The organism is Flavobacterium sp. CF108 (genome assembly GCF_900129795.1).
Taxonomy (GTDB): domain Bacteria; phylum Bacteroidota; class Bacteroidia; order Flavobacteriales; family Flavobacteriaceae; genus Flavobacterium.
In genome coordinates, this window is record NZ_FQWW01000001.1 from 519,043 (window position 1) to 576,713 (window position 57,671).

Below are 57,671 nucleotides of genomic sequence, written 5' to 3' on the forward strand. Positions count from 1 at the left end.
GGTTCCATCTTATACAGTAATTTAACTTCTGTAAAACCTAAATCGGTTGTACCGGGAATTACTTCAATAGCTTTAAAATGAATTTCTTTTTCTTTTGTTTTCTCATTTTTATGATCGTCTTCCTGCACAAAAATAAAATACTTATCAGCATTTTTAACAACGGCATCTTTTGGTAAAGCCGGAACCGTGGCATTTACAATATTGATATTTGCCGAAACATACATTCCCGAAATCAAATCTTTAGCATCGGCAGGATCAATTTTCGCATGAACGGCAACGGTTTTACTTTCGTTAGAAAATGATTTATTGATTCCGAAGATCTTTCCTTTAATGGATTTATTAGATTGATTGGTCAACACAAAATCGATTACCTGACCTATTGAAATAGAACCCAGATCTTTTTCATAAACATTCAAATCCAAATGCATCTGACTATTATCTACAACCTCAAACAAAGAAACTCCAGTTTGTGCAAAAGCACCTTTAGCAATGCTGATTTTTCCAACATAACCGCTTATAGGCGCCACAATTGGCACTAAAGACGAACTTCCTTTTGTTCCAACATGCAAAGCTTCTAATTTGTTTTTTGCTGCCTGCGCGCGGGCTCTTTCGGCTGTTAATTTGGCTTTTACTTCCTGAAATGTTTTCCTCGGGTTCACGTTTTCATCGCTCAATGTTTTCTGGCGGTTGTATTCTAACTGCAAATATTCAACATTGGCTGTTGCCGAATGAAAATCTTCCTGCATTTCAATTACTTCCAGATTTTGAATTGTTGCCAAAACTTTTCCTTTATTGACAAACGTTCCTTCTAAAACATAAATATCTTTTACTGTTCCGCCAATTAAAGTCGAAACCTCAGCTGAGTTTTGCGGCGGAACTGTAGTGTAACCATTCGCTTTGATGATTTTATTCAGGTTTCTTTTTTCAATAAATCCGGTTTCTATACCAACGGTTTTATATTGAGATTCTGTTAATGTGGCTTCTGTCTGCGATTTTTCTTCTTCGTGGGTTTCTTCGGCTTTCTTTTCATTGCAGCTTAAGTTAACCGCAAAGAGCGCAAAGGCTACGCAAAGTACGCCAAGTTTTATTCCTTTGCGAACTTTGCGTTTTTTCTTTGCGAACTTTGCGGTTAAATCTGCGGTTAAACTATTATCTATATTTTTCATTTTAATTGTTTTTGATGGTTGGAAATTGAAGTTCAATAGCACTTTGATTAAAACTGTGCGTGGCTTCTGCAAGCTGTTTTTTAATATCGATTGCCTGATTTAAAAAACTAATGTACGACCAATAACTCATATCGCCGTTTGCATAACTTTTTTGCGCTGTATCAATAATCTGGTTGGCGTATTGCAAACCTTCATTTTGATAATAATCTAAATTCTTCTGCTGTTTTTGAAAGTTGTTCTGTAATTCTTCTTTTTGCAGGTTCAGGATAATTTTGTTTTTATCGAATGCCAATTGTGACTGTGAAATACTTATTTCTGCAGCTTTTGCTTTTGCCGTATTTACGCCTCCAAAAATCGGAATCTGCAATCCGGCTGTGAAACCCTGAAACAAGGATTCGGTATTAATGGTTTGTGCAAAATAACCTAAACCTAATTTTGGTGTTCGGTTAGCTTTAAATGTTCCCGCTTCTTTTTGGTAAACCGAAATCTGCTGTTGGTAAAAATCTGTCAATAATGTTTCAGCTTTAGAATCCTTATTATCTATAAAGGAATACTTTAACGAAGTCGTTTCATCTGGAATTATATTTTCATTCGTCTGCACAAAAAACTGAAGCTGTTTTTGGTAAATAGCCAAATCATAATTCAATTGTTCCTTTTGGGTTTCGATTTCTTTTACTTTGGCTTTAGCACTGATTACTTCAATATTACCACTTTCTCCGGTTTTAAAGCGGAGTTCGGCGTTCTTTAGGAATTTGGTATAAATCTCGTTTAGTTCCGAGTTTAACTTTTGAATTGAAATTCCGTATAAGTATTGATAATAGGCCAAAGTCACAGCTTTTTCCAGCTCGTAAGAGGATAAAGCTTTTCGTTTTTCGGCTAATTTTGCCAGTTCTTCCTGCAATTGTCTGTTTGCTTTTGTGACATTTCCTAACGGAAAGAATTGCTGTATCGAAACATTGTGATCGAAATCAACGCTGTTGAACTGGCCCCCTTGGTATTGCACTTGCAATGGATCGGGTTGAAAAGCGGTTTTCTTTAAAAGGGTTTGTTTTTCGATTTCTTTATCGGCGATTTTTAAGTCGATGTTGTTTGATTTGGCAAGTTCTATTGCTTTTTCAAGGCTGATAGATTGTTGTGCTGAAATAGCAGTACTTGCTAATAGCAGCGTGCTTAACCGCAAAGTTCGCAAAGGATGCGCGAAGTTCGCAAAGGTTATTTTTTTAAAATTATATAGTAACTTTTTCATTTTCTTTAATTTTTTGTTTCACGCAGATTTTAAAAGATTTAAGCAGATATGCGCAGATTATTATTTGTCTTTTTTAAATTAAATCTGCTTGATTTGCTAAAATCTGCCGAATCTGCTTGAAAAATCATTTTACTTTGCGGTTAAATCTCTCCAGTATTAAATACAAAATCGGTAAAACGATTAAGGTTAATAAAGTTGCAGAGATTAAGCCGCCAATAACTACGGTTGCTAAAGGTTTTTGTACTTCTGCCCCGCCGCTTGTGGACAAAGCCATTGGTAAAAATCCTAAAGAAGCTACGGCTGCGGTCATTAAAACGGGACGTAATCTGGTTTTGGTTCCAATTATAACTCTTTGCAGCGGATCCAGAATTCCTTCTGATTTTAATTGATTAAAATACGAAATCAGAACAATTCCGTTCAAAACCGCAATTCCGAATAAGGCGATGAAACCAATTCCGGCCGAAATACTAAACGGCATTCCTCTCAGCGAAAGCGCAAATACACCGCCAATAGCAGATAACGGAATGGCAGTAAAGATTAAAAGTGCCTGTTTATAGCTCTTGAACGTAAAATACAGCAAGATCAAAATCAAACCTAAAGCGATTGGTAAGGCAACCGAAAGTCGTTTTGTCGCTTCAATTAAATTTTCAAATTGTCCGCCATATGTTACATAATAACCCACAGGAAGCTTGAAATCTTTGTCGAGTTTCTGCTGAATTTCTTCTACAACGGTTTTTATATCTCTGCCTCGAACGTTTAAGCCAACGGTAATTCTTCGTTTTCCATCTTCGCGCGTAACCTGCACCGGGCCTTGTTCGTAATCTACACTTGCCACTTGCGAAAGCGGTACTTGTTGTCCGTTTGGTAACGGAATAAACAAATTGCTTACATCGGTAATATCGGTGCGATTATCCTGATCCATTCTTACTACAACATCAAAACGTTTGCTTTCTTCGTAGATTTTTCCGGCACTTTCTCCGGCAAACGATGAACGAATGATTTGATTGATATCTGAAATATTCAATCCGTATAAGGCGATTTTATTGTAATCGTATTTTATTGTAATTTGAGGTAATCCGATTACTTTATCCGCTTTTAAGTCGCCAATTCCTTCAATGCTTTTTATTTTCGAAATCAATTCAGAAGCTTTTGAATCTAAGATTTCCAAATCATCTCCAAAAATTTTGATAGCAATATCGCTTCGGCTTCCGGTCATTAATTCGTTAAAACGCATTTGAATGGGCTGTGAAATTTCTATGTTAGCGCCCGGAATTACTTCCATTTCTTCTTTCATCGCATTTGCCAGTTCTTCCCAATTATGGTATTTGCCTTTCCATTCTTTTTTGTCTTTTAAAACAATAATCAAATCGCCGCTTTCAATAGGCATCGGATCGGTTGGGATTTCACCGCTACCTATTTTGGTTACAATGGTTTTGATTTCCGGGAATTTTGCTTTTAAAATCTGTTCGTATTTGGTTGTAGTTTCCACCATCTGCGTAAGCGAACTTCCCGTCATAATTGAAGCATTAATAGCTAAATCGCCTTCTTCAATGGTTGGGATAAATTCTCCTCCCATATTATTAAAGACAATCAATCCTAAAGCAAATAGTCCGAGAGAAATCCCTAAAACTACTTTTTTAAATTGAAGGGCTTTATTCAAAAACGGTATATATAAATTTTCAAACCAAAGCATCATTCTGTCGCTGAAGTTTTCTTTGTGTTCGCTTTTCTTCGAAAGAAATAAAGCACTCATCATTGGCACATAAGTCAACGAAAGTATAAACGCACCAATTACGGCAAAACCAACCGTCATGGCCATTGGTTTAAACATTTTTCCTTCGGTTCCTATTAAGGCAAGAATTGGTAAATACACGATTAGAATAATGATTTCTCCAAAAGCGGCACTATTCCTGATTTTTGAAGCCGAATTGTAGATTTCAACATCCATTTCTTCCTGCGAAAGTTCTTTTTTGCGTTTGAGTTTCTGCAGATGATGCATCGAAGCTTCTACAATAATAACAGCACCATCGACAATAATTCCGAAATCTATGGCGCCTAAACTCATCAGGTTTCCGCTTACGCCAAAGGCATTCATTAAAATAATGGCAAATAACATCGCCAGCGGAATTACAGATGCAACGATCAATCCGGCACGAAGATTTCCTAAAAATAGAATCAGTACAAAAATGACAATTAAAGCTCCTTCTAATAAATTTTTAGTAACAGTGCCAATGGCATTATCTACGAGTTTTCCTCTGTCAATAAAAGCTTCTGCAACGACACCTTCGGGCAGGCTTTTATTAATCTGAGTCATTCTTTCATGAATTCGGTTTACTACTGCGCTGGAGTTTTCGCCTTTCAGCATTAAAACTAAACCCGAAACTATTTCTCCTTTTCCGTCTTTTGTAGAGGCGCCGTAACGCAATGCAACGCCTTCGCGAACCTGCGCTACATCGCGCACGAGAACGGGAGAGCCGTTTCTGTTTTTAACTACGACATTTCCAAGGTCTTTTACGCCTTTTGCCATTCCTACACCGCGAATGAAATACGCATATTGATCTTTTTCAATATAAGCGCCTCCGGTATTTTGATTGTTTTTTTCTAAAGCATCAAAAATTTCGGTAATGGTTACGCCCAGACTGTTTAGTGTATTTGGGTTTACGGCGATTTCGTATTGTTTTAGTTTTCCGCCCCAGGTGCTTACATCGGCAACGCCTTTGATTCCCTGCAATTGCGGAATAATAATCCAATCCTGAATGGTTCTTAGTTTTACGGCATCGTATTTGTTTTCGTAGCCTTTTTTGGCGTAAACATCATATTGGTAAATTTCTCCAAGACCTGTTGTAATTGGCGCTAGTTCCGGTGAACCTGCATAAGCGGGAATGTTTTCTTCGGCTTGTTTTAAGCGTTGAAATATTTGTTCGCGTGCCCAGTAAATATCGACATTGTCTTCAAAAACAACGGTTACGACAGATAAACCGAAACGGGAAATACTGCGGAGTTCTATAATATCCGGAACGGTTTTTACGGCTTGTTCTAACGGATAGGTTATTAACTGCTCGACTTCCTGACTTGCCAAAGTGGGTGCTGTGGTAATAATCTGAACCTGATTATTGGTAACATCCGGCAAGGCATCAAGCGGCAATTGTTTAAGCGAATAGCTTCCCCACGCTATTAAAACGAGGGTAAATAATAGTATAACGAATTTGTTTCGTATACTAAACTGAATGATTTTATCTAGCATTTGAAATATATAATGACATGAGAATTTAGACAAAAGTTTGTCTGATACATTTGTGGAAAGTCCACAGTTCTCTAGCCCGATCCCGATAGCTATCGGGAGGACATCATTATGCTATTTGAGGGGGCTGCCAAATACTTCCGTAAAAATTAGAAGTAAATACAGAATTGTAATTGGGTAAAGGGATTGAAATTTTTGTGTAAGCTGAAGGAAATTCAAAGTTTGCAGCTATCTGGTAACTTAAAACTTGTGCGCCGCAGCAGTTGCAGGCACAAAATGGAGAACATAAATCATTGTCTTTATCGTGCAAATGATTTTCTTCTGATGAAAACTGGGCTGTTTTATGCATAGCGCTGTTCACTTCCATATCTGCACAGGGCATATTTGAAAGTGCCATCAAATAAATTGACATTACAATTGCTATCCATTTCATGACTGTAAAAATAATACATTATTCTGTTCGCTATTCTATCTGTCCCTAAAAAACTCATAATAGATTGATTTTTAAGCGTTTTTATTAAAAAATAGTGCTTCTTAAAAGAAATTTTAGTTAACTTTAACACTAATTAACCCATATTATTACCTATTATCCCCTTCAATACCTTTATTTTATACACCTCTAAAAACAAAAGATAAGCCGAAATTCCCCTAAGAATACATTTAGTACATATTTATTTAAGCAGTTTTATTTTAATCAATTAACACTCTATTCAATGAAATGTAAAAAACTAATATCAGCCCTTTTTTTATTATTTAGTGTTCCATTTTTCGGTCAGGTTTATACCGATAAAATCGTAGGAGAAAAAAACCAGGAATTAAAAGACAGTCTTAAAGTAGAAAAATATCCATACGCTCTGCCCATTTGGGGAGAAAAAGTGGCTCAAAAAGGATATAATTTACCGTATTCTGCGGGATTATCTGTCAACTACTTTTGGCAGGATTCTGAGATTGTAATAAGCAATTTAGAAGTTGGTTTTAATAACGGACCGCTTTACAATCTTGATGAAATAGTACGCTTCGAAAAATCTTCTGTCGAGGCTGGTGCATTGACCATACGACCGGATATTTGGCTGCTTCCTTTTTTAAATATTTATGGAATTTTTGGTAAAGCCAATACAACAACAAAAATAAATGCCGGAATCTGGGTTCCTGATGCTGACAACAATTGGTCTGAAGTGGCATCGTTTGGAACATCTGCCAATTTTGATGCTACTACTTTTGGTTTTGGTATGACACCTACAATTGGTATTGGCGGCGGTTGGCTGGCATTAGATATGAACATGGCCTGGACGGACATAAGTGCGCTGGATAAACCTGCGTTTTCTTATGTTTTTGGTCCACGATTAGGTAAAACTTTTAAGCTTCATAAACCGGAACGAAATATTGCGGTTTGGGTTGGCGGTTTTAGGGTCCATATTAATGGCGGTACGAATGGAAACCTTGCTTTATCGGATATTTTCGATTTGAGTACTGCGCAGGGAAAAGTAGATAATGGTTTGGCAAAAGTATCTGAAAACCAAACAAAAGTCGACACTTGGTGGGATGGTTTAACTCCTGCACAACAAGCTAATCCTGGTAACATTGCAAAACATAATACTGCAAATCGTGCTTTAGAAAGAGCTGGTACTTTTTTAACCACTTTAGATGGAGCTTTGAGTACTGCAGATCAATCTACGATTCAGTATTCACTGCAAAAAAGACCAAAGGATATGTGGAATTTTATTGTGGGAACGCAGTTTCAATATAATAAGCATATTATGTTTAGACTTGAAGCAGGCTTTTTAGGAAGCCGTACACAGGCTTTGGCTGGTTTACAATATCGTTTTGGATTATAAAGCTGCTTTATGAAAAAAATTTTAGTATTGCTCATTACAATATGCAGCATTAATCAGGTAAAATCTCAGGTTTTGATTTCTTTGATTTTTGGCGATAAACTGAATTCTCCTTTTTTAGAGTTTGGTTTAGAAGGCGGTATCAACCTTTCAGATATTTCTAATTTGGAAAGTTCTGGGGTAAACCCCGGTTTTAATCTTGGTTTTTATTTTGATATAAAATCAAAGCAAAATCCGGCGTGGATGATTAATACGGGGGTGATTGTAAAATCTCCTATGGGTGCAAGGCAAATTCCTGTTTATTCTTTAGAAGATGAAAATCTGGATAATACTTTTGCAGGCGGAACTGTTGATCGTGAGATTCGATATTTTAATGTGCCTATTTTGATTAAGTATCAGTTTAAAAATCGAATTTATCTTAAAACCGGGCCTCAGTTTGGGCTTTTGGCTTCGGCTTTTGATCAGTTTAAAAATGAGATTAATGATAATGATGTGGTTTACAAGAAAAAAATCAGAGACCAAATTCGTGTTATTGATGCCGGAGTTGCTTTTGGAACAGGATATCACATGAATGTGGGCAACGGATTAAATATCACAATTCAATATTATTATGGTTTGGTTCCTGTTATGAAAGGTGATGGACCCAATGTATATAACAGATCTTTGTATTTTACTGCCGGAATACCTATTGGAAAAGGAAAAGCTGCACAAAGACGTGCCGAAAAAGAAGCAGAACTTAACAAAGTTATTCTTCCGGAAGACGAAGCTCCTAAAAAGTAATCAACGGTTTATTGAATTGAGTAATGCTAATATTTCTTCATTGTTTAAAACATAATCTGGTGTTGTAAATAGTATAGCGTTATTGGGCATAAATGGCATATCTGCCGATAACGGATTTTGTACTACAATTTTCCCTCCGGCATCCTGAATAGCTTGTAATCCTGAGGTCCCGTCTGTATTAGAACCTGAAAATAGAATTCCCACCAAAGAACTTCCGTAGATTTCTGCAGCCGATTCAAAAGAAACGTCGATGCTTGGACGGCTGTAATTGATTTTTTCTGAGGTATCTAATGCCAGTGTATCGTCTTTTTCGAATAATAAATGATAATTAGACGGCGCAATATATAGAAAACCGGGTATCAAAATGGTTTTATCTTCTATAGGTTTTACCGGAACGCTTGATTTTAAAGTGATTAATTCTTCCAACGTTTGATCGTCTGTACTTTTGCGATGTACGACAATTACGATTGCATAATTATGCAGTGCCGTTAATTCGGGTAAAATTTGCATTAAAGCATTTAAACTCCCTGCCGATCCTCCTATTATGACTAATCTGCAGTTTGATATTATTTTATTTTCCTCCATATTTTCTCTTTTTCAAATTGTTTGTATTTTCCAGGAGAAATAGAATATTTTATTGTTTCTTTTGTGCCTAAGGCCAGAAAACCTAAAACGGCTAAACTTTCATCAAATAAATTAATGACTCTTTTTTGAAGTTCGCTATCAAAATAAATCAAAACATTACGGCATAAAATAATATCAAATTCATTGAATGAAGTGTCTGAAACCAAATTGTGTTGTGAATATACCATTTTTTGAGACAGTTCTTCGTTGAATTTTGCAATGCCGTAATTGGCGGTATAATAATTCGAAAAGTCTTCCTGCCCGCCTGCATCACGATAGTTTTGTGAATATTCTTTCATCATTCTGAGCGGGAAAATTCCTTTTTTGGCTGTTTCTAAAACCGTAGCATTAATGTCTGTGGCATAAATAAGGGATTTATGCAGTAAACCTGCTTCTTTTAGCATTATAGCCATCGAATAGACTTCTTCGCCTGTAGAACAGCCGGCATGCCATAATCTGATAAAAGGTTTTGTGCCTAATAATGGCAAAATTTCGTTTCTTAAAATGTTGTAAAATGCCGGATCACGAAACATTTCTGTAACATTGACTGTAATTTCGTCGACCATTTTTTTGTAATATTCAGGATCAGAACGAACTTTTGAAAGAAATTCGTGAAAATGCTCAAATCCGCCTAATTGATACACTCTGTATACGCGTCTTTTTAGTGATGCTCTTGAATAACTTCCAAAATCAAAACCGTAGTATTCATAAACTTCGTTGATAAGTGTTTCTAATTCAATATCTTCAATCATAATCTACCCCATTCAAATTTTGCTTAAAACAAGCAGTAACTTATCAACATCTACTGGTTTTGAGATATAATCATCTGCCCCGGCCTCTAAACATTTTTCTTTGTCGCCTGTCATGGCTTGTGCAGTAACTGCAATTACGAAAGTCGATTTTCTTGACGGAATGGCTTTTATTAACGGAATGGCTTCATAACCATCCATTTCGGGCATCATCATATCCAGCAAAACACCGTCAATCTTTTCATTAGATTTCAATAACTTTATTGCATCTTCGGCACTGGTACAAGACAAACAATCGTATGACTTAACACGTAAGGTATGTGTTAATGCGAAAATGTTTCTGGGATCGTCATCTACAATTAAAAGTCGTTTTTTACTCATATTGCTTTATATTTTTTTTGCCACAGATTTCACAGATTAAAGGGATTTTTTTAATCACAGTATTATCTCAATTTTTAAATCCTTTTAATCTGTGAAATCTGTGGCATAACTTTTCTTTACTATTAAACTTTATCGTATAGCCAAACTCGCAATAACGATAGTAACTGGTCAACATCTACTGGTTTTGTAATATAATCTGATGCTCCGGCTTTTATGCATTTTTCCCTGTCGCCTGTCATTGCTTTTGCGGTTACGGCAATTACAGGTAAATTTAAGAACTTCGGATTGGCGCGTATTTTTTCGGCTGTTTCGTAACCGTCCATATGCGGCATCATCATGTCTAATAAAACGACGTCGGTATCTGGATTTTCGCTTAGAACTTTAATGGCATCATTTCCATCAAAAGCCGTTATGATGGTCATTTTAAATACTTCTAATGCTTTTGTAAGCGAGTAAATATTACGAACATCATCATCAACAATCAGTACTTTTTTATCGTGCAGAATGTTATTTAGTAAATTTAGCTTTTTATGTCCTTCTTTTTTGTCTTTTCCTTCTTTTTTGTCTTTTCCTTCTTTTTTATCTTCCACTAAATGAAGGAACAGCGAAACCTCATCTAACATTCTTTGGTACGAATGAGCCGTTTTTACAATAATAGAATCAGCGTATTTCTTGATTTTTACTTCTTCTTTTAGTGATAAACTTTTTCCTGTAAAGACAATTACCGGAAGTTTCTCTAAGCCCGGATTTTTCTTAATACCATCCAGAATTTGATACGCTTGTTTATCCGGAATTCCCATATCGAGAATTACACAGTCAACTTCTGTTTTATTTAAAGCCTGAATTCCATCCGAAACTTCGCTTTTTATCTCCGAATTGATATTATACGTTTCCAAGAAATAAGACAATGCTTTGGCGTGTTTCGGGTTATCTTCGATAATTAAAACCTTTTGCGCTTCTTTATTAATAATGTGTTCAATTCTTAAAAACACATCCGGAATTTTATCAAATGCTACCGGTTTATCTAAAAAGTCTACTGCACCTTTTAATAAACTTTCCTGTTTCAATTTATGTGATGACATAATATGAACGGGAATATGTTTGGTTTCGGCATGATTTTTTAATTCTTCCAGAACTTCCCAGCCGCTTTTTACCGGAAGTTCAATATCTAATAAAACACCAGCGGGTTTATACAGCAAAGTAAAGTTTAAGGCATGATCGCCTCTTACGGCAACAATTCCTTTATAACCTTTGTTTCGTGAAAAAGCCAAAAGCGATTTTGCAAAATTGATATCGTCTTCAACTATTAAAATTACCTTATCTCCTTCTATTATTGCGTTTCTATCGTCATCTATTTCATCTGGAATAGTTGAGCTGATATATTTTTTTGCAGGCGTTCCTTCTTCTTTTTCAGGTTCCAGATCTACAAATGCTGTTGGTGGTATTTTCTCCACATTCGTTTTATAAGGAGCAGAACCATAAACCGGAAGGCATAATGTAAAGCTGCTTCCTTCATTAACTCTGCTATGCAGGATGATTTCACCTCTAAGTAATTTTGCCAATTCCCTGCTGATGGATAATCCTAAACCAGTTCCGCCATATTTACGTTTTGTTGAACCATCTGCCTGCTGGAATGCTTCAAAAACTAACGGCTGTTTTTCTAACGGAATTCCTATTCCGGTATCTTTTACAATGAAGCAGATAATTTTGTCATCGTCTGTATTGATTTTGATTTCAAGGGTTACTTTTCCTTTTTCTGTAAATTTAATAGCATTCGAAATCAGGTTTTTTAGAATTTGTTCTAAACGCATTTTATCTGTTTTGATAACAATTGGCGCTTCTTTCGAAATAATTTCAAATTCAATTCCTTTTTCTTTGGCTACAAGATTAAAGAGATTCCATAGTGTGTCTGTGATTTCTTTGGTTGAAATATCTAAAAATTCTAATTCCATTTTACCGGCTTCGATTTTAGATAAATCCAGAATTTCATCAATTAAACCTAATAAACTGTTTCCTGAACTCTGAATAACTTTGGCAAACTCAATTTCTTCATTGTTCATGCTTTTGTTATTATTCTCTGATAATAAACGGCTTAAAAGCAAAATTGAATTAAGAGGCGTTCTTAATTCGTGCGACATATTAGCCAAAAACTCTGATTTGTAACGGGTTGTTAATTCTAAAGCTTCAGATTTCTTTTGAATTTCATTGTTTTTTTCTTCCAATAAAACACTTCTTTCCGAAAGTTCTTCATTGGTTTGTTCCAATTCTTCCTGCTGTACGCGCAATTCTTCTTCAGAAGCCTGTAGTTTTTCAGTCTGTGCTTCTAATTCGGCATTAATAGCTTCCAGTTCGCTATGCTGTACCTGAAGCTCTTCAGATTGTGATTTTGTTTCTTCGAGCAGTTCTAATACTCTTTTTCTATTTTGAGTTGATTTTAAGGCAATTCCAATGTTATTGGCAACAGTTCGTAAAAACTCTAAATGCAGTTCCGAAAAACCGTAAATACTTGCCAATTCAACCGCACCTTCAATTTTGTTATCCTTCAGCGGAACTGCCACAATATGCGTAGGCTTCACTTGTCCTAAAGCATAATTAATTTGAATATTATCTGCAGATAATGCTTTTAATTCTAATATTTTTCCAGATGAAATGGCCTGACCAATCAAACCTTCGCCTTTTCGAATGCGTTCGCGGCTTTTACTCGGTATATAGCTATATCCTCCAGAAGATACTAATTCGTTTTCTTCAATAACATACAAAACTCCGGCGCTGCTGTTGGTATATTGGCATAAAAACTCAATAACATCTTTAGAGAGTTTCTGCATCGATTTTTCGCCCAGCATAGCGTTATTTAATTCTGCAACTCCGGTTTGAAGCCATTCTTTTTGAGAAAGAAGATCGAATGAGCTTTTAAGGGAAATTCCCATTGTGTTCAATGATTCTCCTACACTTCCAAGTGCATCTGCTTTTGTATCGTCTACACGAATATCGTAGTTTCCTTTTGAAATATTGGTCGCAATGTTGCTGATTGCTTCAATCCTTTGTGCTGTTTCAATGTCTTTTTTCTCCAGTTCTTTTTGCAAGGCAGAGCGTTCGTTGTAATCTTTTAGAATTCTCGTAAAAAAAACAATCGAAATAATAAAAGCGATAAAAAAAGCGACTATAATTAAAATCAAACTATAATTTCCATAACGTTTTGAACTTGCATTTCGTTCTTCCAGCAATTTTTGTTCTGTACCTTCTATCTTTTTGATAACCGCTCGAATATCACTCATCATTATCCTGCCTTCATTTAAGTCGAAGGTCAGTGTTTCCTTGTTTAAACGCTTTTTTACGATTTGATTATTCAGGTATTTAAAGAACCCGGAACGTTTAGATGCTAACTCGGTTAATAATTTTTGCTGTGGAGGATTGTCTGCAGTAAGCTCTTCCAGTTTATCAAAGTAAGTATTTGATTTGGCTTCAGATTCATTAAATCGGTCAACAAACTGCTCATCTCCGGTTAATAAATAACCGCGCATACTCGTTTGGGCTTCCGTAATAATGGCCGAACCTTCATTTAAATTGTAAATAACATCCTGAGTGTGGTTTACCAAAAAATTACTGTACAACAAACTTTTGATGCTGATAAACGAAGCAACAGAACTAATAGTAATCACTAATAATGAAACTAATGAACTGATTAGCAGATTTCTTTTAAAGTTACCATTCATGGTTTTAAATTGTATTTATTCGTATTTTAGGGGAAGAACAATAATAAAGCTGGCGCCTTTGCCTACTTCACTTTTCGCCGTTATTAATCCGTTGTGTTTTTCTATGATTTTTTTTGCGATTGCCAGACCAATTCCGGTTCCTTCATAAGTCTGTCGGTCATTTAAACTTTGAAAAATGATGAATATTCGATCCAGATAAATTTCATCAAAACCAATTCCGTTATCTTTTACCACAATCCTGCAATACTTTCCTTCTGGCGCGGTTGGGCTGTCAAACGATTTATCGGCAATTAATTCCGCACTAATTTCAATTAAAGGAGGTTCATTACCGCCGGAGAATTTAAGGGCATTTCCAATTAAATTTTGAAATACCTGCCTTAACTGACTCGGAATACTGTCTATTGTGGGGAGTTCTGTGGCTTTTACTGTGGCATTTTTTCTTTCAATCAAATAATCAAAATCCGAAAGAACTTCCTGTAAAACTACATTAAGATCTGTAATTTCTGGTTTAACCTGCGCTGATAATCTGGAATATGCGAGAAGATCTGTAATAAGGGTCTGCATTCTTTCGGCAGACTTTATGGCTCTGTCGACATAATCAATTCCCTTTTCATCATCTTTTAAATAAAGTTCTTTGATTATTTTAATGAAGATCTGGATTTTCCTTATAGGTTCATTTAAATCGTGCGAAACCACCCATGCAAACTGCTGTAATTCGTGGTTTTTCATCTCTAATTCTTCGTTTTTCAAAACCAGTTCTTTGGTTCTTTCCGCGATTTTAATTTCGAGATTATCCTGCGCTTCTTTTCTAATTTTAATTTCTTTAGAAAGAAGGTCTTTTATGCCTTTTAGTTCATTTTGCTGTTCATAGATCTTGATGAAGGTTTTTACCTTCAGTATTAATAAATCAGTATCAACAGGTTTTGTAATATATTCTACTGCACCGCTTTCATAACCTTTAAATATATATTTCTTTTCGATGTTTAATGCCGAAAGAAAAATTACGGGAATGTCTTTGGTTCGTTTATTTCCAGAAAGAATTTTTACTACTTCGAAGCCGTCAAGTCCGGGCATCTGAACGTCCATAATGATAAGACAGTAGTTTGTTTTTAAAATTTTCTTTAGGGCTTCTTCACCAGATTCGGCAGTATCTACGTCGATATTGTGGAGTTCTAATGTTTTCTTTAAGGCAATAATATTGGCCTTGATATCATCAACAATTAATACCATGCTGTTATGGGGAATAAAGCGTTACGAGTTAAAAAATATTGAATCATTGGTTTGAAAAGGTTCTTATTTAAAATATCTGATCCTATTTTAAATATGGTTGGTCAAACCTTCAAATTTAGAAAAAAAAGGAGCTTTTTACTTTTCACATCCGTATCTAATTCGTTACATAATTCCCATGTATTTCTGTAAAATGTAATTGAATTTATAAAAGACAGCTTATTAAGAATTCAATTATTTAAGAAAAACTTAAAATGATCATACCTTTTTTTTGGATGATGTTTTAATCTCGCAATCCCGATAGCCATCAGGAGCAGAGCTGCAAAGTTTTATTTAAATTCAATAGCGTCCAGCTTTAGCTGGATGCGAAATAAGTAAGATTATGTGAAGGGCTTTAGCCAGACCGCAATATAGTTTGGCTAAAGCCTTTTCTGAATCTATTCTTAAACCTCCAGCTAAAGCTGGAGGCAATTAAAAAAACTTCTAATCTTTTAATCTGTGGCCTTAAATGAAAAACTTTGCGACTCTGCATCTTTGCGAAATTAAAACTCAACACAAATTAAATTAAATCTGCGCAAACCCGCTTAAATCAGTAAAACCCGTGAGCAAAAAACCTCAGCATCTTAGCACTTAAAAAAAAACAGCCTTTCAATAAAAGCTGTTTTTTTTTCGTAAATAGTAGTTAATATATAATGCTTATCAGCTAGCTAGTTTTTGATTGTATGGTTTAAATGAAAAATGATATTTTGTTCTAAAATGTTTTGCTGCGGCAAGCATTTCAGAAAAATTAATGGTTGAAATTCGTTTGATTTCATTAATCGGTTTCATTGCCAGATTAACAACAGGATCAAATGTTCTTAAATAATTAAAACTGTGCTGCTCTAGCTCTATTTCAACAATATTTTTTAAAATACTTTTTTTAAGCAGCGTTCCAACAAGTCCTTTTTGCGGAATGGTTTCGTATTCTTTTATCCTTTTTGAGATCCTGGAATTTTCTTTTCCTATGTAGATATAATTTCCGGAATCGTTTGTAAAATGCTGTTTAACCTGAGTAACCAATTCTGCATTTTTATTTTCAATAGTTGGTATTCCCAGTAATGTAAACTGAATGCGTTTGTGGCTTTCAAAATACAAAACACTATTGATAACCGAAGAATTACTCAAAACAGCCGATTGTTTTTTGTTTAAAACTTTCTTTTCTCCATTTGCACCAAAACTGTGGCTTACGTTTCCGTTTTCGCAGTAAACAAAAAAGACAGGCGCGGTTTTAAAAGATTCAATACTTAAACTAACTTCCTGATCAAATTCAAGATCAAAATGCATGAATAGGACTTTATCATCAAATCGGTTTCCTTTAATGGAACCTTTTGTCCATTTTGATTTAATTTCTAAGTTATATTCATTGTTATTAGCAGTAAGTTCACCGCTAAAGCTATCTTTTAAGTCGTTAAAAACAGCATCAAGTCCTCCGGTATTTATGTAAAGTTTTTTCATTTTCTTTGATTTTAAAAAAGTGTTTTGTACTAATTTTTAGTGTACTCAAACAACTTATGGTTCTTTCCTCATTTTCTATAAACCAAATTTCGTACATATTGCAAATCAAATCCTTATACAATTTCAATCAGAAATTTCATAATTTTTAGCTGCACAGGAACAAAGGGAGAAAGGGACAAAGGTTTTCCTCTCAATACCTTTAGAAAAGACGCACTGCAGTGCGTCTCTACAAAACCTTTGTCCCTTTGAACCTCTGCCCCTTTAAACCTTAAAAAGAAAAAACAGCTGCTCCAGAATAAATCTGGAACAACTGCTCCTCAGCAAAATAAAAATACTTATCTATTTTATTTTATAATAAGTTCACTTATGTCTGCGTTTTTTGAATAATTTTTCTTCGGGATATCTTTAAAAAAATCGGCTTCCTCTAAATCTGCTGTTGGGCCGTATCCTAATAAATGTGTTCCTTTTTGCTGGTCTTTTGTTTCAATAATATATAAAATTGACATATCATCCGGATCACTCATTCCTTCATAACGATGATGCGCTACAATATAAATTTCATCTGGTTTATAAGCATATTTAGTTTCTGAATCAATCAAACAGCCATTTTCAAATAAATAATTCTTTGTATAGCCTTCATTCTGGTATTTCTGTATATAGTCGGTTTCGTGTTTTTGTTCTCTTTTCATGATTTTACTAATTTTAAGATTAGGTCATAATCTTTGTTAGTTCAAATTTCATCATTAAAATCAATGAAAATTAACTCTATTAATTTTAATGTTAGCTCATTCAAAAAACACAAAACAAATCAAATTTTATTTTTATAATTTTAGATTTTCATCCGGAATTGGCCTGGCGATTGTAAAAAAATGTCGAAAATCATAAGGGAATTATAAAAGCAAAACAAGGTCAAGGTCCGACTTTTAAATTTTTCTGCCTGAGCTAAAAAAAACGCCAGACTTATTTTTAGTAATAAGTCTGGCGTTTTTTTATGTTCTAAATTTAATTACAATTTATACACAAAAGTCTTTCTGTCAGGAACAAACTCTTTCCAGTTTATGGTTAATGAGTGTTCAATCGATTTTATGATATCTTTCATTAAAACCGGCTTTGTAATGAAATAATTCGCGCCCAAATTGAGACATTTTTCAATAATACTGGGTTCATTTGATGTTGAAAAGATGATTACCGGAATATCACTTTTTTCTTTAGAACCTTTTAGCTCGTTTAAAATATCAAAACCATTTTTTCCCGGCATATTCAAATCTAAAAAAATGACACTGGGAGTTGGCGGCGGATTATAAACGGCATTTAAGAGCTTTTCTCCACCTGAGTAAGTCTGGAGGTTAATATCTTGCGATAATGACTCTACGGCATCTGTAAATATGCTTAAATCGTCTTCATCATCATCTGTGTAGAATATTGTCCATTCTTTCATATGTTTTTAGGTAAATTAATCAGTTTCTTCAAAGATAGGAAAAATTAGTAAAATAAACAATTTGTACAAAAATTCTCACAAAAACAGTTAATTGAAATATAATAATTTAAAAATATAATTCTGTAAGCCATTCAATGGTAAAAATCTCAATTTTGTTATAGAGCATTTTAAACGCTTTTGAATCAGAATATTAAATATAAAAATTATAAAGCCATGGGAGATCATAAAGACCTTACAGAAAATTTAGCTGCTGATAAAATCAAAGAATTGGCAGAAAACATAAAAACATGCATGTTTTGCACTTACGACAGTTACAGACTGCAGTCACGACCAATGTCTGTTCAAAAAGTGGATGATTTGGGACGTCTTTGGTTTCTATCTGACCGAAACAGCAGCCACAATGCAGAGATTACGCTGAATCCTCAAGTTGAATTGTTCTTCTCTGAACCGCACGATAAATTCCTGACTATTCACGGAACTGCAACAATTTCGTACGACAGAGAAACGATTAAAGAATTGTACGACCCAATTGTAAAAGTCTGGATGCCGGGCGGCGAAGATGATCCGAATTTAAGTGTGCTTACCGTAACACCGGAAGACGGTTATTACTGGAACAATAAAAACGGTAAAATTGTGGCTATTGCAAAAATGACCGCAGCTTTTGTGACTGGTAAAGTTATGGATGATGGTATTGAAGGGAATTTGAAATTGTAGTTATTTAAACCGTAAAGTTCACTAAGATTTACGCAAGGTTCGCTAAGATTATTTTCTTTGTGGACTTTGCGTTTTTTCTTTGCGACTTTACGGTTAAAAACAATTCTCTCTACTCTTTACGATTTTAGAATTTATAAATATTTTAAAAAACATTTAATACTTGATTTTAAACTACTTAAACAAAATGTTTTAAACAAAAAATTTAAGTAAATAAACTTTCAAAATTGCATATAAATGACTGTAAACAAACGGAAAATTTTTGAAAATAGTCCACAGTAATTGCCGATGATCTATTAAGTTCATTTTTTAAGTGTTTTTACCGAAAAAAGAAAATTTACCGATGTTTTATCATACCTGCTATTGAAGATTTTAAGCGCCAGAACCAAGTAAAAGTTTTTATTTAACTAATTACACATAAAGATCTGGAAATAAATACAAAATACATGTATGTATGCCACATTGTCAGTATAGAAATCCCTCTTTAAATAGCGATTATTGCTGCTCTTACATCCTATTATATTTTCATTTTACATATCTAAAAATTCCAGGTAAATAAAACATCGGCATAAAGCTTCCTTTTTGATACTATTCCCTGCTCCTGAAAAATATATATTAATCAAAAATTGAATTGCAGATTATTCATTTGGATTTTTTTTCAGACTTTGTTTTGGCTTCTTGGGATTCCGCTTTTTAATTTAAAAAACATCTTTGTTCCAATCACAATATTAATTTATTGAACGTTTTAAAATCTTTAGAGAACAGAAAAGAAGTTAATTTCTCCGTTTAAAAATCATAAATGCAACTTTGGTGCAGTATTTTTATTTTTATTAACTCCGTGAATTATAAACATCTGTTAATTATACAATTACAACTAGTAATTCTATAAAGAAATCTTTGAGTTTCAGGATTAGATTTGTATATGTAAAATTTTAAAATAAGCATCATGAATACTACAGATAAAAGAAACGGCACTTTTCCCAGAGATCCTGGAAGTCCGGCTTCAGACAAAAATACGGTTATGAATGAGGAACTTTATGATTTAAATACACAAGAAACTCAAAACAACCGCGCAGAAGACGCAGAACGCGGCTATACGGTTCGAAATAGCCATAATCCTAACAAACCTAATCTCGATGAGAGATCGGACGTCTACGACGGTAATTTGGACAATTTAGATGATGACTTTCATAAAGACAGAGATCTGGAAGACGACAACGATGATATTTATGAGGTCGTTTTAGAAGATGAAAATGATTTTAACGAAGAAGATGAGGACGAATATATCGAGGAAGATCTTGATGAAGAAGAATTTGATCAAGTCGAAAATGACGAATTTGACAACCCTGCTGATACTTTTGAAAACGACTTTAATGAAACAGAAGAAGATCTAGAAGACATTGACGATGATGATGACGAAGAAGAAAACAACGATTATGTTGAAGATGATGTTCAGGAAGAAGACGATGATGATTACACAGAAGAAGATAAAAGAAGATTGTAATTTCTTCTAAAAACAAAAAACCGTTAAGAATTATACCTAACGGTTTTTTTATGCGATTTAAAACCTAATCGCCTATTTTTTCTAAAACTGGAATATCATCCATTTTTTGCAAACATTCAATTAAACCTGTTTTGGCTTCGGTTAACTCCTGTTCGGCTTTGCCTAATTCTTTATACCATTCTTCTTTTCCGATTTTTGAGCTTTCAATTTTACGCATAATTTCAAAAATTTCGCCTTCGGCTTCCATCACCTTAAGGCGTTTATAGTACGTCAGGCTTTCGGTCATGTGAGCAAGTGCAATCATCGCCGTTAGAAAAGGATGGTTGTTGGTTACGTTTACATCTCTGATTTTTCCGTGTTCGAGTTCGACTTTTAAGGCAAAAGCAAATTCTTCCATATTAAAATCGGCATGTTTGCTTTTCGGGTTTAAATAAGCTTTAATAGCTTCGACATTGTCCATAGTCGAAAGATCGACATCGGTTTGTTTTCCGTCTAATAAATCCTTGTAAACTACGTTTGCTACTGCCCTTGCTTCGGCAATTGTTGGATCGTTTTTAGGATTTTCGAAATCACGTGTCGACCAATCCCAATTTTTTGGATGCACAGGTTTGATGTACTTTTCGCAAAAATCTGTTACATCATTTTTTAAACTTACCATTTCGTCTTCCCTTTTAATGTATACATCTTGGTAAGCTCCGCTTTTAGTTCCCATAATTTGATATTTTTTAAAAGATAAACGACACATTTACCGAGATATATGTGCCGTTTTTAATTTCGTTCTTATTTTACTGAATTCTTGTATTAAACACTTCTTCTTCCGCTTATCAGCGAAATAATAAATAATACTAAGAATATGAAAAATAAAATTTTTGCTATACTAGCGGCTCCAGCGGCGATTCCGCCAAAACCAAATATTCCTGCAACAATTGCCAGAATAATAAATATGACTGTCCAACGTAACATAATAATTGATTTTTAATTAATACTAATTTTGTTTGTTTTTCAAACTTTATGCTTTTACAAGAGATACATTAACTCTCGGGTTAATTACAATAAATTCACCAGATAATTCCCGATCTTTTCCTAATCCATTTATCCTTTACCGCATAATCTGCGAGAATCTGCGGCATTTATATCTTAATTTGTTCGAAGTGATTTAATCAGGCTTTTTTTATTCATGTAAGAACGTCCTGAAATCCCCACTCTTCTGGCTTGTTCATAAAGTTCATCTTTTGTCCATTCTTCATAAGGCCTTGCTCTTCCTCCTTTTTCTCCTGCATCTGGCGTATTGGCTATACGCGCCGATTTTTCTTTACTGTACCCCTTTTTGACAAGTGCTTCGTATTGTGCTTCGTTTTTAATTCTTGGATCTGGCATGACTTAAAAATTTAGATTAGTAATAGTTGTATGGTTAAGTCAAAGTTCCCAAAAAGAAAGATTTTTCTGTTATACAATTTTGGTTATTACTTTCATAATTAAAATTTTGGTGAATTGCGAGTTTGTTGATATAAAAAATCCCAGTTCTTAAAGAACTGGGATTTTTTTTAAAATTTTTAATTATTGATTTATTTTGCCTTTTAAAAATTTAATTACTAGATTAAAGTTTTCAAGGGTTTCCGCACTTAACTCTACACTTTCATTCCTTATATATAATTCTTGTATGCTTCTATTAAAAAGTTTTTTATTGTAAGTTGAATCTGTTGGATAATTAGTTTGCTGAATTTTTAATTGATCTTCTTTTGTAAATATTTTTTCTGTTTCAAAATTTTTCCAGGCACTATCAATATCTTCATAAGTTATTAAAAGTTCAGAAACAGAAAGACCAAAATTTTCTTCATACCTATTTTTTTGCTTCGCCCCCTCCTTGTCAGAATCTAAAAGAACAACAAATTTTGATCCCCAACCTAAATATAAACTAATTAAAGATTCTAGATTACTTGCACTTGTCCCTGGAATAAACCTTAAATTTTTCCTTGTTTTTAATATTATTTCTTGTATGTAATTATAAGTATAGTAATCATTTTTTCCTTCTGTTATTATAGAAAATGGCACTAGTTCTAAATTAGTTGGTCTATAATCTAACAGCTCAAGAATGGGCTGAAAATAATTACTTTGATTTGGATGCTTTACAGCAAATTCTCTATAACGATTAATTTTTATGTTAGTATTTTTTGAATTATATTTCACTTCATTTTCATAATCAATAGCCTCATTCTTTATTACAAAAGTATTTTCTAGCCATTTTGGATTTATTAAATAATGGCTATGTGTTGTATATATAACATTTGGCAACTTTTCAAAACTCTTTAATAATTCAGTTTGAGCGGATGGATGCAAATTCGATGCTGGCTCATCGAAAAGGAAAAAAGCATTTCCATTTTGTCTTCTATATGCTCTAAATTGTGTTAAAAGTATATAAACAAAAAACCAACGAAATCCTAGTGATCTTTGAACTATTCTGTAGTTATCAACATCATCTTTGATATTAAATTCAAGATAAGAGCCTATAGAATCTTTGTTGGCAATTAAAATAATTTCTGTTTGTGAAATCTCCTTCTTAAATATTTGATTCCATTTATCAAAAATGACCTCGGTTAACTTCCTTTGCATTTTGCTTATTAAACTCGTTAAGCTACGTTTATCTTTTTCTACCGATGATTCAATTTTTTTTATTAAATGATCATGGATATTTAAATCGTTATCTAAAGAATCTAAAACATCTTGGATAATTGTTTGATAGAACTTGTGTTTGGGGTCATCAATATTATCATTTAAATATATTTTTTCTGGAAACTCAAATAGAAAATTTGGAAAATATAAAATGCTTGGCATTCTCTTTTTAATTAAACTACTAACTATAAGACATTGCTCATTTGATAATACTTTTACAATCTTACTTTTACCTACACTACCTTTAAAAAAAACATTCCATAAATATTCATTTTTTTCTGGCAAATGTTCTGAATTTTTAAAACTATAATTTTGAGTATATACAATTTCAGTATTATAATCTTTTAAAGTTATATCATGTTTTTTAAACTCTTTCTCTATCTCAGAAATATCACTTTTATCTAATTCTACACAAGCTTGAATTTTAATCTTACCATTAAAATTATCCAGTTTATTTATAGGTATTAAATTATGAATATCACTAACATCATAGCTGTCTAATTCTAAAGCATCCAAAGATTCTGGTTTATATGCAAAATAATTAATTGCTTCCAAAATAGTCGTTTTTCCACTTTCATTTAATCCTACAAGGGTATATACATTGTTGGAATTATTTTTACTTAAGTTTAAAGTTTGAGATTCAATACCCTTAAAATTTTCAAATTTAAAATATGTAAACTTCATTAATTTAACTTTTATGATTAGTATTTAAACAAGTTAAGCGTTAAAAAAACAATATTTTACACACTTAGTTAATTTTAAACAATTATAATAATAAATAGATATTCAACAACACGTATAAATACTGATTTATTAAGTCATTGCATCCAAATCATATAAAAATCTCTAAAAATCCTGTAAGCTATTCTTACAACTTCTGAATAATTTTACATGATAACATTTAAACTATAAAATCATGAAAAAGATATTATTAGCCAGTAAAGCAATTTTAGGAGCGGGACTTATTATTATATTCTTGAATTCTTGTAAAAATGAAACCAAACAAGAAGATCCGAAAGAAGTTGCGGAAGATGCTAATGAAGCCAAATTTGACTCTATTGACAATGTAGAAGATGATTCTGAATTTTTAGTAGATCAGGCTGAAATTAACCTGGCTGAAATCGAAATAGGAAAATTGGCACAGCAAAAAAGCACCAATGCCGAAGTGAAAAAATTTGGTAAAATGCTGGTTGATGAACATACTAAATCGGCATCTGAAGTAAGTGCTTTAGCAAAAGCCAAAAACTTTACACTGCCAACTTCCCTTACTGAAGAAGGACAAGAAGAATACAACAAACTAAACGAAAAATCAGGTCTTGATTTTGATAAAAAATTCGCCGATATGATGATCGACGGCCACCAAAAAGCAATTGACAAACTTCAAAAAGCGGCTAAAGATGCACATGATGAAGATGTTAAGCTTTGGGCAACGAACAATATCGCAGGATTGACTTCGCATTTAGAACATGCTAAACTGCTGAAACAAAATCTGGATAAAAAGTAAAATAAATTTAATTGGTTATTATTTATTTTTAAGAAGCTAAGATTCTGAGATTCTAAGGTCCTAAGTAATTGGTACCTAAGAACCTCAAATCTTTGCTAAAAAACCCCTCAAGAGTTGAATTGCTTGAGGGGTTTTGTTTTTTTTTAAAGGTACAAAGGTTCAGAGTTGCAAAGGCTCAAAGGTTTTATTTTTAACCCTGTGAGAAACCTTTGCAACTCTGAACCTTTGCAACTCTGAACCTTATTTCAAAGAAGCCATATCAATTACAAAACGATATTTAATATCACCTTTTAGTAATCTTTCGTAAGCGTTGTTAACGTCGTTTACATCAATAATTTCGATATCGGCAGTGATGTTGTGTTCTGCACAGAAGTCCAGCATTTCCTGAGTTTCAGCGATTCCGCCAATGGCTGATCCTGCGAAACTTCTTCTTCCTAATATAAGACTGAATGATGTTACAGGAAGCGGGTCCATTGGAGCGCCAACTAAAGTTAACGTTCCGTCTACTTTTAATAAATTTAGGTATGAATCGATGTTATGTTCAGCAGAAACGCAGTCTAAGATAAAATTCAGGCTTTTTGCATATTTAGCCATTTGTTCAGGATCTGTAGATAAAACTACCTCATCTGCACCCAAACGTTTTGCATCTTCTGTTTTAGATAAATTAGTTGTAAATACTACAACATGAGCACCCATAGCTTTTGCTAATTTGATTCCCATGTGGCCTAAACCACCAATACCAACAATTCCAACTTTTTGACCAGGACCAACATTCCAGTGTTTTAAAGGAGAATAAGTTGTGATTCCGGCACATAATAAAGGCGCAACTCCGGCAAGATCTAATTTATCTGAAATATGCAGCACAAAACTTTCATCAACCACAATACTTTGAGAATAACCTCCAAAAGTCTGGATTCCGCCCAAATGTTTATCCGGAGAATTGAATGTCAAAATACTTCCTTGATCACAATATTGTTCTAAATCATTTTTGCAATTATCACATTCTCTGCAAGAATCAACCATACAGCCTACTCCGGCAAGTTCTCCAACTTTGAAATTTTTCACATGATTGCCCACTTTTACAATTCGGCCCACAATTTCATGTCCGGGAACAATTGGATAAATAGTTCCGTGCCATTCGTTTCTTGCCGAATGCAGATCAGAATGACAAATTCCGCAGTACAAAATTTCAATTTCAACATCGTGTGCCTGTACAGCGCGGCGTTGAATGTCTAAGGTTTTTAATGGTGCTTCGGCAGCTTCTGTACCAAAGGCTTTTATGTTTTTTGTTTCCATATTGTTTTTTTGTTTTGTTTCAGGTTTTAGAAAACTTAGTCCCTTAGCATCTTAGAAACTTAGTGACTCAAAACAAAATACTCTCCATCGGTTACTTTTTCTAACCAGGTTCCGTGGCCTTTATCAATTTCTGTGATAATGGCAACATACGAGAACTTGTCAAATGGAGTTGCCCCATACCAATGTTCTACTCCCGGTAAAATCGTAACTACTTCATCTTTAAGAAGTATTCGAGCTGCGCTTCCTCTTTCCTGATAATAACCTATTCCTTCTTTTGCAATAATCATGTGCAGACTTGCATTGATATGCCAGTTGCTTCTTGCACAAGGTTCAAAAGTAACTTCCTTAATAACAGTATTTTCAGGATGAATATCACTGCTTTGCTTCTTATAAGAAACGTCGCCCGTCATATATGCACTAGGGACTTTTCCTTCTTCGATAACGGCTGAATAATTTGTTGACATAAATTTAGTTATTTTTTTGAGATTAACTTTATTGAAATCACTTATATATTTCATTATCAGAATTATAAACTAAAAATAAAAGCTAGAATCCGCTTTATGAAGTAGTATTTTAGTTTGTTGAAAACTGATAACTTATTTTAGTATCGTAATTTCAAAGGCAAAATTAAGGCAGAAATGCTTTCCGGAAATAACAATATTCAAACAAAAAATTATGAAATTGAAACAATTTTACATTCTTAACGATTTTGGAATCGTTCCGGTAAGTCTTTTAAAATAATTATTAAAATAACTTGGATATTCAAACCCAAGCGAATAACCAATGTCTGAAATACTCCAGTCTGTATGCTGCAGTAAAGCTTTTGCTTCACTGATGATTCTCTCGGTAATATGTGCCGTTGTTGGCTTTCCTGTAACTTCTTTTACAGAACGGTTTAAATGATTCACGTGCACGGCAAGACTCTGCGCATAATCCTGAGGTGTTTTTAAAGCCAAAGGTTCGTTTTTAGTTTCGATTGGGAATTGTCTTTCTAATAATTCTAAAAATAAAGACGTAATTCTCGCAGAAGCATTTTTATGTTTAAAGAAGTTTTCAGACGGCTGCATTTTCATTGATTCATGAATAATCAAATTGATATAATTGCGCATTAAATCATCTTTAAAAACATAATCAGTTTGCTGTTCTTCGATCATTTTTAGAAATAACGAATCTATAAATATCTTTTGTTCAGGAGTTAAGTTAAAAATTGGTGTTCCTCCTATTTTAAACAAAGGCGATTCATGAAGTGTTTCAGAGCGATCGGTTACTTTCAGAAATTCTTCTGTAAAAACGCAGGCATATCCGTGAAATTCATCAGAAATATTTTCCCATGAATAAGGAATAATCGGATTCCCGAAAAACAAAATCGTTCCGTCGGTTTCTATCCCGCGATCTGCATAATGTATAAGACTTTTGCTTGTATTAATACAAATCTTGTAGTAATCACGGCGGTTATAAGTAGGGATTTTACTCATATCTCCGTTTATCTCGTAAACTTTAAAGCCTTTTAGCTTTAAATCGCTTATTCCTAAATCTAAAGCCTGACAATCCATTTGATCTTTCATTTTGCAAAGTTATGAAAATCAAATATATTTTTGGTTTATTTTGTTTGAGGTTTCAGGTTTGAGGTTTTTAACCGCAAAGTTCGCTAAGTTTTTTTTTAACTGGAATGAAAGAATCTCGCAAGGTCGCAAAGTTTTATTCCATTTGCGTGCTTTGCGTAAACCTTAGCACTCTTTGCTGTTAAATCTTAATTCTTCAAACTCCCAGCTCGTAATCCTTTCGCGGAAGCGGATAAGATAACTTCTTTAGCGTTTTCTTCTTTTTGGATAATGATTTGAGCATAACCATTAAAAAGTCTTCTCTTCCAAGGTTCAGATGGCGTTATTACCTGAATGATTCCGGGATCTGTATTCATTACGTCCCAGTCTTTTATTTTTTGAAGTGGAGTTGCGACAATATGAATTGTATTTTTACCTTCTTTTAAAATTGCAGAATCTAAAATATATTTTTGAGAATCTTCTGTACTTGTATTCACTTTATTTCCGTTAATAAAAACTACCGTTTCTACTCCAATTTTCTTGTAAAAGAAACTCACGATATTTGAATCCAAATTGTTTTTTAGCTCAAATTCACCTTTGTAAATATAAGATGGTGCTTGGTTTTTATAATCACGGTCTTTAAAAGCTGTTTTCCAGTCGTTTTCAGCATAATTTTGTAATTCTTGTGGCAAAGCAGCTGTTGTTCCTTTTTGTTCCTGAAAATTCGTTATTTGAACTAACGAAATAACATCAAGAAACTGATCTTTTTCTAAAGAAGTTGGATCACCGTTTCCTACTCCTAAAATTTTCCCTCCTTTTATCGAAAAGGTAATTTCATCATTTGCTGTTGGAACATGCAGACCATTTTTATCTGTAACCTCAACCGTTACAACTGTTACTTTTGAATTTGATACATTTTCTTTATCTACAGAAAGTTTAATATTTTCTGCTTTTCCAGTTGTTTTTTGAATATCAGAAAGTACTTTTTTTCCGTTTTTATATCCAATTGCTTCAAGAGTTCCCGGTACATAATTTACTTTCCATTCTAAATGGCTGTTTTGCTCCATTTTCTTTTTGCCGAGACTTTTCTTGTTCAGAAAAAGTTCTACTTCATCGCAATTAGAATGCACCCAAACATCGATTTCTTTGCCTTCCATTTCACTCCAGTTCCAATGTGGCATAATATGCAAAACAGGCTGCGTTCCCCACCACGATTTTAAATAAAATACATTGTCTTTCGGGAAACCGCAAACATCCATCATTCCAAAATACGAAGTCACCGACGGCCAGCCATAAGGAGTTGGTTCTCCGCGATAATCAAATCCTGTCCAAATAAACATTCCTGCCAGATAAGATCTTTCGGCATAAAACTTCCAGCCTTCTTCAATACTGTAAAAACTTGGACGAGGTTTTCTGTCGTAAGCACTTTGGTAATGTTTGGTATCATCTGTAAAATAAATCCCTCGCGTTGCAAAAGTCGAACCTTCCTCCGTTCCCATTCCGGGTTGGTTTTTAAACTGATTTCTATGTGCATCGATATCTCCGTTTCCAAGATAATTATAGCCCATAATTTCAACTACAGACGAAATACCGCTTTTAAATCCACTGCTGATTCCTACCGTTACAGGTCTTGTTGGGTCGATACCTTTTGCAAAATTCTGCATCACATTCGTAATACGTTCGCCCACAATATTGCCTTCAATATTCCATTCTTCATTTCCCACCGACCAGCAAAAAATACTTGGATGATTACGGTCGCGCTCCATCATTCGCTTTAAATCATTCAAATGATAATCGTTAATTCCCATCAAACGCGTTTCATCAATTACAAGCATTCCCAATTCGTCACAAGCTTTCAGCAACTCGGGAGTTGGCGGATGATGCGAACAGCGATAAGCATTAGAACCCATTTCTTTTAGTTTTTTAATTCGGAAATACTGAACTTCATCTGGCAGTGCAGTTCCTATTCCGGCATGATCCTGATGATTATTGGTTCCTTTTAATTTTAAAGCTTTTCCGTTAAGGAAAAATCCATTTTCAGGATCAAACTCAATCGTTCGAATTCCAAAAGTAGTTTCATAACTATCAATTGTCTTTCCGTTTTGCTTAAGCTGCGTTACCAAACGATATAAATTTGGCGATTCAATACTCCACAAAAGCGGATGCTCTACATATAATTTGGAACTATGAATACTAGTTTTGTAAAATTCAGGAGCTAGTATATTTTCAGAAAAATTGGCAACTTGTTTATTTTGAGGATCAAAAACAGTCTGAACAATTTCAATTGATCCTTTATAATTTCCTTTATTTTCAATCGTAACATCGGCAGTAACATCAGCTCCATCATTTTTAAGTTCAGAAGTTACATAAGTTCCGTTTTCAATAACATGAACCGGATTTGTTTTTTGTAAATAAACATGTCTGTAAATCCCTGCACCTTCATAAAACCAGCCTTCCTCCATTGATGCATCGGCGCGAACGACAATTGTATTTTCACCGCCATAATTTACATAAGCCGTTACATCATATTCAAATTCGTTATAACCGCTTTGTTCTGTTCCGAGATAATAGCCGTTAAAAAATACTTTTGAATTTCTAAAAACACCATCAAATTTTAAGGAGATAATTTTACCGTTATCGGTTTCCGGGATATTGATTTTTTTTCGGTACCAGCCAATACTTTTCTCCGGAAAACCTTTTCCTGCTGTTTTAAATCCGTGGCTGAAACTTCCTTTTTCACTAAATTCCTGTTCAACTGCCCAATCGTGTGGTAAATCTAACTTTCTCCATGCGCGGTCATCAAAATCTTTTGCCGCCGGGCCATCGCCAAATCCGGTTTTGGTCAAATATGAAAAATAACCTGTTGCGTGTCCAAAATCCTTTTCTGTATCATATAAATGACCAAACGAAAAACGCCAGTCTTTATCAATTAAAATCAATTCTCTTTCTGATTTATTTTGGGCGAAAGCCAAACAGGAAAGCAAAAAACTGACAAACAGAAAAATTCTTTTAAGGGAAACAATTTTCATAAAACGTGGTTAGGTAAAGTTAGAACGATAAAATTAGAGTATAAAAATAACTTAACTTAATAGTATTTTATCAAATGATATACAATAAGCTCAGATAATCTGTTTGAAAATGGTGATTAAAAAATTTAGAATCATTCTATTGGCTTTACTTTTTTAAATGACTCTGATTTGACGTAATTTTATATAAAAATTTAAAAAACAGAGATAATTATGAGTGTTATTAAAGATGAAAAAAAGCTTCTTAGCACCATTAAACGTATCGATGAAAAAATCGATAAGAATAATGATCAAAAGATACTGGCCTTTTTTGAATCTCTTGGATTAACAGAAAGAGATGATGTACCCAAAAATTTTCTGGATTGGGATACGATTCTTATTGTCGTACCCGACCGTCACATTTCGCATGAATTAAAATATTATAAGTATTCAATATCGAGGCTTTTCTTTGTAACAAATCCGCATGCCGAGCAAATTCATATTTATGATTTTGATCAATGGAAGAGTGTAACCCGAAATAAAACCCAATTCCAGATTAGAGAATTGATGAAAACGAGTTTTGGCGGTGTAAGGAAAACTTCAAATGAAAACGATTAATTTTAATTTTAAACCTGCTAAATGAAATGGATTACGCGCGAAAGGCCCAAAATTGATAGAATTGCCTGTCCATGGCTGATTAAAAATTTTGTTGATGCCAATGCCGAATTTATTTATGTGCCATTTAGCGAAGTTGCAGCGAAAGCGAAAGAATTAGATGCGATTCCGTTTGATATTCCGGAAGTCGAATTTACGCATTATAATGAAGAATGTACTTTTGATTACATTATAAAAAAATATCAAATTGCTGATCCAGCGGTTTTAATTATGGCAAAAATTGTTCGAGGCGCCGATACCGACCGTCACGATCTTGCTAAAGAAGCCGCCGGACTTTGGGCAATTTCTGCCGGACTCTCGCACAATATTACAAACGATGCCGAATTATTAGAAACGGGATTAAAGCTCTACGATGCATTGTACAGCTGGGCAAAACATTTGTACAAGCAAAATCATCTGCAAAACAGCCCGTTTGAAAGTTTACTTCACGAAGTTTACAATAAGTTTTTGATTGAGAAAAAAAGCAGTCAAAAAACGCCTTTATGGGTTAAAGAATTAAAGAACATCATTCAGGATCAAATTGATGCGCAGTTTACTTTTGATTTAAAAAAAATCTCCAATGATTTAGAACTAAATCCTTCTTATTTATCAAGGGAGTTTTCTAAATATTTTGAAGATTTGAATTTTGGTGAATATGTTCGAAAACTGCGCATTGAAAAAGCTATAAACTTAATTCAAAATTCGACTTATACTTTAACCGAAATTGCCTACATGACAGGATTTTCAGATCAAAGTCATTTTACAAGAATATTTAAACTGCAAACAGGAAAAAATCCTTCTTCTTATAGAAAAAATGCCTTGAAAAGTAATCCAGATACAAAAGGTAAATAGCATTCTATTTCTTAATTTACATTCTCGATAGTTTTGTTTCTTAATAAACAAAACTAATCATGATTTCATTTAAACACATTTTCATAATTACTTTATTCTCTTTTAGTTTCAATTCATTTTCTCAAACTACTTATCCAAAAATTACGGGTTATTTTGGAATTATGCACCCTATTGCAACTTTCAGCAATGAACAAACGAGTGTAAATTTTAGAGATTATTATGCTGTTGGTTTTCCTACCGGAATCAATATCTGGAAGAGCCAAAAAATAGGTTTTTCTTTTGAAGTTGTTCCCAACATTAGAGTACAGGGAAACAGCGATAAAGTAACCAATTTATTATTCCATCCCGGTGTTTTAGTTGCTCTTGGAAACGGTTATACTTTTGCTGGAAGAGCTGCTTTTGAAAGCAGCGGCAGATACGGCATAACTCCTGTACTTAATAAAACGGTTATAAAAAGCGATAATTGCAGTTATTTTGTGGCTGTTCCGTTTCCCGTTCGTTTTGGAAATGATCATCCTGCCTCTTTTACGGTGGGCTTTCAATTTGGAATTGCTTTTTAAAAATATCGGTATCAATGACAACTTCAAAATATTCATTAAGAGAATTAACTTTATACTTTCTAAAACTAGGAACAATAGGTTTTGGAGGGCCTGTTGCTCTTGTGGGATATATGCATAAAGATTTAGTCGAAAATCGCAAATGGATTTCTGAAGAAGAATACAAGCAGGGGCTGGCTTTAGCCCAATTAGCTCCCGGCCCATTGGCAGCTCAATTAGGAATATATTTAGGTTTTGTTCATTATAGACTAATAGGAGCCACTTTAATTGGGTTTGCATTTATTCTACCTTCCTTTATTATGGTTGTCCTTTTAGGAATTATATATAAATTATATGGAGGGCTGCCCTGGATTCAAGCTGTATTTTATGGTGTTGGTGCAGCCGTTATCGGACTTATAGTTGTAAGTTCGTATAAACTTACTGTAAAATCTATTGGTAAATTTAATATAGAGTCTTTTAGGACTAACTGGTTATTATGGCTGTTTTTTCTTATTACTTTTAGTATAACATTTATAATGCGGCAAGAACCAGTCTTGTTATTTATTGGAGCAGGATTTTTATATATGATCATTAAGTCACCTCCTAAATGGTGGAATTCAAAATCTATAACTTCAATACTTTTTCTACAAGTTCCTTTATGGAATTATGAAAGCAAAACGTTAATAAAAATTGCCATTTTCTTTGCCGAGGCAGGAACATTTGTATTTGGAAGCGGGTTAGCCATTGTACCTTTTTTACATTCAGGCGTTGTAATTGAAAATCATTGGTTAACCGAACAGCAATTTTTGGATTCTGTTGCTGTAGCAATGATAACACCCGGCCCGGTGGTAATTACTGTAGGGTTCATTGGCTATTTAGTTGACGGCTTTTTGGGTGCTCTGGTTGCGGCCTTAGCCACATTTTTACCTTGTTATATATTTACTGTTGCTATGGCTCCTTATTTTCATAAAATTGCAGGAAATAAATCAGTTAAATCATTTGTTGATGGAATTACAGCAGCGGTTATTGGTGCTTTGGCAGGCTCAGTTCTTGTAATTGCTTCTCAAACTATAATTGATATCCCAACAGCTTTTATCGCTGTTATAACAATTGTTACTTTGTTTCGCGTCAAAAATTTACCCGAACCTTATATAATAATCATTGCCGCTTTATTTGGCTTATTTATTAAACTTATATAACCCGTTCGTTTTGCAATGCATCCTGTCTCTTTTACGGTTGGTTTTCAATTTGGGATTACTTTTTAAATATCATGAATTCAACTTTTTAAATAACGAAATACAGTAAATTCTTTTCCAGAATACATTTTTAATTATTAAATTTCAACAACTTAAATAAAGGCATATTGATTGCTTTAACTAAAATGTTCTTTTAATTATTTAAAAAATTCATTTATGGAAACAAAATTTGATATTGTTGTTATTGGTTCTGGTCCGGGCGGGTATGCATCGGCAATTCGCTGTTCGCAATTAGGTTACAAAACTGCCCTTGTAGAAAAATATAAAGCCCTTGGCGGAACCTGCACAAATGTTGGCTGCATCCCCACAAAAGCATTACTTGACAGTACAGAACATTATCATACTGCCGAAACTAAATTTGCGACACACGGAATCCTAACCGGAAAATTGAGTTTGGATTTCAAACAATTAATCAAAAGAAAAGGTGAAGTTGTAGAACAGAATATTGCCGGACTTAATTTTTTAATGAAGAAAAACAAAATCGAGGTTTTTGAAGGAATTGGTTCGTTTTTGAATAATTCAGAATTGAACGTAAAACACAACGATGGCAATTCAACTAAAATTACTTCGACTTATTTTATTATTGCAACAGGTTCAAAACCAGCTACAATTCCTGGAGTTGAAATCGACAAACAACGAATCATAACTTCAACAGAAGCTCTTTCATTGCCAGAAAAACCGAAAAGCATTGTCATTATTGGCGGAGGCGTAATTGGTGTAGAAATGGCTTCTATTTATGCCAGAATTGGCGTTGAGATTACCATAATAGAATATTTTGACAGCCTGATTCCAACAATGGATAAAGATCTTGGAAAAGAACTTAAAAAGATTTTTACCAAACAGAATATCAAGATTTTATTAAGTCACAAAGTACAATCGGCTAAAAATAACGGTAAGAATACAACAGTCAGCTTTTTGGATGCTTCCAATAATCCACAGGAAATTACCGCCGATTATTGTCTGGTTGCTGTTGGAAGAAAACCTTATACTGAAGGTTTAGGTTTAGAAAATACCAATATCGAAGTCGACTCAAAAGGCCGAATCGTTACAAACGAAAAACTGCAAACCAAATCCGAAAATATTTATGCTATTGGCGATGTTGTTGCCGGAGCAATGCTGGCACACAAAGCCGAAGAGGAAGGGATTTTTGTTGCCGAAACTATTAACGGTCAAAAACCGCATATTAATTACAAATTAATTCCGGGCGTTGTTTATACTTGGCCAGAAGTGGCTTCCGTTGGTTATACCGAAGAAGAATTGAAAGAAAAAGGTATTGAATATCGTGTTGGAAAATTTCCGTTCTCAGCCAGTGCAAGAGCAAGAGCTGCTATGGAAAAAGATGGTTTTTCTAAAATCTTATCTGATCCAAAATACGGTGAACTTTTAGGAATGCATGTCATTGGCCCGCGAGCTGCAGATTTAATCGCTCAAGGTGTAATTGGAATGGAATATGAAGTTACAGACGAAGATATGTTCAGAATTTCATATGCTCACCCAACCTATTCTGAAACTTTAAAAGAAGCTTATATGATTGCTTCCGGACAGGGAGCTATTAATATTTAAGTTTTTTGTTTCAGGTTTTCTTTGTTTCAGGTTTTCTTTGTTTCAGGTTTTCTTTGTTTCAGGTTTCAAGTTTTGATTACAGTCCCGATCTTTGTCAAAGTTTCAGCTTGACAAAGATCGAGATTGCAATATTCTTATCCAATTTCAAAAATTTCAATAAACTTTTGTTCTATATTTTTTCTTTTTTGTTTAACATGCCACCTTGAAAAGAAAACCATAAATAAAAAACATATATTTATTGGTATGAATGCTTCTTTAGGCGTTTTTCCAGAAGAGAGTAACAATATATTTATTGAAATTAAGATAACTATTGGTAAATATTTCATCCAGCCTAAATAAAACTTTGGACGCGGTTCTATTTCATAATTAACAGTAAGTATATTTTTAATTATTTTATATCTTCCTTTAATTATGAAATACGTTGGTGACATTGTAGAGTTCATCGTTAAGCGAAAATCTTTATCATCAAAGAGTCCATAAAAAGGTTTTGAATGTCCGTCAAATATTGTAAAAATAGAAAATGGACTTAATTTTAGTCTTGGAGAACCAATTTCAGTATTATTTTTAAGTCTTGTACGAAATTCGGATAAGCTTAGTTTTGATTGCATTTTACGTAATCTATTTTTTATCTGATTTAATTTCAAAAATCCTGATAAATTTTTGCTCTAATTTTTTCCTCTTCCTTTCTTCTTTCCATCTTGAATAGAAAATGACAATAAGAAGAAACAAACTCACAATTGTAGTGGCTCGTCTAAGGCCTCTTCCAAAGAAAAGAAAAAATACATTAATGAATATTAGAAAAACTACTGGAGAGAATTTCGTCCAAAGTAACTGAAATTTGCTGTTTTCTTCAACGACGTAATTCACATTAACCCTATTATGTATATTCTTGTAATTTCCTCTCACAATAAAAATTGTGGGAGATGTCGCTGAATTTATAGTTAACCGAAAACTTTTATCATCAAAAAGTCCGTAAAAAGGTTTTGCTCCTCCAAATATAGGAAATAGTCTAAAGTGACTTAAGTTCACTTTTAAAGAACCTATTTCAATATTATTTTGCAATCTCGTACGAAAGTCTGATAAAGAAAGGTTTGATTCCATTTAAACTAAAAATTGAAAATTAAATTCGTTTAATAAGTTCCTTTACTCTTCCGAAGACAAATTTTGCTTTTTCATCAAACACAATCATTGTAAAATCGCTGCTTCCTTCTCTAAAATTGCCTTCTTTTTTGGTATCTGAATATACTTTTTCAAAGAATTCATTGCGTTTTTTTAACCACTCTTGCTGTTCTTTTTTTAGTTTAGATTGTTCTCTAGAACTTATATTGGTTTTCAATTTTTTGTAAACAACATTTAGCAGACTGTCCGATTTATTGTAATAGTCAATCGCACAACCTTGCATGTCATCGCCTTTATCTAAACAACTTTGATAAGATGATTTCATTTTATAAACCGTTTCAAGTGTTTGTGAATTACAATGTAATGAAACCAGGATGAACAATACTAAAATTGATTTTTGCATTATAATCTAATTTAAATTTTACTACTTCCTATATATGTTTAATCGCGGAGTAAAGCATGAAGCTTGAGATCTGAAACAAAGAAGGTTATTTTTATAACTTCTTTATTAATTGAAAAAATGCTGAATTAAATCAATTATTTTATTTGTAAAGAAACAACAAACTACTAACAATAATAATTTTACCATTCCTTTTAAATCTCTTATAAACTCAACGGGATTATTTTTATAATCTTTATAGTAAGCAAATATAAATGGGGTTAAAAAAACGATAAGAATTAATGCAAGTACAATGTAATCTTTCATCTTTTACAAGTTATTTATTACTGAGCAGTCAACAAACTATTAACCATATCTTCTAAAGCTTTTCCATGAATATTCTTTGCCAGAATAATTCCGTTTTTATCAATTAAAAAGTTCAAGGGAACTGACTGAAGCATATAATCTCCAATAACCGGAGATTTCCAATATTTTAAATCGCTTACTTGTATCCAAGGCAGTTTTCCTTTTGCAATTGCTCCTAACCATAAAGGCTTTTTAGTATCCATAGAAACACTGTAAATTGAAAATTTATCAGGATATGCATTGTATAATTTTAGTAAAGTTGGCTGTTCTTTAATACATGGTCCGCACCATGAAGCCCAAAAGTCAACTAAAGTCAGCGAACCTCGCAAAGATGAAAGTACCACATTGTTTCCTTTTGTATCTGGAAGATCGATTTCTGGCGCTATATCACCAATATCAGTACCTACAACCTGCGCTTTTGAACTGGTTATTACACAACATAAGAATCCTAAAATAAGTAAAGTTTTTTTCATAATTGATTAAGTTTATTTGTTTTGGGGAACGTTTTTTAATCTCGCAAAGTCGCAGAGTCGCAAAGTTTTTTTAGTCTTTTCTATGAATTGCCTCCAGCTTTAGCTGGAGGTTTATAAAAATTAGCTTGAAAGGCTTTAGCCAAAAATATAAAGTTTGGCTAAAGCCCTTTTTCTATCTTTCTTACTATCTCCAGCTAAAGCTGGAGGCAATTGAAAAAACAACTTTGCGGCTTCGCTCCCGATAGCTATCGGGATTGCGAGATTAATACGTTAGCAAATATAATTTTTCTTTCCTAAATTCTTCATCATTTCTCCTCCTCTATCATAAAATTTTCACAAAAACATTTCTTTAAATTGATATATCGGGAAAAGTCGATATATTTGCATCATGGAAAATATAGAACTTTTTAAGGCACTCTCTAACAAGTCCAGATTACAAATGCTGGAATGGCTTAAGGAACCCGAAATAAACTTTCCCAGTCAGCTGGAACATGGCGGATTTGAACACGGAGTCTGCGTGGGACAAATTCAGGCCAAAGCCGGTTTGACACAATCTACAGTATCAGAATACCTGTCTATTTTACAACGCGCCGGTTTCATCGAAGCCAAACGTGTTGGACAATGGACTTACTATAAACGCAACGAAGGTGCCTTTGAAGCACTCAGTAAATTAATTCAATCTAATTTGTAAATTACTTATGAGTACAAACAACCTGTTTTCGCCGTTTAACTTAAAATCGTTAAACCTTAAAAACCGAATCGTAATGGCGCCAATGACGCGCTCTTTTTCTCCAAACGGAGTTCCAACTGATGAAGTAGCTGCTTACTACCAAAAAAGAGCTGAAGGCGAAGTTGGTTTAATATTATCTGAAGGAACTGTAATCAACAGACCTTCTTCATCAAATGATGCTAATGTACCGCATTTTCACGGTGAAGCTTCTTTAAACGGATGGAAAAAAGTTATTGATGAAGTTCATGCTGCAGGCGGAAAAATGGGTCCGCAGATTTGGCATATGGGAATTATGGATAACCACCATTCAGGATGGGTTCCGCCAGTTCCTTTTGAAGGTCCTTCCGGATTAAATCGTCCTGATTTTAGAAATGGTATTACAATGTCTGAAAAAGATATTGAAGACACAATAATTGCTTTTGGTCAAGCTGCGGCTGATGCCAAAAGATTAGGTTTTGATACTGTTGAAATTCACGGTGCACACGGTTATTTAATTGACCAGTTTTTTAGAGCTGAAACGAATTTACGTGAAGACATTTACGGTGGAAAAACTTTACCGGAACGTAATCGTTTTGCTATTGAAGTGATTAAAGAAGTTAGAAAACAAGTGGGCAACGATTTTGCCGTGATCATGCGTTTTTCTCAATTTAAACCTTCTGATTACAATTATAAACTGGCTAAAAATCCGCAGGAATTAGAAGCTTGGCTTACTCCTCTTGTGGATGCCGGAGTGGATATTATACACGCTTCGCAACGCAGATTCTGGGAACCTGAATTTGAAGATTCTGATTTGAATTTTGCAGGATGGGCTAAAAAAGTTACCGGAGCTCCAACTATTACAGTTGGTTCTGTTGGTCTTTCTGGAGATTTCTTTGGTGCTTTTGCTGGTGAAAGTTCTGAGCCAACTTCTTTAGAAGAATTGAACAGACGTTTCGACAGAGGTGATTTTGATTTGGTTGCTGTTGGAAGACCTTTATTATCTGACCCAAATTGGACTGCTAAAATTAAAGCCGGAAAAACTGATGATTTGAAAGGTTTTAGTAAAGAAGCTTTGGGAGCATTAGTGTTAGAATAAATCTTAAAGATGGCCCACTGGTTTAACGGATTTTACTGGTTTACGCTGGTTTTAATTGTTTTAATCTTTTAATCTGTGCAAAAAATAATACAACAGGGATGAGACTATTAAGTTTCATCCCTGTTTATTTTTTCGAAATGTTCATCCCTGTTTATTTTTTTTTCGAAATGTATATCCGTAGAGACGCACAGCAGTGCGTCTTCGCAAAGTATAGACGCGAGATTTAAACGTAATTTTTACAGATTTACAATTGATCAAATCATTTTAATCCTTTAAAAAAAGACGCACTGCGGTGCGCCTCTACTAAATAGAAAGGGATAAAGCTTAAAAGCTTCATTCATTTTGTTTTTTATAGATCATCGCCGTCATCGTTATCAGAATTAAAATAATCGTTTGGATTGAAAGGAATGTCATCATCTGGATCTTTATCATGGGCATTTACACCCGGCGGATTAAATAGTCCCCAGCTGTCTTTTATGTAATTCCAAACATCAAAGTTCGCAACCCAATCAATAAATAGCAGACGAAATTCTTCAATGGTGCTTCTTAATAAAGAAATATAATCCATATCTTTTATCCCCTCTTCATATCGTAAACTCCCAGCCTGAACATATAATTCTCGAGCAGCTTTTCTAATAATCGCTGCATTTTCCATACGAAGATCATATAAATCTCCTCCTTCTGCTCCTGCAATTTTTACTGGAATAAGCATAGCATTTTCTAACATAAAACGAACTACTGTTTCCTGTAAATATTCATTATCCGCAGGAACAATATAGACTAATCCTTGTGTTAATTTAAAAATTTGTTCTGCCTTTTGGTATATTGGCATTTTCTCGGTTTCATCTGGTTCTAACATTTTTTTTCAGATATTTTATACTACAAATATATTGCAATAAAATCTTACAATATAATTTTACTTTATCTCTACAAATACAAATGGCATAAATCATTTTAATCCTTTAATCTGTGGCGATGAAGACGCACTATAAATAGAAAGGGATAAAGCTTAAAAGTTTCATCCCTTTTTTGAATATCTATAACTAACAAATTAGAAATTCAAGATTTTATATACGTTGCGTAGATGCACTGCAGTGCATCTCTACCTTGTACCATTTTACACTATTTTACGCTTTTGAAATTTATTCTGAAGCCAATTACGAACCGGTTCATCGTATAATTTTAAACATACGAAAGCCAAAATAATACTTGCTGCTAGAAGTGCAATTCCAGGGATTAATCCGTCTTCAAGGGAAACTTTATCATTGACAACCCAAGCGGTGTACCAATAAATTAACGGATAATGTGTAATGTAAATTGGGTATGAAATATCCCCTAAAAGCTTGCATGTTTTTGCCGAAAAAGCGCTTTTAATTTGTCCGCCTGCTCCTATTGCAACAATAATTGGAAAGATTAAAATGATAACAAAAGATTCGTATAAACCATTCATCCATAAAGTATTTTCGTCTCCAAATCTTGGCAATGCTAAAACAATTGTGATTAAAATACTGCAAACCCAAAAAGCCCCTTTTATATGGATTAGTTTTCCTAAACGAGAAAGTAAAACTCCGGCAAAAAACGGATACAATAATCGGGTGAAACCAACATTCATTTGTTCCAAATTTAGAGACCAGCCGCCAATTACGTCTCCTTTTGGACCAAAAACGGTATAGTTAATTAACAGTCCGGCAAATATCAGCACGAAAACTGACAGCACTTTATTCGAAAATCTGCGAAAAATTAGGGCGTACAAGATGTTTGCAATGTATTCGAAAAAAAGTGACCATGCCGGACCATCTAAAGGATGCATTTCACCCCAGCCTCTGATTTCCATTGAAGGCGGAATTGGCAATAAAGTGAAACCAATAAACATGGTTAAAATTACTTTCCACACTTCCATTCCTGCAATTTGTGGAAACAATATATCTGAAGCCTGAAAATAATAAAATATAGCACCAATGATCATTCCCATAATTACCATGGGCTGTAAACGGATTAATCGGCGTTTGTAGAATTCCCATTGCGTCATTTTCCCCCAGCGATCGTCATACGCATACGCCACAACAAATCCTGATAAAAGAAAGAAGAAATCAACAGCTAAATAACCGTGATTGATTATCTGTATAAAACGATTTCCGCCGCTAAAGGTTTCAAAAATGTGAAATATAACAACTAAAATAGCTGCAACTCCACGCAAACCATCTAGAATTTCGTAATGCTTTTTTGGCTTTATATCAGTGTAAATAACTGTACTCATAAAATATTTTGGTTATTATAAGGTTAGTTTAAATTTTAATTAAACATATAGAAACATAGTTTCTGAACTTTAAAAAAGGCGTTTCACTTATTTAAACAAACATAGCTATGCGTTAACAAATTGGAATTTGGAATTTAAAAAATTGAAAATTAATTTATTGGTGGTTTTTCAGCCACTCTAATCTTCTTTGATCCGGTAAATGTTTTACAGAGAAGTTTTCGAATTTAGCTTCAAAACCTTTTCCGTCTGGAGAAGCGGCCATTAATCCAACCATTACAGGCGTGTTGTCTTGTAAAGGCGCATTTCTGGTTAAGATATAATTTTTATCATCAAAAGAATAAAATACTTCGATCGCATCTAATCTTCTAACCGCTTTAATCCAGATAAATGGAGGTGCTTTTTCTAGAGTAGTTACACTCCAGTCGCTTTTATCGTGTGTTACAACGGTACTGATATTGAATTTTCCGTCAACAAATTCTACTCCGGTTTTGATGTAGTTTTTTTCATCAACACGAATCATTAAACCCATTTGGTCGAAACGAGCGATATAATTTCCGGTGATTTTTACTTTCGCTTCAAATTCACCGCCGTAAGTTGCATAGTAAAAAGGTGCATCATCAACCGTGAATCCGTAATGAGAAATTCTCCAATAATCGCTGTTTGCGGTTACATTCATGATTAAGGCATTGTTTTTAATTTCCCATTTTTCAGGTTCATTAAACCATTGCATTTTTTCCAGGCTTTGCGCCGAAATATTTTGTGTGACAAATAAAGTAAAAACAATAAGTAGAATATTTTTCATGTCATTTATTTTTTATTGAACCATTAAGAAATTAAGCAATGTGTTTACTAAACTTTTAAAGCATTAAGTTCAAAGCTTAATTAACTTAATATCTTAATGGTAAAAAAGAAAAACTTAATTTTAAAAAGCAAAGCTGCAACTTTTTACAACTGCAGCTTTACAACCAACCAATTTAGAAATAATGAAATTATTGAAGTGAGAAGCCCACTTTAGATTTTATATCAGTTGAAGATGCTCCTACGATAGCTTCAAAAGCTCCCGGTTCAGCAACCCATTCGTGTTTTTTATCATCAAAGAAACTTAAAGCCGTTTTATCGATTGTAAACGTAACTGTTTTCTCTTCTCCCGCTTTTAGCGAAACTTTCTCAAACCCTTTTAATTCTTTAATCGGACGAGGTAATGAAGATTTTAAATCGCTGATATAAAGCTGTACTACTTCAGATCCTTCTCTGCTTCCTGTATTTTTTACAGTTACAGAAAACGTGATTTTATCACTGCTTGCAATTTGTTTTTTATCAGCAGTTACTTTTCCGTATGCAAAAGTCGTGTAGCTTAATCCGTGACCGAAAGAGAATAATGGTTTTATCTTTTGTTTGTCTGCCCAACGGTATCCAACAAAAATTCCTTCGTTGTATTTTACTTCATCTTTACCCGGAAATTCTCCTAAAGCGTGTGCTCCGTTATCCGATAATTTTACTGGGAAAGTGAAAGATAATTTTCCTGAAGGGTTAACATCTCCAACTAAAACCGAAGCCAAAGCATTTCCAGCTTCTGTACCTAAAAACCATCCCTGAACAATTCCCGGAACTTCTTTTACCCACGGCATTGCAACCGCATTTCCAGAAATATTTACGTAAACAATATTCTTATTTACTTTTGCTAATTCGCTGATTAATTTATCCTGACCATAAGAAAGCTCTAATCCGTTACGATCGTGTCCTTCATCATCCTGATTTGGAGCTTTATTTAAACCTCCAATAAACAATACAATATCAGCATCTTTAGCTACTTTTAAAGCCTCAGCAGTCAATTCAGCAGGAGAACGTTTTTCCTCTAAACTTACTTTTGCTACAACTCCGTTATAATTACTTGTAGGATCTCCTACGTAACCACGAGCATAAACGATTTCAGCCTGATTGCCAATTCTTTTCTTTAAACCTTCAAGAGGTGTAATTTCGTAACGTGCTTTTAGAGAAGAACTTCCTCCTCCTACAGTCATCATTTTGATAGCATTTTCACCGATAACGGCAATCTTTTTAGTTTTAGAAAGATCGATTGGTAAAATGTTGTTATTGTTTTGTAATAAAACGATTCCTTCCTGAGCAATTTTTAAACCTGCTTTAGCATGTTCTTCTGTTCCAAAAGATCCAAAAGGACGATTTCTATCCATTGTAGTCAAGAAAGCCAAACGTAAAACGCGACGTACTTTTTCGTCTAATTCTTTCGTTCCAATTTCACCTTTTCTGATCATTTCAGAATATGGTTTTGCTAAGTAATAGTTATCATAAGCATTACTTGTTCCCCATGAAAGTCCGTTTGTCCATGAACCAAACTCCATATCCAAACCATTGTGAATAGCTTGTTTCGTATCGTTTACACCTCCCCAGTCAGAAACTACAACACCTTTAAAGCCCCATTCTCCGCGAAGAATATCGTTTAATAAATATTCGTTGTGGCAGCATTGCTGTCCTTTGTATTTATTGTAAGCTCCCATAATTGCCCAAACTTCACCTTCTTGTACAGCTGCTTTAAAAGCCGGAAGATAAATTTCGTACAACGCACGGTCATCAACTACTACGTTAACAGAATTACGGTTTGTTTCCTGATTGTTTAAGGCAAAGTGTTTCACACAGGCAGCAACTCCATTAGACTGAACTCCTTTAATATAAGGAACCACCATTTTTGAAGTTAAAAAGGGATCTTCTCCCATGTATTCGAAGTTACGACCGTTTAAAGGACTTCTGTAAATGTTTACACCAGGCCCTAATAGTACGTTTTTGTTTCGGTAACGCGCTTCTTCACCAATTGATTTTCCGTATAAAGAAGCTAACTCTTTATTCCATGTTGAAGAAAGTGCCGTTAAAGCCGGAAATGCGATACAAGAATCATTTGTCCAACCTGCCTGGTCCCATTCGTCCCATTTTACTTCAGTACGAATTCCGTGTGGTCCGTCAGTCATCCAGTTTTCCGGAATTCCAAGGCGTTTTACCCCAGGTGAACTAAATTTAGACTGCGCATGAATTATGGCAATCTTTTCATCGGTTGTCATTCTTGAAAGCGCATCTTCTACACGCTCGCTAATTGGCTTTTTATCATCAAGATAAACCGGAACCTTATTTTGTGCATTCAATCCGAATGAACTCAACAAAACTAAAACAAGGATTGTTTTAACGTTTTTAAACATAACTAGTAATTTATTTAAGCATTCAATTTTTGGTATAGATACAAGTGGTCAATTGTACCTTTTAATAATATTGTAAAGCTAAAACGTTATAGTTCGTTTTGAATTTTTAAACGAAAAAAAGTAGTGAATTAAAAAATTAAAACATTGATTATCAATTTTTTAACAAAAAATAAAGACTAAAAAAAGTAGTGATTTTAAAATAAATCTTTACATTTTCAATGTAATTAAACCTATTTTCATCACCATTTCTTCAAAATCATTTCTCGAAACTGCCGCTTTATTTCGGGCTCTTGTTCGATAATTGTAAATTGTACTTAAAGAGTAACGAAGAAAGGCCGCAATTTTTACACTGTCGTTAATTCCTAAACGAATCAAAGCAAAAATTCGAAGCTCAGTATTTAGCAATTCTCCCTGTTTTAAAACAATTTGTTCTTCTTTAATTAAAAGGGCATTAAAGTCTTTTACAAAAGTGGGATATAAATTCAGGAAAATAATATCGAAGTTTTTATACAATTCTTCTAATTCTGTATCAACCAAAGTCGTTGACTTTAGCATTTTGTAGATTTCGTCAAATTGTTTTGCCGTTGCTTTTTTATTTAAAATGATGCGGTAATTCTCCAGTTTATTAATGTATGTTGAACAAAGGCTGAAAAAATGCGCTATATATTCTTCCTTGATATGATTCGATTCAGATAATTGTGCATTACGTTCCTGCAGCTGATTATTGGTTTCGGTAATATCCTGATTTAGTTCGGCTAATTTTTGACTGGTTTCATAGAGTTCTCCTCGAATTCTCGAAACTTTTTTCATTTGTTTGTAAACGTAAATAACCGCAATAATTAAAAATACAGAAAGTAAACTGATGCAGATTAAATAAAGCTGTAATTCTGTTTTTCGTTTGGCTTCTTTTTCTAAATAAACGGTATTAATGATCGAATATACTTCTGACATTAAAAGCGTTCGAAACTGTACATTACAATAAAGTGCATCTTCAATTGCCGATTGCGTTAGTTTATACGCCATATCGACATCTTCGATTTCGTAAAAAACCAAAGCTAATTCCTGCAGCGAAGCGTTGTCTTTATTAGCATTTTTAATATCAGAAGTTGCCGAAAGTGCATAATATTTTTTTCGCAATTCAAGCTGATGTGTATGCTCATAAATACTTCCAAGCAAATAGGTAATCATGGCATATTGCGGATCATCTTCGCTGGTATTTTTAAGCAGATTCATTAATTGCTTTTGGGCACTAACTATTTTTTTATGATATACATCGTGCTGAATTTTATTGATTTGGTAATTAATAGATTTTGGATCTAAAACCATCAATAACGAATCACGGTATTTTTGAATTTGCTGTAAATATTCTTTGCTATAACTGTTTGCCGCGTAATGCTCAAAAAATTCACGATACGAAACAAAATAGTTTGGAAGAAGCGATTTTGACAATTTGTTTTTGTCAATACTTTTTAAAATGGCTTCGGATTCACGGTATTTTCCTGAAGAGGAATAAAGTGTAACCAATTGCAGATTGGCTAAATCTGCTAAATCTTTATCATGAAGTTCATCGGCAATTTTTAAGTTCTTTTTTACGTATAAAATAGCCGAATCTGAGTTGAACTTCTGGTATTCTGTATATAAGGTTTTATTGTAATTGTATTCTTGTTCTTTGGTTAAATCCTCTGATTTGATTTTCTTAAAGTTTAGAATCCTTTCTTCTTTTAAACGAACGTAATGCTGCTTGTTTTTTAGCGCCAGATTTAACTTGTCTATAATATCATCTGTACTTTCCGAAGCAAAAACCGGAAAGCTCATCAAGACGATAAAAAGTAACAAAAGTGGATTTTTCAAACTGAGTTAAAAATAAATGAAACGTACAAATATAATAAAGTGTAAACAGAAAAATGAATTATTTATATATCTCGTAAAATAACCTAAAACTAATAATGTTTTTATAATTTTGATTGAGGTGAATTTTTAACTTAAACTACTATCAAATGCCAAATTTTATCATCGAATGTTCTGAAAATGTATTAAGATTAAAATCTGCAGATGACATCATGCAGGAAGTTTTTAATTCAGCTTTATCAACAGAGCTTTTTACCGCGCCAGAAATTAAAGTTCGCATAAATCCTTTTTCACATTATAATAATGGCAATACTTTGAGTGATTTTATTCATGTTTTTGGCTACATAATGGAAGGCCGAAATGAGGAACAAAAAAACAATTTATCAAAAGCAATTGTAACGAAATTAAATACTATTTTGCCCGAAGTTAAATCGATTTCTATGAATGTAGATGATTTTCAAAAGGCTGGTTATTTTAATAGTAAAATGATTTGACTGGTTTTCTTGGCATAAATAATTTTATTACATTACTAAAGTGTTATAACAAAAACAGCTTTATAAAGATTAACACACAATCTTTGTCGAGTCACTTACGAAGATTCTTCGTTCCTCAGAATGACAAACTTTGTGTTGAAAACAAACTTTGTCAAAGTTTAAAACTTTGACAAAGTTCCGCTAAAAACTTATAAACCTTATATCACTTATATGGTTTAAAAAATATTTAAAAACTACACCGCAATTGGCGCTGCCAAACAACTCTCCGGAATATCAAAGGCATTTACCAACGCAACAGCATCCGGGCGAATATCCCAGCAAAGCTGATTAACAAGTTTACGAACCGCTTTAGTTTTTACAGCTTCCATATAGCCATCTTCCAAATACCATCCTTTGTTTTTTTCAATCTGCGAAAGCGCATATAATTGATATAATTTGGTCAATATTTGCTTTGAATTTTCATCTTTGATTGCTTTGATCGCTTCCTGAAATTGTTCTAAAACAATACGTTCCAAATAAGCCTGCGCAACATCAATCATTTGATGTTGAACCACATTAAAAGCATCATAAGCTTCTAAACCGCCGTCGACTAATTTCTTGATACGTCTTGCTGCAGAAGCCAGAATTGTTTTTTCTCTGTGTACAAAAGCCTGTAGATGAAATTCTCCGTCAAGTAAATGTTCGTCGTCTGATCTTCTTGTTGCAATTGGATTTTTTTCTGTAATGGCTGTTTTGGCATTTTCATATACATAATTGATGATTCCCAAAGACCCCATTTCTCCGAAAGATTTTCTGAATTCAGACAAACGATTTTTTGCCACTAATTGCATTAAAACGGTATTATCACCTTCAAAAGTGGTATAAATTTCAGTATCATTTTTTAATGCGTCGATTCGGTTTTCAGATAAATACCCTTTTCCGCCGCACGCTTCACGACATTCCTGTAAAATATCTCTTGTACTCCAGGTTGAGTAGGATTTCATTCCAGCTGCAAGCGCTTCGATTTCCTGCATTTCAGATTCAGTTCTGTTTAAAAATCTTTTGGTCAGATATTGAAGTGCAAAATGAACGGCATACGTTTTTGCCAAATGCGGTAACAATCTGCGTTGGTGCATTCTGTAATTTAAAATCGGAACTTCTGACCCACCTTCTGGCCCAAATTGTCGACGTTGGTCGCTATAGCGAATGGCAATTGTCAATCCAGATTTGGCTGCAGCCAATGCCGAACGCGGAATCCCTATTCTTCCTCCTACCAAAGTTCCTAACATGGTAAAAAATCTTCTGTTATCACTCGGAATTGGACTTTCAAATTCGCCTTTATCGTTTACCGAAGCAAAACGATCCAGCATATTTTCTTTCGGAATCACAACATTATCAAAGCTGATAGTTCCGTTGTCAACGCCGTTTAATCCCATTTTATGCCCGCAGTCACCAATTGTAACTCCGTGTATCGTATTTCCATTTGTATCGCGCAAAGGCACTACAAAAGCATTTACGCCATAATCGTGATCGTCTATAATTAGTTTCGCAAAAACGGTTGCCATTTGCCCGTGAACGGCTGCATTCCCAATATATTCTTTTTGAGCATTTTTATTTGGCGTATGAATTGTAAAAGTCTGATCGCTATGATTATAAGTTGCCGTAGTTTCTAAACCTTTTACGTTCGATCCATGATGCGTTTCGGTCATAGCAAAACAACCCGGAAGTTTTAAAGAACCAATGTCTTTTAAATATTTTGCATAATGTTTCTCGGTTCCGAGTGACTGAACGCTCATTCCCCAAAGCCCAAACTGAACGCCAAATTTTATTACCAGACTTAAATCATGATAACTCAGCGTTTCCATAATAGCAAAATAATCTTCTACGTTTCCTCCTCCGCCGTATTCTTTTGGATACGCCATGTTTCCTAAGTTTTCATCGGCTAAAATTTTACACCAATTATAAACGGTTTGGCGGAAAACATTAATATCTGTCGAAGTTTCGTAAGCAAATTCAGGTCTTGAAATAATTGATTTTACTTTTTTTATGATGTGAGCTTCTTTTCCGTCCAGAAATTCGGTTATTTTTTGGATGTCAAAATTGCTTGTCGTTTGCGAATTCGCTGTAAAAGAATCGGCTTTTATTTTGAAGTTTTGAAGTGCTTCTTCGCCTAAAATTCCAAGGTCATTTTCGAGTTTTGTAAAGTCTGATTCTAAGGATGAAATGTCCAGATCTTTATCTGAAAGCGCCACAGCAATATCAAAAATTGATTTTATCGAAGATTTATCCTGAATGCTTTTTTCAATATCCAGTTTCCATTGTGCGAGTTCATTTCGCGAAGGCGGATTTGAAATATCAACTTTAGAGAGAAGATATTCTTGTTCTTCGGATGAAAGGGCTTTTTGGGATTTTATAAATTCTTTTAATGTGGCAAATTCCTTTTGAGTTAAAAGATCATCAGACCACACTAAATAAAACAATGGAGTAAAAGCTTGAAGTTTTGCTGGTTTCATATAATAGAGATTCGGTTTTTATTTTTTTTTGCCACAGATTGCACGGATTAAAAGGATTATTTTCTTTGTGTTGAAAATTTGCCACGAATTACACGAATTTTCACGAATTCAAATTAATTTAAAGAATTAGTATGAATAAAAATAAATTCGTGAAAATTCGTGTAATTCGTGGCTAAAAAAAATCCCTTTAATCCGTGCAATCTGTGGCCTATATGTTTCATTTTACTGCATAAAAAAACAGGAATGAAAAATACTCATTCCTGTTTTAAAACCCTGTTAAGATTCTCGTAATTTTACATTTTAAACCAATAAAAATACAAGAGTTACTTTACTGAGAATCTTTAGACGACAGGATATATTTTTGTTTTATGGCAAAAATATGATGTGAATTAAAAACTAACACTGCAATAAAAATAATGCCATATGCTATAATTTGTATAATCCCAAATGGTTCTTTATAAAAAAACATGGCCAGTAAAAAAGCAATCATTGGGTTGATATTTAAAAGCATCCCAACGGTTGAAGAATTTATTCCTGAAAGTGCATATAAATTAAGAAACAGCGGGAAAATGGTAAACAAAATGGCAATAGTTTCAATACAGAAATAAAACCTAAATTCTGTTGGAATTGGTCCGCTGTAAGCAGGGAAAAAAGGTACTAAAAATAAAGCCGCCAAAGTAATATGAAACGTTAGGACTATAAATTTATCAAAACCTTTGTTAACGCGCTGACTTACTAAATATGCGGCATAAGTAAAGCCAATTATGATGCTGAAAAACATATCCATTATGTTGGCGTAAGACAAAAGAATACAGCCTGAAATACTTAATCCAACTGCAATCCATTGTGTTTTACTTAGTTTTTCGTGCAAAATAAAATACGCCAGTAATGTGGTTAAAATTGGGCAGACCAAATACGCCAAAGATGTGGCTTTTACGCTGACATGATTCATAACATAAATAAAAGTGAACCAATTGGCCATTAGAAAAACGCTTCCGCCAATATTTAATAAAGCTGATTTTCTCTTTTCTGCTTTTGGCATTGCTTTAAAAGCTGCTATGGCTTCTTTGGCTTTTTTTCGTCTAAATGTAACAGAAATCAGGAGCATTAAAATGCTGCAGCTGAAAACACGGTAGAATAAAATATCTAATGAAGGGTAATCATGTATTGGTTTTAAGACCAAACTGAAAAATCCCCAGATTACAAAACAGGTAATGGCAGCAATATAATATTTCGTTGTTTTCACGACAATTTCTTTTTTGTTTTTGAATAAACAAATTTCTAAAAAATAAAATAGCAATACAGATACAGTTTTTATAAATTGCAGCATAACAGTTTATTTTTATGAAGAGTTCAAATTACTTGTACTTACAGTTTGCCGATGTTATAGAAAATCAGATAAAATCAGGGCTTTTAAGTGTTGGAGACAAACTGCCTTCGATACGGGAAGTCTGTGCCGAAACGGGCTACAGCATGAGTACGGTAAGCAAAGCGTATTATGAAGTTGAAAGTAGATCGCTGATTGAATCGCGCCCGCAATCTGGTTATTATGTGAGTAATATTTCGGCACGAATAATTGCAGAACCTTCTGCAAGTACTCCTATTTTAACCGTTGAAAATATTGAACGCGAAGATTTAGTCGATTTGGTTTATGGCGATATGCGCAAAAAAAACCTAACGATGCTTTCGCTTGGTTTTCCTTCAAATGAATTACTTCCAATTGCTAAACTGAATAAAGGAATGGTTCAGGCCATGCGCCAATTACCCAACAGTGGTACAAGTTATGAGGAAATTCAGGGAAATAGTAATTTACGAAAAGAGATTGCGCGCTGGTCGTTTACCTGGGGCGGTTCTTTGACGGAAGATGATATTATTACAACTCCGGGCTGTATTTCTGCTATTTCAGATTGTTTATTGACTTTGACCAAACCAGGAGATACAATTATTACCGAAAGTCCGGTTTATTTTGGTATTTTGCAATTGGCCAGTTCTTTAGGTTTGCATGTAATGGAACTTCCTACGAACATGACAACGGGAATTGAACTGGAAGCAGTTAAAAAAACACTTTCCAGCAATAAAATAAAAGCCTGTGTTTTGATGAGTAATTTTAGCAATCCGTCGGGAAGTATGCTGCCAAATGAACATAAAAAAGAAATTGTGCGCTTAATGGATTTTTATAATGTTCCATTAATTGAAGATGATATTCACGGCGATTTGTACTTTGGCGCAAGCCGACCTACTAACTGCAAAACTTATGACGAAAGCGGAATTGTGCTTTGCTGTAGTTCTGTTTCTAAAAGTCTGGCTCCGGGTTATCGCGTTGGCTGGGTTTCGCCTGGGAAATTTAAAAAAGAAGTTTTAAGAACAAAATTATATCATACGATCTCCTCGCCTACTATTACACATGAAGTTGTGGGCGATTTTTTGAAAAATGGACGTTATGAAAATCATCTTCGTAAGATTCGCCAAATCCTGAATAAAAATTGCAATAATTATATCAATACGGTTTTAGAATCTTTTCCGGAAGGAACAAAAGTGAGTCAGCCTCAGGGCGGATTTTTTCTTTGGGTCGAATTAGATCAAAAAATTGATACGGCTGCTTTTTATCATTTGGCTTTAAAACATAACATTAGTATTGCGCCGGGAAGGATTTTTTCTTTTCAAAATCAGTTTTCAAATTGTATGCGTTTGAGTTTTGGGCTTCCGTGGAGTAATGAATTGAGGGAATCTATTCGGACTTTGGGAAGATTGGCGGCAAAACAGTTGTAAAGTCATTGCGAGGAACGAAGCAATCTCACTTGCTAAATCAAACTTTGTGTCTTATTGTTAGTGAGATTGCTTCGTTCCTCGCAATGACAAAACTATGTGCTTTTAAAAATAAAAAAACTTAGAATAGCATCTCCAATTAATATAGCCCGTGGTTTCAACCACGGGGACGCAGAGTATGACATTGTATTGTCATTACATTGCGCTCCAGTGGTTGAAACCACGGGCTATGTTTAAAATGTTTGCGTTTATAATCTTTATCGATTTGTTAGTGAGATTGCTTCGTTCCTCGCAATGACAAAAACTCAGAACCTTAGCAACTTAGAATCTTAGCAACTCCAAAAAAAAAGCTGGACAGCGCTAACCAATACACTGTCCAGCCAACAATTAAAGAAGACCAAAATTAAAGTCTTATAACACGAAATAAGCGTCTTTTTCGACTTTCTTAGGTTCGTCGTCTAGGTGGAATTCTTTTAGAATATCAAATTCGCTTTGATATTCGTTTAGCATTTGTTTGATATTTTTTTCGATTGTGTTTGCAATTGTTGTAACCGGCGTATCGGTTGGTCTGTTTTCAAACGGATCCTGTAAATGAATCGCCATTCTTTCGATCAAAAAGAAAGCGGCAGCAATTGCAGTAATCAACGGAATCGCAAACCAGCTCAATACACTTGTCAGCCCAAAAGGCAGTAACAAAATAAATAAACACAAGGTTAATCGAATGTACATGCTGTAGGTAGTTGGGAAAATCGTGTTCTTGATTCTCTCGCATTTCCCCATTTCATCGCATAATCGCGATAATGTATTATCGATTTCAACTTGCTGATACATGTTGATTTTTTTCTCGTTTTTAGCATTTTTAAGATCACGTGCATGAAGCATTAAAATAGCATTAGGAACATTTTGATGGTTTTTGATATATCTAATTTCATCTTCGCTCATTAAACCTTTTAAGGGTTTTACAGCATCTTTGTTTCGAAGTGCCTGACCTAAACTATAACACCATGCAATTTGTCTTTTGGCAAAATTCTCTTTGAATTCGCTTGCTTCTACAGAAAAATCAGGATCTTTATAAAATGTCAAAACCTGACGTATTAAGGTCCTGGAATCGTTTACAACAGCGCCCCAAACAATTCGTGCTTCCCACCAGCGATCATAAGCCTGATTCGACTTAAAGGCTAATAATAAGGAAATAATAGTTCCAATCATGGTTGGAATCGCAATTGGAATATCTACAGGAAGGGTGACAAAATAGTGATGAAAAATTTCGAACAATACGGTATAGGCAATCACTAAAGCCATTTCTACTTTAATTTTCCCGAGAACGTACTTCATTGGTATTCTTTTCTTTAATAACATATTTTCGGTTTTAATTAAATTAATATTTGTTTAGAAGAAATCGGGTTTTATACGGTTTCTTCATATAATGAAAGTACCGGAAGTCCCAGTTTATCATTAATGTTTTGTTTTTTTACTTTTTTAAATTTGATTTTTTCGCCTTTGCGGGTTTCTACCAAAAGGTCAATTTCATATTTTGAAATGGCTTCGGTTAAATAAGGTGCCGCTGCTTCGTAATTGTCATCAATTTTTGAAGTCTGGCTTACAATTTCATAAGAGAAATTTTCATTTAAAAACTGCTGTACATCTTTTACATGAACATTTGCAGCGCTGTTTTCTATATAAAGTGCTTTTGTAAAATCTTCTTTAAAATCGTTTCCTAAATGCAGGATTGGACATTTTTGATTTGCCGCTAATTGCACTAAATATTGATGAATACGTTTTGTTTCCTGTTTATAAGAGTGCGTTAAAACGACTAATTTTACAGCAAAATGCTCGATGATTCCTCTAAAAATTGGAGACGAAAGTCCGTATTGATTGTGAATTTTAATTTTGCAGTTTTTAGTATGATCAATCATATATCTGCAGGTTTCGAGAACTTCTTCCTGACTTTTGGTAAGTCCGGTTCTCATTTCACGTAAAAAATTAGAAGATGAAAAAGCATCTGGAGTCTCAGAAACCATCATTAAAACAATTTCACAGTCTGATTCTTTTGCCTGACTAATAGCTGATTTTACAGCAGAAATTGTATCATCTTTTAAAGTAGTAGGTATTAGGAAATTTTTCATATGTATAATCTTTTAGTTTATACATACAAAATAAGGGGCTGAAAATTAGAAGGGTATTAATCTTAAATTAGAATTTTCTAAGATTCAACATTAGATTTTTTAATGTTGGCCTTTTTAGGATTTATCTTTTTAAAGATAATTGTTACGATCGTTCCTTTGTTTTGTTCCGACTGTACTTGTATTTCACCATCGTGCATACGAATGATTTTTGATGCCAGCGGCAATCCTAAACCGTAACCAATATATTTGGCTGCAATTTTTCCTCTAAAGAAAGGTTCGTACAAATGCGGAATATCTTCTGGCGGAATTCCAATCCCGATATCGTTAATCGAAATTCTAATCGCATCCTGATTGGCAGAAAGGGTTACAAACACTTCATTATTATCGGAATACTTTACGCCATTGGTAATAATATTATTGATTGCCAGTTCTAAAAGCGGTTTATTACACGGAATTAAAAGCAGATTAGAATCTTTTGGTGCAAAATTCATTTTAATGCTGACACGATTATCAGGATAAATTTTATCTAAATCTGATTTTACTTCTAATAACAATTCATCGATTCTGGCAATATCTAAAACCTGTTTGTTTCCGTCGTAACCCGTTTGTGTCAGTTTTAATAAACTTTCGGTCAGGTTTCCTAATCTTGATGCCTGACTGTAAATGTTTTGTAATGATTCGACATATTCTGAGACTTCACGTTCTTTCAACAGCATAATTTCAGATTCGGCAATAATGGTTGTAATTGGTGTTTTTAATTCGTGTGAAGCATTATTAATAAAGTTAGCCTGAATTTCAAAAGAAGTTTCGAGTCGGTCTAACATATCATTAAACGTTTCTGTCAAATCTGAAATTTCATCCGAGTTTTTCACTTCCGGAAGTCGGTTATGAAGATTTGAAGCACTGATTCGGTTTACTTCTTTGGTAATTCTTGCTACAGGATTAATGACTCTTTTTGCCAAAAAACGACCTAAAAAGAATGCCAGAAGTATAAAACCTATGCCTCCAAAAAGTAATATTTTTATAATATATATAGAGGTTGTTTTTCCGCGACGGTCACGCGCGCCTACAATTACAATGTATTTTTGCTTGCTTTCGGTAAAAACCTGCCCGAGATAATATTTGCTGTTAACTTCAAAATAGTCTTTTCCGGTTGACAGAATATTAGAATAAAACTTATTTGGAAGATTTAGTTTTGTGTTGTAATCAAAACTATTGGCACTGTTAATTTTAAGAACATATTCTTCTTCTTCAATAAGTTCTTCCAGTCCGTTTTTCTTTAAATTACTATAGTATTTGCTTTTTTCCGGATCGTGCTGAAAGTGAATTGATGCTACAATTTTGGCACGGTCTTCTAACCTTTTCAAAAAATGGTAACGGTTATTTTCCCTAAATAAAACGAATACTATTATACTCAATAGCAACGTACTAAAGGTAGAAAGTGCTACATAAGTAAAAGTAATTTTTTTTCTAATATCCATTCTATGGCTTTATAACATAACCTAAACCTTTCATGGTATGAATAAGTTTGGTTTTAAAAGGTTTATCAACTTTTTTTCTTAAATACGTAATATATACATCGACAACATTGGTGTTCATATCAAAATTAATATCCCATACGTTATCTAAAATCTGATCGCGGGAAACGATTCTTCCTGCATTTTTTCCCAGATAATACAGTAATTTAAACTCTTTTGCGGTTAAAATTATCGATTCTCCTTCTCTTTTAACTGTTTTGGCACGTCCGTTTATTTCTAAATCGCCAATTGTAATAACATCGATTTTATCCGTTTCCTGATGTGCTCTTCTATGTAAAGCATTTATTCTTGCGTCGAGTTCTCCAAATTTAAAAGGCTTAACCAAATAATCATCGGCACCGGAGTTAAGGCCGGTAACAATGTTTTCTGAAGTTCCCAGAGCTGTTAAAAGTAAAATGGGTACAAAGTTTTTACTGGCGCGAAGTCTGCGGCAAATCTCGATTCCGTTAATATCCGGTAACATAACGTCTAAAACGACAACATCAAAGTTATAATTGTGAATCATTTCAAGGGCAGTTGTACCGTCCATAGCCACACTAACTTCGTTGTTATTTTCGGCAAATCCTTTCCGTAAAATCGATAAAAGATTTGGTTCGTCTTCGACTATTAGTAACTTCATATTAATTTGTATATACAACAAAAATAAGGATTGAGTTCAAAAATCTTATTCATAATAGTTATAAATTATGATTTAATTATGAACAACGGCTTTAAAAAGCATAAAAAAAGCACCCGCTTTTACGAATGCTTTCATATCCTTTTTTAATAAAATTTGGAAATTCTTTCTAATTTTTAAAATTAAAACTCAATACTGCTCCAAGTCCAAATTGGAAAGTAGAAACATAATCATCAACTGCAACCGGACCAAAATAATAACTCCAATAATAACTCTCTCCAACTGCTGCTGACATCGATTGTAAATAAGCGTTAATATTTACAGAAACGGTCGAAGCGGTTTTAATCTTTACTCCAGCCTTTACATCCCAGGCAAAATAAGTACCGCTTCCGCTTTGAGGTGTTTCTAAAATACTAACTCCAGCTCCTGCCCCCAAATAAGGCAATAAATTTGATCCTGTATCAAAATAATGGGTAAAATCTGCGAGAATAAAATTGGAAGCACCTTTATCGTGTCCGGCATTAATCTGGTTTCCTGCCGGAGCATAAAAAGGTATTTTAACATCTGATCTTAAATACTTTAATTCAACAGAATTATTTGTCGAAAAGAAATATTCAAATCCTGCTCCATATTGAAATCCATCTTCAATGGTTGCAGAATAACCGTCGTAATCCAGCTCATCAGAAAAATTATAACCGCCATACAAATTAAGCGAAAAAGACCTTGCATCCTGAGCCTGCATTCCTATCGCCGACAGGAATACAGCTAATAATAAACTGTACTGTTTCATAAATTATGTGTTTGAAAGTTAAATGGTACATCAAATTTAAGTTTTTTATTGTAAATTCCTACATTTTAAAACATAAAATTCAATATATCAAACACTTAACAAAACGAAACATTAAAAAGTTTCACCTGCATTTAGGTAAAATCCTTTCGAATTATTACCCCACGCATTCTCGACAACAAGATTAGTACGAGTTTTTTTATCAATTAATATTCGTAGGCCAAGTCCAACTGCTGGCTGGATTGCATGAAAAAGTGATACATCATTGTCTTTGTTACTTGCTGTTACAAAATTGGTAAAAGCTACACCACTAAACATTTGATTGCAGGTTATGGGAAACCTGAATTCTGTTGAAAGATATACAAGTCCATTTCCTCTAAATAATCCTTGTGTGTAACCTTCTCCGCTCCTGCTTC

52 protein-coding genes (2 of these 52 only partly in view) are annotated in these 57,671 nt (G+C 33.9%); 14 read left to right on the forward strand and 38 right to left on the reverse strand.

Annotation, left to right across the window (positions count from 1 at the left end):
- The 4 genes from BUE10_RS02300 to BUE10_RS02315 form a co-directional block, all read right to left on the reverse strand.
- Positions 1-1,166 carry the 5' portion of an efflux RND transporter periplasmic adaptor subunit gene (locus BUE10_RS02300; protein ID WP_073483013.1) on the reverse strand. 76 nt of this gene lie to the left of the window's left edge, so the window shows 1,166 of its 1,242 coding nt (coding positions 1-1,166); its start codon is at positions 1,164-1,166; its stop codon lies off the left edge, out of view.
- Position 1,167: 1 nt separating this feature from the next.
- Entirely contained in the window at positions 1,168-2,412 is a 1,245-nt protein-coding gene (locus tag BUE10_RS02305) for a TolC family protein (protein ID WP_073481899.1), read from the reverse strand.
- Positions 2,413-2,536: 124 nt separating this feature from the next.
- Entirely contained in the window at positions 2,537-5,656 is a 3,120-nt protein-coding gene (locus tag BUE10_RS02310) for an efflux RND transporter permease subunit (RefSeq protein WP_073481902.1), read from the reverse strand.
- Positions 5,657-5,762: 106 nt separating this feature from the next.
- A complete protein-coding gene (locus BUE10_RS02315) occupies positions 5,763-6,086 on the reverse strand; it encodes a DUF6660 family protein (protein ID WP_234984699.1) in 324 nt (107 codons plus the stop codon).
- Positions 6,087-6,366: 280 nt separating this feature from the next.
- On the opposite strand from BUE10_RS02315, the gene BUE10_RS02320 reads away from it, so the two are divergent.
- A complete protein-coding gene (locus BUE10_RS02320) occupies positions 6,367-7,488 on the forward strand; it encodes a hypothetical protein (RefSeq protein ID WP_073481905.1) in 1,122 nt (373 codons plus the stop codon).
- A 9-nt stretch (positions 7,489-7,497) separates the two neighbouring features.
- Complete coding sequence (locus BUE10_RS02325) at positions 7,498-8,265, forward strand: porin family protein (RefSeq protein WP_073481908.1); 768 nt, start codon at positions 7,498-7,500, stop codon at positions 8,263-8,265.
- On the opposite strand, the gene BUE10_RS02330 is transcribed toward BUE10_RS02325, so the two are convergent.
- From BUE10_RS02330 to BUE10_RS02365, 8 genes are all read right to left on the reverse strand, one after another.
- On the reverse strand, positions 8,266-8,850 hold the full coding sequence (locus BUE10_RS02330) for a chemotaxis protein CheB (RefSeq protein ID WP_073481911.1): 585 nt from the start codon (positions 8,848-8,850) through the stop codon (positions 8,266-8,268).
- Positions 8,832-9,641 carry a CheR family methyltransferase gene (locus BUE10_RS02335; RefSeq protein ID WP_073481913.1) on the reverse strand — a complete coding sequence of 270 codons (810 nt, stop codon included), beginning with the start codon at positions 9,639-9,641 and terminating at the stop codon, positions 8,832-8,834. Before BUE10_RS02335 ends, BUE10_RS02330 begins: the two co-directional genes overlap by 19 nt.
- A 12-nt stretch (positions 9,642-9,653) precedes the next feature.
- Positions 9,654-10,019: a response regulator gene (locus BUE10_RS02340; RefSeq protein WP_073481916.1), complete on the reverse strand. Its 366-nt coding sequence runs from the start codon at positions 10,017-10,019 to the stop codon at positions 9,654-9,656.
- Positions 10,020-10,141: 122 nt separating this feature from the next.
- Positions 10,142-13,732, reverse strand: coding sequence for a response regulator (locus BUE10_RS02345; RefSeq protein WP_073481919.1), 3,591 nt, complete (start codon positions 13,730-13,732; stop codon positions 10,142-10,144).
- 15 nt (positions 13,733-13,747) lie between these two features.
- Entirely contained in the window at positions 13,748-14,962 is a 1,215-nt protein-coding gene (locus BUE10_RS02350; protein WP_073481921.1) for a hybrid sensor histidine kinase/response regulator, read from the reverse strand.
- Between the two features lie 696 nt (positions 14,963-15,658).
- On the reverse strand, positions 15,659-16,453 hold the full coding sequence (locus BUE10_RS02355; protein ID WP_073481924.1) for a hypothetical protein: 795 nt from the start codon (positions 16,451-16,453) through the stop codon (positions 15,659-15,661).
- A 344-nt stretch (positions 16,454-16,797) separates the two neighbouring features.
- Positions 16,798-17,142, reverse strand: a complete 345-nt coding sequence (locus tag BUE10_RS02360; RefSeq protein ID WP_073481927.1) for a hypothetical protein — start codon at positions 17,140-17,142, stop codon at positions 16,798-16,800.
- A 317-nt stretch (positions 17,143-17,459) separates the two neighbouring features.
- Positions 17,460-17,891 (reverse strand): response regulator, encoded by a 432-nt coding sequence (locus BUE10_RS02365; protein WP_073481930.1) that lies wholly within the window; start codon positions 17,889-17,891, stop codon positions 17,460-17,462.
- A gap of 213 nt (positions 17,892-18,104) precedes the next feature.
- On the opposite strand from BUE10_RS02365, the gene BUE10_RS02370 reads away from it, so the two are divergent.
- Positions 18,105-18,605: a pyridoxamine 5'-phosphate oxidase family protein gene (locus BUE10_RS02370; RefSeq protein ID WP_073481932.1), complete on the forward strand. Its 501-nt coding sequence runs from the start codon at positions 18,105-18,107 to the stop codon at positions 18,603-18,605.
- A gap of 943 nt (positions 18,606-19,548) precedes the next feature.
- A complete protein-coding gene (locus BUE10_RS02375; RefSeq protein WP_073481935.1) occupies positions 19,549-20,106 on the forward strand; it encodes a hypothetical protein in 558 nt (185 codons plus the stop codon).
- Between the two features lie 64 nt (positions 20,107-20,170).
- On the opposite strand, the gene BUE10_RS02380 is transcribed toward BUE10_RS02375, so the two are convergent.
- From BUE10_RS02380 to BUE10_RS02395, 4 genes are all read right to left on the reverse strand, one after another.
- Positions 20,171-20,818, reverse strand: coding sequence for a DUF5661 family protein (locus tag BUE10_RS02380; protein WP_073481937.1), 648 nt, complete (start codon positions 20,816-20,818; stop codon positions 20,171-20,173).
- Between the two features lie 89 nt (positions 20,819-20,907).
- Complete coding sequence (locus tag BUE10_RS02385) at positions 20,908-21,069, reverse strand: DUF1328 domain-containing protein (RefSeq protein ID WP_073481941.1); 162 nt, start codon at positions 21,067-21,069, stop codon at positions 20,908-20,910.
- Between the two features lie 174 nt (positions 21,070-21,243).
- The gene (locus BUE10_RS02390; protein ID WP_073481944.1) at positions 21,244-21,483 is read right to left on the reverse strand and encodes a DUF7218 family protein; all 240 of its coding nucleotides are present in this window, start codon (positions 21,481-21,483) and stop codon (positions 21,244-21,246) included.
- A 180-nt stretch (positions 21,484-21,663) separates the two neighbouring features.
- Positions 21,664-23,460 carry an AAA family ATPase gene (locus BUE10_RS02395; protein WP_073481947.1) on the reverse strand — a complete coding sequence of 599 codons (1,797 nt, stop codon included), beginning with the start codon at positions 23,458-23,460 and terminating at the stop codon, positions 21,664-21,666.
- Positions 23,461-23,692: 232 nt separating this feature from the next.
- Between BUE10_RS02395 and BUE10_RS02400 the strand changes: the two genes are divergently transcribed.
- Positions 23,693-24,280, forward strand: coding sequence for a DUF4142 domain-containing protein (locus BUE10_RS02400; RefSeq protein ID WP_073481950.1), 588 nt, complete (start codon positions 23,693-23,695; stop codon positions 24,278-24,280).
- A 240-nt stretch (positions 24,281-24,520) separates the two neighbouring features.
- Here BUE10_RS02400 and BUE10_RS02405 read toward each other — a convergent pair whose 3' ends face one another.
- From BUE10_RS02405 to galA, 4 genes are all read right to left on the reverse strand, one after another.
- A complete protein-coding gene (locus tag BUE10_RS02405) occupies positions 24,521-25,576 on the reverse strand; it encodes an NAD(P)-dependent alcohol dehydrogenase (RefSeq protein ID WP_073481952.1) in 1,056 nt (351 codons plus the stop codon).
- A 59-nt stretch (positions 25,577-25,635) separates the two neighbouring features.
- A complete protein-coding gene (locus tag BUE10_RS02410; RefSeq protein WP_073483017.1) occupies positions 25,636-26,040 on the reverse strand; it encodes a cupin domain-containing protein in 405 nt (134 codons plus the stop codon).
- Between the two features lie 228 nt (positions 26,041-26,268).
- Positions 26,269-27,141 (reverse strand): helix-turn-helix domain-containing protein, encoded by an 873-nt coding sequence (locus tag BUE10_RS02415; RefSeq protein ID WP_073481955.1) that lies wholly within the window; start codon positions 27,139-27,141, stop codon positions 26,269-26,271.
- A 185-nt stretch (positions 27,142-27,326) separates the two neighbouring features.
- Positions 27,327-30,146, reverse strand: coding sequence for a beta-galactosidase GalA (gene galA / locus BUE10_RS02420; protein WP_073481958.1), 2,820 nt, complete (start codon positions 30,144-30,146; stop codon positions 27,327-27,329).
- A 210-nt stretch (positions 30,147-30,356) separates the two neighbouring features.
- Between galA and BUE10_RS02425 the strand changes: the two genes are divergently transcribed.
- The 5 genes from BUE10_RS02425 to lpdA all read left to right on the forward strand — a co-directional run bounded on the left by BUE10_RS02425 (position 30,357) and on the right by lpdA (position 34,983).
- Positions 30,357-30,740 carry a hypothetical protein gene (locus BUE10_RS02425; protein ID WP_073481961.1) on the forward strand — a complete coding sequence of 128 codons (384 nt, stop codon included), beginning with the start codon at positions 30,357-30,359 and terminating at the stop codon, positions 30,738-30,740.
- Between the two features lie 21 nt (positions 30,741-30,761).
- Positions 30,762-31,628 carry a chromate resistance protein ChrB domain-containing protein gene (locus BUE10_RS02430; RefSeq protein ID WP_073481964.1) on the forward strand — a complete coding sequence of 289 codons (867 nt, stop codon included), beginning with the start codon at positions 30,762-30,764 and terminating at the stop codon, positions 31,626-31,628.
- A gap of 59 nt (positions 31,629-31,687) precedes the next feature.
- Positions 31,688-32,188 carry a hypothetical protein gene (locus BUE10_RS02435; protein ID WP_073481967.1) on the forward strand — a complete coding sequence of 167 codons (501 nt, stop codon included), beginning with the start codon at positions 31,688-31,690 and terminating at the stop codon, positions 32,186-32,188.
- 14 nt (positions 32,189-32,202) lie between these two features.
- The gene (locus BUE10_RS02440; protein WP_073481970.1) at positions 32,203-33,363 is read left to right on the forward strand and encodes a chromate transporter; all 1,161 of its coding nucleotides are present in this window, start codon (positions 32,203-32,205) and stop codon (positions 33,361-33,363) included.
- Positions 33,364-33,576: 213 nt separating this feature from the next.
- Positions 33,577-34,983 carry a dihydrolipoyl dehydrogenase gene (lpdA, locus tag BUE10_RS02445; RefSeq protein WP_073481973.1) on the forward strand — a complete coding sequence of 469 codons (1,407 nt, stop codon included), beginning with the start codon at positions 33,577-33,579 and terminating at the stop codon, positions 34,981-34,983.
- A gap of 134 nt (positions 34,984-35,117) precedes the next feature.
- On the opposite strand, the gene BUE10_RS02450 is transcribed toward lpdA, so the two are convergent.
- From BUE10_RS02450 to BUE10_RS02470, 5 genes are all read right to left on the reverse strand, one after another.
- Complete coding sequence (locus tag BUE10_RS02450; RefSeq protein ID WP_073481976.1) at positions 35,118-35,591, reverse strand: hypothetical protein; 474 nt, start codon at positions 35,589-35,591, stop codon at positions 35,118-35,120.
- A 10-nt stretch (positions 35,592-35,601) separates the two neighbouring features.
- Complete coding sequence (locus BUE10_RS02455; RefSeq protein ID WP_073481979.1) at positions 35,602-36,084, reverse strand: hypothetical protein; 483 nt, start codon at positions 36,082-36,084, stop codon at positions 35,602-35,604.
- 19 nt (positions 36,085-36,103) lie between these two features.
- On the reverse strand, positions 36,104-36,505 hold the full coding sequence (locus BUE10_RS02460; protein ID WP_073481981.1) for a lysozyme inhibitor LprI family protein: 402 nt from the start codon (positions 36,503-36,505) through the stop codon (positions 36,104-36,106).
- A gap of 105 nt (positions 36,506-36,610) precedes the next feature.
- The gene (locus tag BUE10_RS02465) at positions 36,611-36,808 is read right to left on the reverse strand and encodes a hypothetical protein (RefSeq protein WP_073481987.1); all 198 of its coding nucleotides are present in this window, start codon (positions 36,806-36,808) and stop codon (positions 36,611-36,613) included.
- A gap of 17 nt (positions 36,809-36,825) precedes the next feature.
- Positions 36,826-37,320 carry a TlpA family protein disulfide reductase gene (locus BUE10_RS02470; RefSeq protein ID WP_073481990.1) on the reverse strand — a complete coding sequence of 165 codons (495 nt, stop codon included), beginning with the start codon at positions 37,318-37,320 and terminating at the stop codon, positions 36,826-36,828.
- Between the two features lie 388 nt (positions 37,321-37,708).
- On the opposite strand from BUE10_RS02470, the gene BUE10_RS02475 reads away from it, so the two are divergent.
- Positions 37,709-38,011 carry an ArsR/SmtB family transcription factor gene (locus tag BUE10_RS02475; protein WP_035644774.1) on the forward strand — a complete coding sequence of 101 codons (303 nt, stop codon included), beginning with the start codon at positions 37,709-37,711 and terminating at the stop codon, positions 38,009-38,011.
- Between the two features lie 7 nt (positions 38,012-38,018).
- The gene (locus BUE10_RS02480; protein ID WP_073481993.1) at positions 38,019-39,125 is read left to right on the forward strand and encodes an NADH:flavin oxidoreductase; all 1,107 of its coding nucleotides are present in this window, start codon (positions 38,019-38,021) and stop codon (positions 39,123-39,125) included.
- Positions 39,126-39,474: 349 nt separating this feature from the next.
- Here the strand turns inward: BUE10_RS02480 and BUE10_RS02485 are convergent, their stop codons facing one another.
- The 5 genes from BUE10_RS02485 to BUE10_RS02505 all read right to left on the reverse strand — a co-directional run bounded on the left by BUE10_RS02485 (position 39,475) and on the right by BUE10_RS02505 (position 46,439).
- Entirely contained in the window at positions 39,475-39,984 is a 510-nt protein-coding gene (locus BUE10_RS02485; protein WP_073481997.1) for a hypothetical protein, read from the reverse strand.
- Between the two features lie 258 nt (positions 39,985-40,242).
- Positions 40,243-41,382 carry an acyltransferase family protein gene (locus tag BUE10_RS02490; protein WP_073482000.1) on the reverse strand — a complete coding sequence of 380 codons (1,140 nt, stop codon included), beginning with the start codon at positions 41,380-41,382 and terminating at the stop codon, positions 40,243-40,245.
- Positions 41,383-41,536: 154 nt separating this feature from the next.
- Positions 41,537-42,184: a DUF1349 domain-containing protein gene (locus tag BUE10_RS02495; protein WP_073482003.1), complete on the reverse strand. Its 648-nt coding sequence runs from the start codon at positions 42,182-42,184 to the stop codon at positions 41,537-41,539.
- Between the two features lie 187 nt (positions 42,185-42,371).
- Positions 42,372-44,588: a glycoside hydrolase family 3 C-terminal domain-containing protein gene (locus tag BUE10_RS02500; RefSeq protein ID WP_073482006.1), complete on the reverse strand. Its 2,217-nt coding sequence runs from the start codon at positions 44,586-44,588 to the stop codon at positions 42,372-42,374.
- Between the two features lie 207 nt (positions 44,589-44,795).
- Complete coding sequence (locus BUE10_RS02505) at positions 44,796-46,439, reverse strand: DUF6377 domain-containing protein (protein ID WP_073482009.1); 1,644 nt, start codon at positions 46,437-46,439, stop codon at positions 44,796-44,798.
- 146 nt (positions 46,440-46,585) lie between these two features.
- On the opposite strand from BUE10_RS02505, the gene BUE10_RS02510 reads away from it, so the two are divergent.
- Positions 46,586-46,930, forward strand: a complete 345-nt coding sequence (locus BUE10_RS02510) for a 5-carboxymethyl-2-hydroxymuconate Delta-isomerase (RefSeq protein ID WP_073482011.1) — start codon at positions 46,586-46,588, stop codon at positions 46,928-46,930.
- Positions 46,931-47,163: 233 nt separating this feature from the next.
- Here BUE10_RS02510 and BUE10_RS02515 read toward each other — a convergent pair whose 3' ends face one another.
- Complete coding sequence (locus BUE10_RS02515) at positions 47,164-49,422, reverse strand: acyl-CoA dehydrogenase family protein (RefSeq protein WP_073482014.1); 2,259 nt, start codon at positions 49,420-49,422, stop codon at positions 47,164-47,166.
- Between the two features lie 328 nt (positions 49,423-49,750).
- Entirely contained in the window at positions 49,751-50,668 is a 918-nt protein-coding gene (locus BUE10_RS02520) for an EamA family transporter (protein WP_073483019.1), read from the reverse strand.
- Between the two features lie 98 nt (positions 50,669-50,766).
- Between BUE10_RS02520 and BUE10_RS02525 the strand changes: the two genes are divergently transcribed.
- Positions 50,767-52,191, forward strand: coding sequence for an aminotransferase-like domain-containing protein (locus BUE10_RS02525; RefSeq protein WP_073482017.1), 1,425 nt, complete (start codon positions 50,767-50,769; stop codon positions 52,189-52,191).
- A 408-nt stretch (positions 52,192-52,599) separates the two neighbouring features.
- On the opposite strand, the gene BUE10_RS02530 is transcribed toward BUE10_RS02525, so the two are convergent.
- The 6 genes from BUE10_RS02530 to BUE10_RS02555 form a co-directional block, all read right to left on the reverse strand.
- Positions 52,600-53,547 (reverse strand): bestrophin family protein, encoded by a 948-nt coding sequence (locus BUE10_RS02530; RefSeq protein WP_073482020.1) that lies wholly within the window; start codon positions 53,545-53,547, stop codon positions 52,600-52,602.
- 47 nt (positions 53,548-53,594) lie between these two features.
- The gene (locus BUE10_RS02535; RefSeq protein WP_073482023.1) at positions 53,595-54,314 is read right to left on the reverse strand and encodes an adenine nucleotide alpha hydrolase family protein; all 720 of its coding nucleotides are present in this window, start codon (positions 54,312-54,314) and stop codon (positions 53,595-53,597) included.
- 77 nt (positions 54,315-54,391) lie between these two features.
- The gene (locus BUE10_RS02540; RefSeq protein ID WP_073482026.1) at positions 54,392-55,795 is read right to left on the reverse strand and encodes a sensor histidine kinase; all 1,404 of its coding nucleotides are present in this window, start codon (positions 55,793-55,795) and stop codon (positions 54,392-54,394) included.
- A 1-nt stretch (position 55,796) separates the two neighbouring features.
- Complete coding sequence (locus tag BUE10_RS02545; protein WP_073482029.1) at positions 55,797-56,471, reverse strand: response regulator transcription factor; 675 nt, start codon at positions 56,469-56,471, stop codon at positions 55,797-55,799.
- A 166-nt stretch (positions 56,472-56,637) separates the two neighbouring features.
- The gene (locus BUE10_RS02550; protein WP_073482032.1) at positions 56,638-57,258 is read right to left on the reverse strand and encodes an outer membrane beta-barrel protein; all 621 of its coding nucleotides are present in this window, start codon (positions 57,256-57,258) and stop codon (positions 56,638-56,640) included.
- 111 nt (positions 57,259-57,369) lie between these two features.
- On the reverse strand, positions 57,370-57,671 hold the 3' end of the coding sequence (locus tag BUE10_RS02555; protein ID WP_073482035.1) for a BamA/TamA family outer membrane protein. Its footprint extends 979 nt past the window's final position; 302 of the gene's 1,281 nt are visible here — the last part of the coding sequence; the start codon falls outside the window, past its right edge; it ends in the stop codon at positions 57,370-57,372.

Excerpts from the sequence above, each read along its gene's own strand:
- BUE10_RS02340 (WP_073481916.1), bottom strand. The coding sequence starts at position 10,019 with ATGAGTAAAAAACGACTTTTAATTGTAGATGACGATCCCAGAAACATT.
- BUE10_RS02535 (WP_073482023.1), bottom strand. The coding sequence starts at position 54,314 with ATGAAAAATTTCCTAATACCTACTACTTTAAAAGATGATACAATTTCT.
- BUE10_RS02380 (WP_073481937.1), bottom strand. The coding sequence starts at position 20,818 with ATGGGAACTAAAAGCGGAGCTTACCAAGATGTATACATTAAAAGGGAA.
- BUE10_RS02410 (WP_073483017.1), bottom strand. The coding sequence starts at position 26,040 with ATGTCAACAAATTATTCAGCCGTTATCGAAGAAGGAAAAGTCCCTAGT.
- BUE10_RS02425 (WP_073481961.1), top strand. The coding sequence starts at position 30,357 with ATGAGTGTTATTAAAGATGAAAAAAAGCTTCTTAGCACCATTAAACGT.
- BUE10_RS02400 (WP_073481950.1), top strand. The coding sequence starts at position 23,693 with ATGAAAAAGATATTATTAGCCAGTAAAGCAATTTTAGGAGCGGGACTT.
- BUE10_RS02385 (WP_073481941.1), bottom strand. The coding sequence starts at position 21,069 with ATGTTACGTTGGACAGTCATATTTATTATTCTGGCAATTGTTGCAGGA.
- BUE10_RS02480 (WP_073481993.1), top strand. The coding sequence starts at position 38,019 with ATGAGTACAAACAACCTGTTTTCGCCGTTTAACTTAAAATCGTTAAAC.
- BUE10_RS02540 (WP_073482026.1), bottom strand. The coding sequence starts at position 55,795 with ATGGATATTAGAAAAAAAATTACTTTTACTTATGTAGCACTTTCTACC.
- BUE10_RS02390 (WP_073481944.1), bottom strand. The coding sequence starts at position 21,483 with ATGCCAGATCCAAGAATTAAAAACGAAGCACAATACGAAGCACTTGTC.
- BUE10_RS02475 (WP_035644774.1), top strand. The coding sequence starts at position 37,709 with ATGGAAAATATAGAACTTTTTAAGGCACTCTCTAACAAGTCCAGATTA.
- BUE10_RS02495 (WP_073482003.1), bottom strand. The coding sequence starts at position 42,184 with ATGAAAAATATTCTACTTATTGTTTTTACTTTATTTGTCACACAAAAT.
- BUE10_RS02485 (WP_073481997.1), bottom strand. The coding sequence starts at position 39,984 with ATGTTAGAACCAGATGAAACCGAGAAAATGCCAATATACCAAAAGGCA.
- BUE10_RS02335 (WP_073481913.1), bottom strand. The coding sequence starts at position 9,641 with ATGATTGAAGATATTGAATTAGAAACACTTATCAACGAAGTTTATGAA.
- galA (WP_073481958.1), bottom strand. The coding sequence starts at position 30,146 with ATGAAAATTGTTTCCCTTAAAAGAATTTTTCTGTTTGTCAGTTTTTTG.
- BUE10_RS02500 (WP_073482006.1), bottom strand. The coding sequence starts at position 44,588 with ATGTTTAAAAACGTTAAAACAATCCTTGTTTTAGTTTTGTTGAGTTCA.
- BUE10_RS02360 (WP_073481927.1), bottom strand. The coding sequence starts at position 17,142 with ATGAAAAGAGAACAAAAACACGAAACCGACTATATACAGAAATACCAG.
- BUE10_RS02375 (WP_073481935.1), top strand. The coding sequence starts at position 19,549 with ATGAATACTACAGATAAAAGAAACGGCACTTTTCCCAGAGATCCTGGA.
- BUE10_RS02525 (WP_073482017.1), top strand. The coding sequence starts at position 50,767 with ATGAAGAGTTCAAATTACTTGTACTTACAGTTTGCCGATGTTATAGAA.
- BUE10_RS02470 (WP_073481990.1), bottom strand. The coding sequence starts at position 37,320 with ATGAAAAAAACTTTACTTATTTTAGGATTCTTATGTTGTGTAATAACC.
- BUE10_RS02320 (WP_073481905.1), top strand. The coding sequence starts at position 6,367 with ATGAAATGTAAAAAACTAATATCAGCCCTTTTTTTATTATTTAGTGTT.
- BUE10_RS02545 (WP_073482029.1), bottom strand. The coding sequence starts at position 56,471 with ATGAAGTTACTAATAGTCGAAGACGAACCAAATCTTTTATCGATTTTA.
- BUE10_RS02415 (WP_073481955.1), bottom strand. The coding sequence starts at position 27,141 with ATGAAAGATCAAATGGATTGTCAGGCTTTAGATTTAGGAATAAGCGAT.
- BUE10_RS02430 (WP_073481964.1), top strand. The coding sequence starts at position 30,762 with ATGAAATGGATTACGCGCGAAAGGCCCAAAATTGATAGAATTGCCTGT.
- BUE10_RS02310 (WP_073481902.1), bottom strand. The coding sequence starts at position 5,656 with ATGCTAGATAAAATCATTCAGTTTAGTATACGAAACAAATTCGTTATA.
- lpdA (WP_073481973.1), top strand. The coding sequence starts at position 33,577 with ATGGAAACAAAATTTGATATTGTTGTTATTGGTTCTGGTCCGGGCGGG.
- BUE10_RS02355 (WP_073481924.1), bottom strand. The coding sequence starts at position 16,453 with ATGAAAAAACTTTACATAAATACCGGAGGACTTGATGCTGTTTTTAAC.
- BUE10_RS02345 (WP_073481919.1), bottom strand. The coding sequence starts at position 13,732 with ATGAATGGTAACTTTAAAAGAAATCTGCTAATCAGTTCATTAGTTTCA.
- BUE10_RS02325 (WP_073481908.1), top strand. The coding sequence starts at position 7,498 with ATGAAAAAAATTTTAGTATTGCTCATTACAATATGCAGCATTAATCAG.
- BUE10_RS02460 (WP_073481981.1), bottom strand. The coding sequence starts at position 36,505 with ATGCAAAAATCAATTTTAGTATTGTTCATCCTGGTTTCATTACATTGT.
- BUE10_RS02455 (WP_073481979.1), bottom strand. The coding sequence starts at position 36,084 with ATGGAATCAAACCTTTCTTTATCAGACTTTCGTACGAGATTGCAAAAT.
- BUE10_RS02490 (WP_073482000.1), bottom strand. The coding sequence starts at position 41,382 with ATGAGTACAGTTATTTACACTGATATAAAGCCAAAAAAGCATTACGAA.
- BUE10_RS02330 (WP_073481911.1), bottom strand. The coding sequence starts at position 8,850 with ATGGAGGAAAATAAAATAATATCAAACTGCAGATTAGTCATAATAGGA.
- BUE10_RS02515 (WP_073482014.1), bottom strand. The coding sequence starts at position 49,422 with ATGAAACCAGCAAAACTTCAAGCTTTTACTCCATTGTTTTATTTAGTG.
- BUE10_RS02370 (WP_073481932.1), top strand. The coding sequence starts at position 18,105 with ATGGGAGATCATAAAGACCTTACAGAAAATTTAGCTGCTGATAAAATC.
- BUE10_RS02395 (WP_073481947.1), bottom strand. The coding sequence starts at position 23,460 with ATGAAGTTTACATATTTTAAATTTGAAAATTTTAAGGGTATTGAATCT.
- BUE10_RS02530 (WP_073482020.1), bottom strand. The coding sequence starts at position 53,547 with ATGTTATTAAAGAAAAGAATACCAATGAAGTACGTTCTCGGGAAAATT.
- BUE10_RS02510 (WP_073482011.1), top strand. The coding sequence starts at position 46,586 with ATGCCAAATTTTATCATCGAATGTTCTGAAAATGTATTAAGATTAAAA.
- BUE10_RS02350 (WP_073481921.1), bottom strand. The coding sequence starts at position 14,962 with ATGGTATTAATTGTTGATGATATCAAGGCCAATATTATTGCCTTAAAG.
- BUE10_RS02315 (WP_234984699.1), bottom strand. The coding sequence starts at position 6,086 with ATGAAATGGATAGCAATTGTAATGTCAATTTATTTGATGGCACTTTCA.
- BUE10_RS02550 (WP_073482032.1), bottom strand. The coding sequence starts at position 57,258 with ATGAAACAGTACAGTTTATTATTAGCTGTATTCCTGTCGGCGATAGGA.
- BUE10_RS02465 (WP_073481987.1), bottom strand. The coding sequence starts at position 36,808 with ATGAAAGATTACATTGTACTTGCATTAATTCTTATCGTTTTTTTAACC.
- BUE10_RS02450 (WP_073481976.1), bottom strand. The coding sequence starts at position 35,591 with ATGCAATCAAAACTAAGCTTATCCGAATTTCGTACAAGACTTAAAAAT.
- BUE10_RS02365 (WP_073481930.1), bottom strand. The coding sequence starts at position 17,891 with ATGAAAGAATGGACAATATTCTACACAGATGATGATGAAGACGATTTA.
- BUE10_RS02440 (WP_073481970.1), top strand. The coding sequence starts at position 32,203 with ATGACAACTTCAAAATATTCATTAAGAGAATTAACTTTATACTTTCTA.
- BUE10_RS02305 (WP_073481899.1), bottom strand. The coding sequence starts at position 2,412 with ATGAAAAAGTTACTATATAATTTTAAAAAAATAACCTTTGCGAACTTC.
- BUE10_RS02435 (WP_073481967.1), top strand. The coding sequence starts at position 31,688 with ATGATTTCATTTAAACACATTTTCATAATTACTTTATTCTCTTTTAGT.
- BUE10_RS02405 (WP_073481952.1), bottom strand. The coding sequence starts at position 25,576 with ATGGAAACAAAAAACATAAAAGCCTTTGGTACAGAAGCTGCCGAAGCA.